58 protein-coding genes (2 of these 58 running past the window's edge) are annotated in these 55,140 nt (G+C 51.2%); 35 read left to right on the top strand and 23 right to left on the bottom strand.

The features are described 5' to 3' along the window. Window positions 1-482, bottom strand: partial view of a DeoR family transcriptional regulator gene (locus KHS78_RS05195; RefSeq protein ID WP_211825810.1) — the 5' portion only. 277 nt of this gene lie to the left of the window's left edge; only the first 482 of its 759 coding nucleotides appear in the window; its start codon is at window positions 480-482; its stop codon lies beyond the left edge, outside the window. 149 nt (window positions 483-631) lie between these two features. On the opposite strand from KHS78_RS05195, the gene KHS78_RS05190 reads away from it, so the two are divergent. Next, window positions 632-1,453, top strand: a complete 822-nt coding sequence (locus KHS78_RS05190) for a M48 family metallopeptidase (RefSeq protein ID WP_211825809.1) — start codon at window positions 632-634, stop codon at window positions 1,451-1,453. Between the two features lie 15 nt (window positions 1,454-1,468). On the opposite strand, the gene KHS78_RS05185 is transcribed toward KHS78_RS05190, so the two are convergent. Continuing rightward, window positions 1,469-2,503, bottom strand: a complete 1,035-nt coding sequence (locus KHS78_RS05185) for an ABC transporter ATP-binding protein (RefSeq protein WP_211825808.1) — start codon at window positions 2,501-2,503, stop codon at window positions 1,469-1,471. Window positions 2,504-2,913: 410 nt separating this feature from the next. On the opposite strand from KHS78_RS05185, the gene KHS78_RS05180 reads away from it, so the two are divergent. From KHS78_RS05180 to KHS78_RS05170, 3 genes are all read left to right on the top strand, one after another. Next, a complete protein-coding gene (locus KHS78_RS05180; RefSeq protein WP_211825807.1) occupies window positions 2,914-4,224 on the top strand; it encodes an MFS transporter in 1,311 nt (436 codons plus the stop codon). 50 nt (window positions 4,225-4,274) lie between these two features. Further along, the gene (grxD, locus tag KHS78_RS05175) at window positions 4,275-4,631 is read left to right on the top strand and encodes a Grx4 family monothiol glutaredoxin (RefSeq protein ID WP_211825806.1); all 357 of its coding nucleotides are present in this window, start codon (window positions 4,275-4,277) and stop codon (window positions 4,629-4,631) included. A 278-nt stretch (window positions 4,632-4,909) separates the two neighbouring features. Further along, a complete protein-coding gene (locus tag KHS78_RS05170) occupies window positions 4,910-5,512 on the top strand; it encodes a peroxiredoxin (RefSeq protein WP_211825805.1) in 603 nt (200 codons plus the stop codon). A 54-nt stretch (window positions 5,513-5,566) separates the two neighbouring features. Here the strand turns inward: KHS78_RS05170 and KHS78_RS05165 are convergent, their stop codons facing one another. From KHS78_RS05165 to pyrC, 3 genes are all read right to left on the bottom strand, one after another. Continuing rightward, window positions 5,567-6,892, bottom strand: a complete 1,326-nt coding sequence (locus KHS78_RS05165; protein ID WP_211825803.1) for a Na+/H+ antiporter family protein — start codon at window positions 6,890-6,892, stop codon at window positions 5,567-5,569. Between the two features lie 399 nt (window positions 6,893-7,291). Beyond that, entirely contained in the window at window positions 7,292-7,894 is a 603-nt protein-coding gene (rnt, locus tag KHS78_RS05160) for a ribonuclease T (RefSeq protein ID WP_211826081.1), read from the bottom strand. Window positions 7,895-8,009: 115 nt separating this feature from the next. Next, the gene (gene pyrC, locus KHS78_RS05155) at window positions 8,010-9,050 is read right to left on the bottom strand and encodes a dihydroorotase (protein WP_211825799.1); all 1,041 of its coding nucleotides are present in this window, start codon (window positions 9,048-9,050) and stop codon (window positions 8,010-8,012) included. Between the two features lie 301 nt (window positions 9,051-9,351). Here pyrC and KHS78_RS05150 point away from each other — a divergent pair, with 301 nt between their 5' ends. Then, complete coding sequence (locus tag KHS78_RS05150; RefSeq protein WP_211825797.1) at window positions 9,352-10,569, top strand: argininosuccinate synthase; 1,218 nt, start codon at window positions 9,352-9,354, stop codon at window positions 10,567-10,569. Window positions 10,570-10,622: 53 nt separating this feature from the next. Here the strand turns inward: KHS78_RS05150 and gloA are convergent, their stop codons facing one another. Then, window positions 10,623-11,027 (bottom strand): lactoylglutathione lyase, encoded by a 405-nt coding sequence (gene gloA / locus KHS78_RS05145; RefSeq protein WP_211825795.1) that lies wholly within the window; start codon window positions 11,025-11,027, stop codon window positions 10,623-10,625. Window positions 11,028-11,268: 241 nt separating this feature from the next. Here gloA and KHS78_RS05140 point away from each other — a divergent pair, with 241 nt between their 5' ends. Both KHS78_RS05140 and KHS78_RS05135 read left to right on the top strand, forming a co-directional pair. Beyond that, on the top strand, window positions 11,269-12,864 hold the full coding sequence (locus tag KHS78_RS05140; protein WP_211825794.1) for a hypothetical protein: 1,596 nt from the start codon (window positions 11,269-11,271) through the stop codon (window positions 12,862-12,864). Window positions 12,865-12,971: 107 nt separating this feature from the next. Then, window positions 12,972-13,820, top strand: coding sequence for a hypothetical protein (locus KHS78_RS05135; RefSeq protein ID WP_211825785.1), 849 nt, complete (start codon window positions 12,972-12,974; stop codon window positions 13,818-13,820). Window positions 13,821-13,915: 95 nt separating this feature from the next. Here the strand turns inward: KHS78_RS05135 and KHS78_RS05130 are convergent, their stop codons facing one another. From KHS78_RS05130 to KHS78_RS05105, 6 genes are all read right to left on the bottom strand, one after another. Further along, window positions 13,916-14,644, bottom strand: coding sequence for a DUF3108 domain-containing protein (locus KHS78_RS05130; protein WP_211825784.1), 729 nt, complete (start codon window positions 14,642-14,644; stop codon window positions 13,916-13,918). Further along, entirely contained in the window at window positions 14,641-15,309 is a 669-nt protein-coding gene (purN, locus tag KHS78_RS05125) for a phosphoribosylglycinamide formyltransferase (protein ID WP_211825782.1), read from the bottom strand. Before purN ends, KHS78_RS05130 begins: the two co-directional genes overlap by 4 nt. 72 nt (window positions 15,310-15,381) lie before the next feature. Next, window positions 15,382-16,428, bottom strand: coding sequence for a phosphoribosylformylglycinamidine cyclo-ligase (gene purM, locus KHS78_RS05120; RefSeq protein WP_211825780.1), 1,047 nt, complete (start codon window positions 16,426-16,428; stop codon window positions 15,382-15,384). Window positions 16,429-16,783: 355 nt separating this feature from the next. Beyond that, window positions 16,784-17,896 (bottom strand): ankyrin repeat domain-containing protein, encoded by a 1,113-nt coding sequence (locus KHS78_RS05115; protein WP_211825779.1) that lies wholly within the window; start codon window positions 17,894-17,896, stop codon window positions 16,784-16,786. 101 nt (window positions 17,897-17,997) lie between these two features. Then, window positions 17,998-18,701, bottom strand: a protein-coding gene (locus tag KHS78_RS05110) for an IS1 family transposase (protein ID WP_211825778.1) whose coding sequence is annotated in 2 segments (ribosomal slippage) — window positions 17,998-18,452 and window positions 18,452-18,701 — 705 coding nt in all. Because the reading frame shifts where the segments join, the coding sequence is not laid out codon by codon here. Between the two features lie 5 nt (window positions 18,702-18,706). Continuing rightward, window positions 18,707-18,952, bottom strand: a complete 246-nt coding sequence (locus KHS78_RS05105; protein WP_211825777.1) for a hypothetical protein — start codon at window positions 18,950-18,952, stop codon at window positions 18,707-18,709. A 292-nt stretch (window positions 18,953-19,244) separates the two neighbouring features. On the opposite strand from KHS78_RS05105, the gene KHS78_RS05100 reads away from it, so the two are divergent. The 3 genes from KHS78_RS05100 (at window position 19,245) to KHS78_RS05090 (ending at window position 22,653) form a co-directional block, all read left to right on the top strand. Beyond that, window positions 19,245-19,550 carry a hypothetical protein gene (locus KHS78_RS05100; protein WP_211825776.1) on the top strand — a complete coding sequence of 102 codons (306 nt, stop codon included), beginning with the start codon at window positions 19,245-19,247 and terminating at the stop codon, window positions 19,548-19,550. A gap of 41 nt (window positions 19,551-19,591) precedes the next feature. Beyond that, on the top strand, window positions 19,592-20,782 hold the full coding sequence (locus KHS78_RS05095) for an ankyrin repeat domain-containing protein (protein ID WP_211825775.1): 1,191 nt from the start codon (window positions 19,592-19,594) through the stop codon (window positions 20,780-20,782). A 362-nt stretch (window positions 20,783-21,144) separates the two neighbouring features. After that, window positions 21,145-22,653, top strand: a complete 1,509-nt coding sequence (locus KHS78_RS05090; RefSeq protein ID WP_211825774.1) for an ankyrin repeat domain-containing protein — start codon at window positions 21,145-21,147, stop codon at window positions 22,651-22,653. Between the two features lie 56 nt (window positions 22,654-22,709). Here the strand turns inward: KHS78_RS05090 and KHS78_RS05085 are convergent, their stop codons facing one another. Next, window positions 22,710-22,976 (bottom strand): YihD family protein, encoded by a 267-nt coding sequence (locus KHS78_RS05085; protein WP_211825772.1) that lies wholly within the window; start codon window positions 22,974-22,976, stop codon window positions 22,710-22,712. Window positions 22,977-23,177: 201 nt separating this feature from the next. Between KHS78_RS05085 and grcA the strand changes: the two genes are divergently transcribed. From grcA to KHS78_RS05060, 5 genes are all read left to right on the top strand, one after another. Then, a complete protein-coding gene (gene grcA / locus KHS78_RS05080; protein ID WP_211825770.1) occupies window positions 23,178-23,561 on the top strand; it encodes an autonomous glycyl radical cofactor GrcA in 384 nt (127 codons plus the stop codon). Between the two features lie 348 nt (window positions 23,562-23,909). Then, a complete protein-coding gene (locus KHS78_RS05075; protein ID WP_211825768.1) occupies window positions 23,910-24,995 on the top strand; it encodes a DUF2066 domain-containing protein in 1,086 nt (361 codons plus the stop codon). Window positions 24,996-25,070: 75 nt separating this feature from the next. Then, window positions 25,071-26,147, top strand: coding sequence for an AI-2E family transporter (locus tag KHS78_RS05070; protein ID WP_211825766.1), 1,077 nt, complete (start codon window positions 25,071-25,073; stop codon window positions 26,145-26,147). A 44-nt stretch (window positions 26,148-26,191) separates the two neighbouring features. Then, window positions 26,192-26,899 (top strand): DnaA regulatory inactivator Hda, encoded by a 708-nt coding sequence (hda, locus tag KHS78_RS05065; protein WP_211825764.1) that lies wholly within the window; start codon window positions 26,192-26,194, stop codon window positions 26,897-26,899. 180 nt (window positions 26,900-27,079) lie between these two features. Further along, window positions 27,080-29,317, top strand: coding sequence for a DUF748 domain-containing protein (locus KHS78_RS05060; RefSeq protein WP_211825762.1), 2,238 nt, complete (start codon window positions 27,080-27,082; stop codon window positions 29,315-29,317). A gap of 110 nt (window positions 29,318-29,427) precedes the next feature. Here KHS78_RS05060 and KHS78_RS05055 read toward each other — a convergent pair whose 3' ends face one another. From KHS78_RS05055 to arsC, 3 genes are read right to left on the bottom strand one after another with little or no spacing between them, the layout of a single operon-like run. Further along, window positions 29,428-29,826, bottom strand: coding sequence for a DUF2069 domain-containing protein (locus KHS78_RS05055; RefSeq protein ID WP_211825760.1), 399 nt, complete (start codon window positions 29,824-29,826; stop codon window positions 29,428-29,430). Next, window positions 29,823-30,437 carry an NAD(P)H:quinone oxidoreductase gene (gene wrbA / locus KHS78_RS05050; RefSeq protein WP_425513957.1) on the bottom strand — a complete coding sequence of 205 codons (615 nt, stop codon included), beginning with the start codon at window positions 30,435-30,437 and terminating at the stop codon, window positions 29,823-29,825. The genes KHS78_RS05055 and wrbA overlap by 4 nt, the downstream gene beginning before the upstream one ends. Next, window positions 30,434-30,784, bottom strand: coding sequence for an arsenate reductase (glutaredoxin) (arsC, locus tag KHS78_RS05045; RefSeq protein WP_211825758.1), 351 nt, complete (start codon window positions 30,782-30,784; stop codon window positions 30,434-30,436). Before arsC ends, wrbA begins: the two co-directional genes overlap by 4 nt. Window positions 30,785-31,035: 251 nt before the next feature. On the opposite strand from arsC, the gene KHS78_RS05040 reads away from it, so the two are divergent. The 4 genes from KHS78_RS05040 (at window position 31,036) to KHS78_RS05025 (ending at window position 34,093) form a co-directional block, all read left to right on the top strand. Continuing rightward, window positions 31,036-31,854, top strand: a complete 819-nt coding sequence (locus tag KHS78_RS05040; RefSeq protein WP_211825757.1) for a C2H2-type zinc finger protein — start codon at window positions 31,036-31,038, stop codon at window positions 31,852-31,854. A gap of 213 nt (window positions 31,855-32,067) precedes the next feature. After that, complete coding sequence (locus tag KHS78_RS05035) at window positions 32,068-33,333, top strand: YihY family inner membrane protein (protein ID WP_211825756.1); 1,266 nt, start codon at window positions 32,068-32,070, stop codon at window positions 33,331-33,333. A gap of 85 nt (window positions 33,334-33,418) precedes the next feature. Beyond that, window positions 33,419-33,802: a TlpA family protein disulfide reductase gene (locus KHS78_RS05030; protein ID WP_211825754.1), complete on the top strand. Its 384-nt coding sequence runs from the start codon at window positions 33,419-33,421 to the stop codon at window positions 33,800-33,802. Between the two features lie 18 nt (window positions 33,803-33,820). Continuing rightward, complete coding sequence (locus KHS78_RS05025; RefSeq protein ID WP_211825753.1) at window positions 33,821-34,093, top strand: acylphosphatase; 273 nt, start codon at window positions 33,821-33,823, stop codon at window positions 34,091-34,093. Between the two features lie 12 nt (window positions 34,094-34,105). Here KHS78_RS05025 and KHS78_RS05020 read toward each other — a convergent pair whose 3' ends face one another. Further along, window positions 34,106-34,690 carry a lytic transglycosylase domain-containing protein gene (locus KHS78_RS05020; RefSeq protein WP_343216873.1) on the bottom strand — a complete coding sequence of 195 codons (585 nt, stop codon included), beginning with the start codon at window positions 34,688-34,690 and terminating at the stop codon, window positions 34,106-34,108. 22 nt (window positions 34,691-34,712) lie between these two features. Next, window positions 34,713-36,431, bottom strand: a complete 1,719-nt coding sequence (locus tag KHS78_RS05015) for a proline--tRNA ligase (protein WP_211825752.1) — start codon at window positions 36,429-36,431, stop codon at window positions 34,713-34,715. Window positions 36,432-36,690: 259 nt separating this feature from the next. Between KHS78_RS05015 and KHS78_RS05010 the strand changes: the two genes are divergently transcribed. From KHS78_RS05010 to KHS78_RS05000, 3 genes are all read left to right on the top strand, one after another. After that, on the top strand, window positions 36,691-37,068 hold the full coding sequence (locus tag KHS78_RS05010; RefSeq protein ID WP_211825751.1) for a PaaI family thioesterase: 378 nt from the start codon (window positions 36,691-36,693) through the stop codon (window positions 37,066-37,068). A 74-nt stretch (window positions 37,069-37,142) separates the two neighbouring features. After that, window positions 37,143-37,583: an HIT domain-containing protein gene (locus KHS78_RS05005; protein WP_211825750.1), complete on the top strand. Its 441-nt coding sequence runs from the start codon at window positions 37,143-37,145 to the stop codon at window positions 37,581-37,583. Between the two features lie 15 nt (window positions 37,584-37,598). After that, window positions 37,599-37,796, top strand: a complete 198-nt coding sequence (locus KHS78_RS05000) for a SlyX family protein (RefSeq protein ID WP_211825748.1) — start codon at window positions 37,599-37,601, stop codon at window positions 37,794-37,796. A gap of 33 nt (window positions 37,797-37,829) precedes the next feature. Here the strand turns inward: KHS78_RS05000 and KHS78_RS22545 are convergent, their stop codons facing one another. Then, the gene (locus KHS78_RS22545) at window positions 37,830-38,471 is read right to left on the bottom strand and encodes a cold-shock protein (RefSeq protein ID WP_343216872.1); all 642 of its coding nucleotides are present in this window, start codon (window positions 38,469-38,471) and stop codon (window positions 37,830-37,832) included. A gap of 496 nt (window positions 38,472-38,967) precedes the next feature. On the opposite strand from KHS78_RS22545, the gene KHS78_RS04990 reads away from it, so the two are divergent. After that, window positions 38,968-39,306, top strand: coding sequence for an HU family DNA-binding protein (locus KHS78_RS04990; protein WP_211825747.1), 339 nt, complete (start codon window positions 38,968-38,970; stop codon window positions 39,304-39,306). A 58-nt stretch (window positions 39,307-39,364) separates the two neighbouring features. Here KHS78_RS04990 and KHS78_RS04985 read toward each other — a convergent pair whose 3' ends face one another. The 4 genes from KHS78_RS04985 to KHS78_RS04970 all read right to left on the bottom strand — a co-directional run bounded on the left by KHS78_RS04985 (window position 39,365) and on the right by KHS78_RS04970 (window position 45,220). After that, window positions 39,365-40,207 carry an SDR family NAD(P)-dependent oxidoreductase gene (locus KHS78_RS04985; RefSeq protein WP_211825744.1) on the bottom strand — a complete coding sequence of 281 codons (843 nt, stop codon included), beginning with the start codon at window positions 40,205-40,207 and terminating at the stop codon, window positions 39,365-39,367. 190 nt (window positions 40,208-40,397) lie between these two features. Continuing rightward, window positions 40,398-41,765, bottom strand: a complete 1,368-nt coding sequence (locus tag KHS78_RS04980) for an OprD family outer membrane porin (RefSeq protein WP_211825741.1) — start codon at window positions 41,763-41,765, stop codon at window positions 40,398-40,400. A gap of 342 nt (window positions 41,766-42,107) precedes the next feature. Beyond that, window positions 42,108-43,403 (bottom strand): OprD family porin, encoded by a 1,296-nt coding sequence (locus KHS78_RS04975; protein ID WP_211825739.1) that lies wholly within the window; start codon window positions 43,401-43,403, stop codon window positions 42,108-42,110. Between the two features lie 467 nt (window positions 43,404-43,870). After that, window positions 43,871-45,220, bottom strand: coding sequence for an OprD family outer membrane porin (locus tag KHS78_RS04970; protein WP_211825737.1), 1,350 nt, complete (start codon window positions 45,218-45,220; stop codon window positions 43,871-43,873). A 519-nt stretch (window positions 45,221-45,739) separates the two neighbouring features. Here KHS78_RS04970 and KHS78_RS04965 point away from each other — a divergent pair. From KHS78_RS04965 to tolB, 12 genes are all read left to right on the top strand, one after another. Beyond that, window positions 45,740-46,012 carry an FmdB family zinc ribbon protein gene (locus KHS78_RS04965; protein ID WP_211825736.1) on the top strand — a complete coding sequence of 91 codons (273 nt, stop codon included), beginning with the start codon at window positions 45,740-45,742 and terminating at the stop codon, window positions 46,010-46,012. A gap of 95 nt (window positions 46,013-46,107) precedes the next feature. Further along, window positions 46,108-47,892 carry an aspartate--tRNA ligase gene (gene aspS / locus KHS78_RS04960; protein ID WP_211825735.1) on the top strand — a complete coding sequence of 595 codons (1,785 nt, stop codon included), beginning with the start codon at window positions 46,108-46,110 and terminating at the stop codon, window positions 47,890-47,892. Window positions 47,893-47,991: 99 nt separating this feature from the next. Next, window positions 47,992-48,738, top strand: a complete 747-nt coding sequence (locus KHS78_RS04955; RefSeq protein ID WP_211825733.1) for a YebC/PmpR family DNA-binding transcriptional regulator — start codon at window positions 47,992-47,994, stop codon at window positions 48,736-48,738. 596 nt (window positions 48,739-49,334) lie between these two features. Next, window positions 49,335-49,862: a crossover junction endodeoxyribonuclease RuvC gene (ruvC, locus tag KHS78_RS04950; RefSeq protein ID WP_211825731.1), complete on the top strand. Its 528-nt coding sequence runs from the start codon at window positions 49,335-49,337 to the stop codon at window positions 49,860-49,862. 41 nt (window positions 49,863-49,903) lie between these two features. Next, complete coding sequence (gene ruvA / locus KHS78_RS04945) at window positions 49,904-50,518, top strand: Holliday junction branch migration protein RuvA (RefSeq protein ID WP_211825729.1); 615 nt, start codon at window positions 49,904-49,906, stop codon at window positions 50,516-50,518. A gap of 111 nt (window positions 50,519-50,629) precedes the next feature. Further along, window positions 50,630-51,640: a Holliday junction branch migration DNA helicase RuvB gene (gene ruvB / locus KHS78_RS04940; RefSeq protein WP_211825727.1), complete on the top strand. Its 1,011-nt coding sequence runs from the start codon at window positions 50,630-50,632 to the stop codon at window positions 51,638-51,640. A gap of 87 nt (window positions 51,641-51,727) precedes the next feature. Then, window positions 51,728-52,207: an outer membrane lipoprotein gene (locus KHS78_RS04935; protein ID WP_246506121.1), complete on the top strand. Its 480-nt coding sequence runs from the start codon at window positions 51,728-51,730 to the stop codon at window positions 52,205-52,207. 148 nt (window positions 52,208-52,355) lie between these two features. Further along, entirely contained in the window at window positions 52,356-52,781 is a 426-nt protein-coding gene (ybgC, locus tag KHS78_RS04930) for a tol-pal system-associated acyl-CoA thioesterase (protein WP_281416991.1), read from the top strand. A gap of 2 nt (window positions 52,782-52,783) precedes the next feature. Then, entirely contained in the window at window positions 52,784-53,476 is a 693-nt protein-coding gene (gene tolQ, locus KHS78_RS04925) for a protein TolQ (RefSeq protein WP_211825725.1), read from the top strand. Then, a complete protein-coding gene (tolR, locus tag KHS78_RS04920; protein ID WP_211825723.1) occupies window positions 53,473-53,901 on the top strand; it encodes a protein TolR in 429 nt (142 codons plus the stop codon). Before tolQ ends, tolR begins: the two co-directional genes overlap by 4 nt. Window positions 53,902-53,905: 4 nt before the next feature. Further along, window positions 53,906-54,703, top strand: coding sequence for a cell envelope integrity protein TolA (tolA, locus tag KHS78_RS04915; protein ID WP_211825721.1), 798 nt, complete (start codon window positions 53,906-53,908; stop codon window positions 54,701-54,703). Continuing rightward, window positions 54,700-55,140, top strand: partial view of a Tol-Pal system beta propeller repeat protein TolB gene (gene tolB / locus KHS78_RS04910; RefSeq protein ID WP_343216871.1) — the 5' portion only. The gene runs 891 nt beyond the window's last position; 441 of the gene's 1,332 nt are visible here — the first part of the coding sequence; the start codon lies at window positions 54,700-54,702; its stop codon lies off the right edge, out of view. The genes tolA and tolB overlap by 4 nt, the downstream gene beginning before the upstream one ends.

Here is a 55,140-nt window from a genome sequence, read left to right as displayed (position 1 = left end):
TGCTCGATGAAATCCTCAGTGGCCTGACCCACCAGGCCGCCATCCCCCCTGACCGTGCCGCCGGTCAGCAGGATATCAAAATCATCTTTCTGGCTGAGAATCGTGGCAACATGGATATTATTGGTAATGACTCTGAGCCCGCGGTGTTCGAGCAGGGCCTGGGCGATGGCTTCGGTGGTGGTGCCAATGTTGATGAACAGGGAGCAGTGGTTTGGGATGGCGGCCGCTACGGCAGCGGCAATACGTTGCTTTTGATTGGAGGAGAGGGAAACCCGGTCATTGTAATCTGTGTTCTGGATGGACGAGTCAATGCCTGCACCGCCGTGATAGCGTTTCAGCTTTCCCTCATTGGCGAGCTGGTTAATATCCCGGCGGATGGTCTGTGGTGTGACGCGAAAATTCTGGGCCAGTTCGTCAATAGTGGCGTAACCATTGCCGCTGATATAGTCGAGAATGGCCGTGCGGCGGTCGAAATGGTCCATACAGATGTTCGGTTCCGGTCAGGTTTGGGCGTGGGTTCTGCCCGGCAGCGGGCTGAGGTTCATGGTAGCATTACTGCCATAGAATAAATAACTGTCGCATGTGGCTGTAGGCATGCGTGCGGGCAAGAGAATGTGTCAGGGGTCAGGGCATGACAATCAAAACAGTTTTTGCAGGTTTGCTGTTATCGGTACTGGTGGGGTGTCAGACGATTAACACCACTGACAGTGGGGTGGTGGGGGTTCAGCGGGAGCAGCGGATGTTCGCCCTGCTTAGCGCTGAGCAGGTGGATACCATGTCAGCCGCGGCCTATCACAACACCATTAAAGAGGCCGGCGGCAAGAAAACCCTGAATACGGACGATGCCACCCTGAAGCGGCTGCGTCGCATTGCCGCCAACCTGGTCGATGAAACTCGGGCATTTCGGGTGGATGCCCAGCAGTGGCGCTGGGAAGTGAATGTTATCCAGAGCGATGTGATGAACGCCAGCTGTATGCCCGGGGGGAAAATCCTGTTTTACAGCGGGATTATTGATCGCCTGAAACTCACCGATGATGAAATTGCCGCCATCATGGGCCATGAAATGGCGCATGCATTGCGTGAGCATGGTCGTGAGGCCATGTCCGAAGCGTATGCCGTTGAGCTTGGGAGGGGAGCCGTCGGCGCATTGTTGGGACTGGATGACAATGTGATGGGGTTGGCAAACAATGTCGTTCAGTATGCCCTGACATTACCCAACAGCCGGGAGAAGGAGGCGGAAGCCGATATCATCGGCCTTGAGCTGATGGCCCGTGCAGGTTACCACCCACAGGCTGCCATTACGCTGTGGCAGAAAATGGCGAAGCAGGGCGGCGACCAGCCCCCGGAATTTATGAGCACCCACCCAGCGACGGAGACGCGCATTATCGGCCTTCGTCACTACATGCCAAAGGTGATGCCCCTCTATCATCAGGCGCGAAACTATTCATCGTGAGAGTGTGTCCGGGTCTCAGTCAACGAGGTATGCAGGCAGCGCTTCCTCGTTAAGACTGAGCCCTGTTTTATCGCCAGCTTGCAAGGTTGTCTTTCCCGGTACGGTGACCGTAATGACCTGGTTTGAAGGTAGCGCGATATGTAGCAGGGTGTGGCTTCCCTGAAAGGTGCGTCGGATAACTTTGCCTTTGTAAGGACTCTGGGTTTCCAGGCTGAGGTTATCCGGACGGATGAGCACCTCGACAGTACGATTCTCAGGGTAAGACTGCAGATTGGGCAGAGTGCCCAGTTCGGTCTGGGTCTGCCCGTCGATGACTTTACCGGGGATCAGGCACCCTTCACCGATAAACCGGGCTGTAAAGGCGGTGGCTGGTGTGTCATAGAGATTTTCTGGTGTATCCCACTGTAACAGTTTGCCGTTTTGCATCACGCCGATCTTGTCTGCAAATGAAAAAGCTTCATCCTGGTCATGGGTGACCAGGATCGCGCTGATCTGTGCTGCCTGAAGAATGTCGCGCACTTCGCGGGCGAGGCTGGTGCGCAGCTCCGCATCCAGATTGGAAAAGGGTTCGTCAAGCAGCAGCAGGCGTGGTTCCGGGGCGAGGGCGCGGGCCAGTGCGACCCGCTGCTGTTGTCCGCCGGACAATTCATGGGGGTAACGCTTGGCCAGGGTGACGAGTCCGGTCAAATCCAGCAGACGATCAACCGTTGCTTTGCAGTTTGCCTTCTTGTGAATCCCGAAAGCGATATTGTCCCTGATGGTCAGGTGAGGGAATAAGGCGTAGTCCTGAAACACCATGCCCAGCTGACGTTTTTCCGGGGGAACCTGGAAATCCGGTGTCGACAGGGCGGTACCGGCGAGCAGAATGCTGCCGGAAGTGATCCGTTCAAAACCGGCAATGGCACGCAGGGTGGTGGTTTTACCGCAGCCGCTTGGACCCAGCAGGCAGGCAGCCTCACCTTTTTCGATCACAAAGCTGACGGCATCAACAGCAGCCTGGCTGCCGTAGTGGCAGGATAGCGTATCAACGGTGAGCAGGTGTGGCGTCATGGATTTCCGTAAGGTCGTTGTAGAATGCCCGACTCAGGCGTTGACCAGCCGTTCTGGATCAGTCGTGGCTTGCCGCATGAGTTGGGCGTTGATGGTAATCGGCAGGGGGAGAGATGGCAATTATCAGCGGTGGATAGGGACATGTCATAGTGCTTCCAGCTTTCGGCAATGGCTCGCTTCCGGTACCTGCTCGGGGACGGGGACGGTTATGCTTTGTTGCCGGTAAGGCTGCCTAAGCTTATGCGTTTTTCATATGCGGCTGATTTTTAATCCGTGAATATACTTACCTGCGCTGCATGTATTCCCTATCAATTGTTGATTGACACGTAGCGGGTTGCAGGCGCCTGGGTGTGATATCCAGATAACCTGTTAAGCATCAATGCAAGTTGTTCGCACGCTGGAGTGTGATCATGACTGGCAAAAGAGCGGGCTGGCGTGCCGCGCTGGTGTGTGGCACCGCATCATTGTTTTGTTTCCTTCAATTCATGCTACAGGGCGCGCCGGGGATGTTTGTACCAGCGTTGATGGCTGATCTTTCCGTTTCTCCGGCCCAGATCGGTTTTATATCCAGTGCCTTTGTCTGTACCTATATGATTTGTCAGGTGCCGGCAGGTTTGGTGATCGACCGCTGGGGGGCTCGGTGGGCCATGTTTGTGTCGTTATTGGCCGTTACCCTTGGTTGTCTGCTGTTTTCCTTGGCTGACACGTGGCAGATGGCGGTGTTGGGGCGGATGCTGATGGGCGTTGCCGCCGCAGCGGGGATTACGGGGTGTATGTACCTGGCTGGTAACTGGTATCCAGCGGCCTGGTTTCCCCTGATTGCCGGAATTATCGAAATGGTGGCCATGCTGGGTGGTGGCGCTGGCAGCGTGGTGCTGGAAACCTATGATGGACAATGGCGGTCAGCTTTTTTGGACATGGGCGTTCTGGCAGCGGTTATTGCTATCGCTATCGCGTTCTTCGTGCGTGACAGGCCGTCCTTTGCCAAGGATGCGGACCTGAATCTGGATGAGAGCGATCCCCAGGCCTTGGGGCTGGTCGATACCCTGGGGAAGTTGATGCACCTGCCGGTTTTCTGGATCTGTGCCTTTTATGGCGGTGTCATTTACGCCCTGATCAGCAGTTTTGCCCAGTTATGGTGTATTCCCTATCTCAACAACCTGTACCCGGAATGTCCGCGCGAGGTGGCGGAAGGCACGGCGTTGATTTTTCTGGGGCTGGCGGTGGGGACACCTTTGTGCGGCATGATGGCCAGTCTGACGGGCAAGAATAAACCGGTGCTGGTGGGGGGGGCTGTGCTAGTGGCCGTGGCCATGTGGGTGGTAATGTATCAGCCTCTGTCACTGCTTGGGATGTCAGCGATACTCTTTTTCATGGGGTTAGCGTCAGGCTCCTATGCGCTGGTGTATGGTGCGGTACGGAATATTGTCTGCTGCCGAATTCGGGCCACTGCCATCGCATTGCTTAATGCGCTGATGCTGATCGGTTCTCCCCTGTTTCAACCGGTCTCCGGTTGGTTGCTGGATCGGGCACTGGCCAGCCAGGGAGCGCTTGATGTCGCTTCCTACCAGGCGGCGATGCTGCCATTGCTGGTCTGTATGTTGCTGTCCATTCCGTTATGTTTTCTGATCAATGAACAGCGGCCGAAACGCCCTGCGAGACGGTTGCGTCATGCCCATGTCTGGATTGTCAGAGGGAAGTGGTTGAACTGTATCCGGTGATGAAGGTTATAATTCGCACTGATTTATATACCCAAGACCAGAGGTAATACATGTCAGAGGACGTGATCGAACAGATTAAGCAGCAGATAGCTGACAATGATGTCCTGCTATACATGAAAGGATCCCCGAGAATGCCGCAGTGTGGCTTTTCTTCACGCGCTGTTCAGATTCTGATCGCCTGTGGTGAGAAGTTCGCGTATGTGGATATTCTGGAAAATCCCGAGATTCGTGCCAACCTGCCGAAATACGCGAACTGGCCGACTTTTCCTCAGCTCTGGATCAAGGGTGAGTTGGTGGGCGGCAGTGACATCCTCGTAGACCTCTACGAGAAGGGTGAGCTGCAGTCAATGATCAAGGCAGCGGTGAAGGGTGAGTCAGAGCCCTCTGACAGTGCAGGACAGGCGTAAGCTCTTTCTGCGACCGGTTATCCCAAAGGGATAGCCGGTTCCTTTTTTGCCTTTGTTACTGTGTTTCTTGCTCGTTTTTGTTCCTTCTGTTTCCCCATTTCGTTTCTGTATTCTGTCGATTAAATTTTTCTATCAGGCAGAGATAAAATTTCTATCAGGATTTCCGGTGTCGGCGGTAGGCGATCTTCGGTACAGGGTATATGATGTAGATCATTTGTCCCGGACCGGCAGGGGTAATCCCTGTCGGTCCAGTTGATCAATACTGATGGAGAAGCTCAATGGGCGTATTGGTAGGTAAGAAAGCACCTGACTTCACTGTTCCTGCGGTTCTGGCTGACGGCACGATTGTCGACGAGTACAACTTTGCAGAAGCCATCAAGGGTAAATACGGCCTGGTGTTCTTCTATCCGCTGGATTTCACCTTTGTCTGCCCTTCAGAGCTGATTGCACTGGATCACCGTATTGAGCAGTTCAAGGAAAAAGGTGTTGAAGTGGTCGGTGTTTCCATTGACTCCCACTTCAGCCACAACGCATGGCGTAACACCCCGGTAGACAAGGGGGGTATTGGTCAGGTGGGTTACACACTGGCTGCCGACATGCGTCACGACATCGCCAAGGCGTACGACGTGGAATCTGAAGGTGGCGTAGCGTTCCGTGGTGCATTCCTGATCGACAAGGAAGGCACTGTTCGCGCCCAGATCGTGAACGACCTGCCACTGGGCCGTAACATTGACGAGCTGCTGCGTCTGGTTGATGCCCTGCAGTTCCACGAAGAGCACGGCGAAGTCTGCCCGGCTAACTGGGAAAAAGGCAAAAAAGGTATGCAGGCTAATCCGAATGGTGTTGCTGCTTACTTGTCTGAGAATGCTGATGAGCTGTAATTGATTTTTCAATACAGATAAAAAGAAAGCCCTGCAATTGCAGGGCTTTTTTATTTACAGGATCATGGCGGCGACCCAGCCGAATACCAGTAGCGGCAGGTTATAGTGGATGAATGTCGGGATAACGGAATCCCTGATGTGGTCGTGTTGACCGTCAGCATTCAAGCCGGCAGTGGGGCCGATGGTGGAATCGGAAGCCGGTGAGCCGGCGTCGCCCAGTGCGCCGGATGTGCCAACTAGAGCCGCAACGGCCAATGGAGAAAATCCAAGGGAGAGGCCAAGCGGCACATACAGTGTCGCAATGATGGGTACGGTCGAAAAGGATGAGCCAATACCCATGGTCACCAGCAGGCCGACCAGCAGCATCATGAATGCAGCCAGCCCTTTATTCCCCTGAATCATTTCACCGATAGCGTTGACCAGCTGAGGCACGGCGCCTGTCGTTCTAAGCACTTCAGAAAAGCCGGCGGCAGTAATCATGATAAAGCCGCAGAAAGCCATCATTTTCATCCCCTGAACAAACACGTCATCAGCTGAGCGCCAGCAGATGACGCCACCAATGACCAGAGTCATGCAGCCCACCAGAGCGCCAAGGCTCATGGAGCCGGTTTGCAGTTGTGCCGTCAGTGCCAGTATGACTGCGAGCCCTGTTATCAGCGCATTTTTTCTGGATACCTTGGGGATTGCTTGAGCGCTGGAGGCGGACGGTTCATCAATGCGATAGGTTCTTGGTTTGCGATAGGTAATGAACACTGCTGTGAGCATACCCAGGAACATACCGACTACTGGAATGATCATGGCGCTGGACATGGAGAATCCGGTGGTATCAAGGCCGTTGGTTTTCAGGTTGGCGGCCAGGATCTCATTCAGATAAATATTGCCGAAACCAACCGGGAACAGCATATAGGTCGCTGTCAGACCGAAGGTGATCACACAGGCCACCTGGCGTCGATCCAGTTGCATGCGGCTGAAGGCGCCCAGCAGCGGGGGAATCAGGATCGGTATAAAGGCGATGTGAACGGGTATCAGATTCTGTGAGGCAATGGCCATCAGAATAATGCTGCCCAGCAGGCCAAGCTTGATCAGGCGAGGGTTGCCTTTCGCCTTGGCTTTATCCATCTGCGTGATGATGCCGCCGGCCAGGGCTTCGGGAATGCCGGAGCGGGAGATCGCCATGGCAAAGGCGCCGAGTAATGCGTAACTCAGGGCAATGCTGGCGCCGCCACCCAGTCCCGCACCAAAGGCGGACAGGGTCTCTTCCAGATTGAGTCCGCCGGTCAGGCCGCCGGCCAGAGCGCCCAGGAAAAGGGCTAAAATCACGTTTACGCGCATCAGGCTCAAGGAGAGCATGATGACCACCGCAACAATCACTGCGTTCATGGGTCAAACCTTCAGGTCTTAAATGTTTGGGTTGCCGCCGTGTTCTTAATTATGCATCAGCTTATGCGGTGACACGGGCAGAATAACTGTCGGAAGCGGTCAGAATAGCTAACAGAATCCGTTTGAAACGTTGGTTTCAGTGATGATGGTGGTGCAGGTGGGAATGGTGCAGGCAGACAGAGCAGACAGATTCAGAAGTGACCGTTAGAGGTGAGCAGTATGAGTCAAAGAGTATTAGCATCTTATTGTCTCGGTAATGGTGTATCTGGACTGAACTGCGTCTGCAGTTGCTGGAAAAATAACCTGAACGGCGGCAGGACTGCAAGGTTTTTGTAAGAATTTTTCGAGAAAGAAAACGCTCTGGCCAGCGGCTCAGAGCGTTCAGGTGCGGTGTGGCTATCAGTCGTTCCAGCCGCCCAGTTCTTTCCAGCGGTTGACGATGGTGCAGAACAGTTCGGCAGTTTTCCGGGTGTCATACCGGGCGGAGTGCGCTTCATTTTTGTCGAAGCGAATACCGGCAACATCACAGGCGCGCGCCAGTACGGTCTGGCCATAAGCGAGACCTGAGAGTGTCGCGGTATCAAAGCAGGAGAAGGGGTGGAACGGGTTGCGCTTGATGTCATTCCGTTCTGCGCAGGCATTGACAAAGCCCAGGTCGAAGGTGGCGTTGTGGCCAACCAGGATAGCCCTGGAGCAACCATAGCGCTTAACGGCCTTGCGCACGGACTTGAAGATGTTGGTCAAGGCTTCCTGTTCCGGATGCGCGATGCGCAACGGATGAAAGGGGTCGATACCGATGAATTCAATCGCTGCCTTTTCAATGTTGGCGCCATCAAACGGCTGTACGTGATAGGCGGTTTCGTCTTCCGGCATGACGTAACCGTTTTCGTCCATACCAATCGTAATGGCGGCAATTTCCAGCAGGGCATCGGTCTTGGCGTTGAAGCCGCCGGTCTCTACATCAATGACGACAGGTAGGAAACCACGGAAGCGGTCCGCCATGGGGGAATGTGAACGGTTGTATTCCTCGTTACTCACACCAATGCCTTAATTGTTAACTGAGAGAGCCGGACTGCGTGGTTGCAGTCCGGAGGTATTGCATGGTTTGACGTTATGTCTAAACGTTTTCCACCATCCAGTGTAACTGTTCACCCGCTTTCAGGGGAACGACTTCCTCGTCACCCAGCGGCAGGGAAGCCGGTACATCCACGGTCTGTCTGACCAGGGTGATGGTATCGGTATTGCGTGGCAGTCCGTAGAAATCAGCGCCGTAATGGCTGCTGAAAGCTTCCAGGCGATCCAGCGCATTCATGGATTCAAAGGCCTCGGCATAAAACGCCATGGCGCCGAAGGCGGAGAAGCAACCGGCGCAACCACAACTGCTTTCCTTGGCCCCTTTGGCGTGGGGCGCAGAATCCGTGCCCAGGAAGAACTTGGGGCTGCCGCTGGTGGCAGCCTGCAGCAGGGCTTCCTGGTGGATGTTTCGCTTCAGGATGGGCAGGCAGTAGAAGTGCGGTTTAATGCCACCAACCAGCATGTGATTGCGGTTATACAGCAGATGCTGAGGTGTAATGGTGGCCGCAACATTGTCCGTTGTACCAGCCACAAACTGCGCGGCTTCCTTTGTGGTGATGTGTTCCATGACCACTTTCAATTCCGGGTAACGCTCAACCAGCGGCAGCAGGTGGCGGTCAATAAAGACCTTTTCCCGGTCAAAGATATCAATGTGATTCTCGGTGACTTCGCCATGCACCAGTAAAGGCAGGTTGTTATCAATCATTGCCTCAATGGCTGGGAAAATTTTTTCCAGCGAGGAGACACCGGAGTCGGAATTGGTGGTGGCACCAGCAGGATACAGTTTCAGTGCATACACATCGCCCATGGCTTTCGCTTCACTGACAATCGCCGCGGTGGTGTTGTCGGTGAGGTAGAGGGTCATCAATGGCTGAAATGCGCTGCCTGCGGGGATTTGCTCGTTGATACGGGCTTTATATTCGGCCGCCTGCTGTGCGGTGGTCACGGGGGGGCGCAGGTTGGGCATGATAATCGCCCGGGCGAAATCCCGCGCGCTGGCGGCCACGGTCTCTTTCAGAACCTTGCCGTCACGCAGGTGGAGGTGGAAATCATCCGGGCGGGTAATCTGCAATCGTTCTGTCATTGACGCAAAAGCCTGTCTCTGGAGCCGTTGGGGGGGCGGGTAACTGGTCGGGCGAATCTTACCCGAAGCATCGTCTGAAAGGTATACAGGGTTAACCGGTTGGTTACCGGCAAGTAGTGCATTTATGCAGTGATTGGTTCAAATAAGGTGGGAGTTGGTAAAAAACAGTCGTAAATCTCGCTGATATTCGGGGTTTCCCGCGGCAGGCTCTATGCTTTCAGGCGGAGAGCGGGGTAGAATGGCCGCCCCGACGCAGAGAATTACAACGTTTAAACGAGAAGTCGATCGGAGTCAGTCTTTAATGAAAGATATCAGCAAGGTTGTACTCGCTTACTCTGGAGGTCTTGATACCTCTGTGATAGCGAAGTGGCTTGAGGATACCTACCACTGTGAAGTGGTCACCTTCACGGCCGACCTGGGCCAGGGTGAAGAGGTCGAACCTGCACGCGCCAAAGCCGAAGCCCTCGGCATCCGAGAAATCTACATTGAAGATCTGCGAGAAGAGTTCGTCCGAGACTATGTTTTTCCCATGTTCCGGGCGAACACCATCTATGAAGGGGAATACCTGCTGGGCACCTCCATTGCCCGTCCATTGATTGCCAAGCGGCTGGTTGAGATTGCCAGTGAAACCGGTGCGGATGCCATTTCCCACGGTGCCACGGGCAAAGGGAATGACCAAGTGCGATTTGAGCTGGGCGCTTATGCGCTCAAGCCCGGTATCCAGGTGATCGCCCCCTGGCGGGAATGGGATCTGAATTCCCGGGAGAAATTGCTGACCTATTGTGATCGCCACGGTATTGCCGTTGAGCGCAAGAAAGGTAAATCACCTTATTCCATGGATGCCAACCTCCTGCATATTTCCTATGAAGGCGGCATTCTGGAAGATCCCTGGGCGGAGCCGGAAGAGGATATGTGGCGCTGGAGTGTGTCGCCGGAAGCTGCGCCAGACACGCCATTGTATCTGGAGCTAACGTATCGCAATGGCGATATCGTCGCTATTGATGGCAAAGACATGACACCGGCTGAAGTGCTGGCCTACCTGAATAAGGTGGGCGGTGAGCATGGTGTGGGCAGAACCGATATTGTCGAAAACCGCTATGTTGGCATGAAGGCCCGGGGCTGTTATGAGACGCCCGGAGGCACCATCATGCTGAAGGCGCACCGTGCGATTGAATCCATCACGCTGGACCGTGAAGTGGCGCACCTGAAAGATGAGTTGATGCCGCGCTACGCCAAGCTGATCTATAACGGTTACTGGTGGTCGCCGGAGCGTCGTATGCTGCAGCAGATGATTGATGAATCCCAGTTCAATGTCAGTGGCCGGGTTCGGATCAAGCTGTATAAAGGCAATATCACGGTTGTGGGCAGGGAATCGGATCAGTCGCTGTTTGATGAAAGTATCGCGACATTTGAAGACGATGCCGGTGCTTACGATCAGGCCGATGCAGCAGGCTTCATAAAGCTCAACGCTTTGCGTTTGCGCATAGCGGCGGGTAAAGGCAGAAATCTGTTGGATTGATGTTGTTTACTTCTAAGTAAAAAGGCCCGATTAAGGGCCTTTTTATTGCTCGTTCAACCGAGTCCCTGTCCAGCATGGGTCATCTGGATCAGCTCGATCTTGTAACCATCCGGATCTTCAACAAACGCGATTTCAGTTTTGCCACCCTTAACCGGACCGGGTTCCCGGGTGATATTCCCGCCGGCTGTGCGAATTGCTTCACAGGTGCCGTACAGGTCATCAACACCGATGGCGATGTGGCCAAAGGCGTTGCCGTGATCGTAGCTATCAGTGCCCCAGTTATAGGTCAGTTCAATCACTGCGCCTTCGCTTTCATCGCCATAGCCCAGGAAGGCCAGGGTGTACTGGTACTCCTCATTTTCCGACTGGCGGAGTAGCTGCATTTTCAGCACGTCCCGATAGAAGGCAATGGAGCGGTCAAGGTTAACGACCCGCAGCATGGTGTGCAGTAGTCTCATCAGTTTTTCTCATGTCAGGGATTGTGGAGAGATTTTACAAGGAAGTATGTTATTTAGGTAACTGTCTAAGTCTTAAGGCTCCGGAGATAAAGACTCTTGACTGACGCAAATAGAGAATTTGTTGTTTTTGAAAACCAGTAAGTTACTGCAATTAAAGAATAAAGGTTATTTCATTAACGGTTATTAAGTTAGCAGATAAATCATATTAATTATGATGGGTTCTGGGTTATCTTTTTATTGCATGAATGGTGGTGTTTATATGAATGTTTGCTTACGGGCTTGTTGGGGAATGGCGGCAGATTGTTTCCAGAATATTTGGCATTTGATAGCAGGTTGTTTCCGAGGGAGGTGTGTTAGTGTTCCGGAAGAGCAAACGGAGACAGTCAGTCTTGAGCAAAGAAGGAGTTCTGGCACCAGTCTTCGTTCTCGTAGTACTTCTTCGCTTGAAGATGTAGTGGTTGTACATCAGAGTCTTCTTCAAGGAGGAGTGGTGTGTGGTGCTCATACGGGCTGTGGCAATACCAATGGCTTAGACTCTAATGGAGCTGCGTCCAGTGATAATCATGCAGCAGAATCATTTGTGATAGTACAGGATGAGGATTTGGAAGAGCCTTCTGACTTGGGTGCTGAAGCATTACCTTCAAGCACTGAATGTGAGATAACTGAGCTACATGAGGTGGTAATTGAAGCTGTTGAAAAAGAGAATGTTGTCGGACTTACGGAGCCTCAGGTGACTGATGAAGATATTCAGGAGTTTCGAACGCTTGGGTTTAAAGGGGAAGAACTTCTTGATGAAAAGAAATGGAAAGAGAGAGTAAGGCGTGGCTATCTTTATTTAAAAAATATTCTTGATGAAGAAAGGTGGCTGGATAATTTTATTGACAACATTTTTGAAAAAATTGAACTGTTATTAGGTGTTCAAAGAACATTCGCAAGTATTCAACAAATGCAAGAAGATGTTAAGGATGCTGAAGATGGTCCGCTTGAAGTAAGTGTAAAAAATGCGATTGTCGATGTTTTGTTTAACCAGCCTTTAAATCTCGAAGAGGCCCGAAAAGAGGCTTTGCGAGCCGCCACGAAATTTATTATTCAAGATATTTGTAACTGTTTATATCAAAATGCGAAAAACCGTTTTACAGATGGTGCATATCGATTGTATGGAGAGAATATTGGTAACCTGATTGAGTTTCTTAGACGTCCAGATAATGGGCATTATCGGCGCCCTTCTTCACATCTTACAAAGGAAACCAATGCCTATAAGCACTATGGGTATAACCTTGATGAAGGCACTTTCTTGCCAGAAGGTCACAGGCATGTGTTGTTTATTGATTATCAGGATCGTCATGGTAATACTTGCCTGTTTTTTAAGCCTGAGCATTATGGACTAGATCAATTCTGGGATGCATTCCATCATATGTATGAATGGGGGCTCTCATCATTGAGGCGATATTGTGGGGTTGATTCAGGTGTTGGTGCTGTTGAAAGTAAAGAAAGGGTGAAATATCTTGATGATAAAAAAATACAGCCTATTTTATTGTTTTTCCAAAAGCTGAAAGAGCCTCTTGAAACAGCGGTGGAGGAAGAAGAGTTTGGTGAGTTGCAAATGGTTCATGCTGTTGTTGATGAGGAAACACTGCGTGATATAAAAAGTAAGGTTGAACATTTTGGTTTTTCTGAAGTGGCCGAGCAAGTGAAAAAGATAAAGGATGATTTTGAGAATAGGTTTGGCTTAGGCGAAGCGCTGGAAAATCATTTTGCCCCTGTCATGGATCAGGTTAAAGCGCTTTATCCTGACTTTGAGCAGCGAATAGCGAACGAGGTCATTATTCAACTGTAATAACGTAATGGCCTTATGTTTTATGTGTTGGTAAGTGTTCGGTGATTAGTTTTGTGATTGTGTTTTTTATTTTTTTGTTCTGGTAAATTATCACGGTAGAGGTTTTTATGAAAGCAGGTTTTAACAACTTTGTTAGGCGTGGCGGAACAAATATTGACTTACCTTTTGACGGCAAGCAGACTATATCTACCCAAAGGCATCTTTTTGAAAGAAGTGATGGGCAACAAGTCATAGGTGATAAGGTTGTTGAAGATTTTCGTGTGGCAGCAGTAGAAGGAGAAAAGCCTTTCGATGTTGATCCTATTCCAGTTGGCAGTGATGTAAGAAATGCGATGGAGCGTGATTTTATAGGTTTGTTACATCAGCCGGAAAATCAGGAACAGCTTATACACTTTATTCAGCAGCATTTTTTACAGCTTTTATTGAATGCATTGTTACAAGGCGAAAATAATCAAGCCCCACAGGATAATCCAGTAGAGCCTCCTGAAGAACCATTGACGCCATCACCTGAAGAGTCTGTAGGTTCTCAGGATGACGATATTGGGGAGGGTAATGATGATCAAAAGTGTATGTCATTGTGTGGGAGGGGCTTGAGCTGCTTTTGTCTGATGCTATTCTGTGTACCGTTAGGTGCCATAATCTCTGTAGTGGTGGGAGGTGTCGTTGCCGCACTTGTTGGTCTCATATGTGCTGGGAGGGTGAGTAGATACATATATGATATTTCAAGCTGTCTTTGTCCCTTGGCAATAATGCTTGGTGGTTTGGTATTTGCCTGCACCTTTGTGATCGCTCTTCCTGTTTATAGTGTTTTCTTATTTGGCTACATGATTTACATACTTGCAAATGTCATTGTTAGAGATCTCGCTCATTTACCTGAAGAGCATTTTGAACCCTATCCAGCGCCTGTGCATTGCTATCAGCATGTTTATAATCGGCTGCTATCTGGACCTGTGTAATGCTTGATTGGCTGTTGAAGGCTTTTTAACTGGAAATTTTTCCTGCATCCGTAATCCTAACGTACTTTGGGTTTATGATGGTCTATGGCATGTTATTACTTTTTGACTGTGTGGGTTGGCTCAAGTGCCTTACCTTCAATAGACGCCTCTTTTAATGAGATCACGTATTCCTTGTTTTTCTCCACTTGCCGAAGCTTGACCAGCATGTAATTCCACTCTTTTGCCAGCCATATCCAGGTTTGGCGTTTGTTGTTATCGCGCTGCATTTTCAGACGGATGGTTTTAACCGGGCCCAGCGGGGTCTGGAGGGTTTCTTCGTTTTCCACAAGGAACTGGTAATCATCACGCTCATCTTCATTAACGACCTGGTAATGGAGGTCTTTACGCCCTTGGCGCATGTCTTCCTGCAGTTGTAGTTGGTAGCTGATTTTATCCAGGTCACCGGGTTGGATGGCCAGTTCCCACTGGTCATTGTCTTCCCGGCTGTCAGCCTGTTTGCGTTTCCAGTCAAACTTAACCGATGCCTGTCGATCCTTGCCCAGTGCGCCTTTCTTCAGTTGGTAACTGATGGGTTGGATTCGGTTGTTCTCATCCAGCGTGAAACGGCTCTGTTCGGAAAAGCTGTAAAACAGCATCTCGGCATTGAAGGTGAGTTGCCAGGTGCCATCGGGTTGTCTGAGCAGTTTGCGTTCGGCTGTGCCGTCCATGGGTATGTTACCCATGGTGGCGGAATAGCTGGCTTCAAACGCCAGGGGTGCTTGAGTGGCTGCCATGCCAGTGGTGGGGGCGAAAGCTAACAGGCTGGCCAGTAACAGGTGTTTCATGACAGTTCCGCTGTTTCTTTAACAGGGTAATCATACCCAGTGGATGGCAATGCTGCATCATCAAGGAAGGCCTGATTGTTGATCAGCTTCAGACGCCCTTCGGCAAACCATGCGACTGCCTGGGGGTAAATTGCATACTCCTGAGTATGCACGCGGTCGCGCAGAGTCTCTTCGCTGTCAGTCTCGGTAATCGGTATTCTTGCTTGAATAACCGGTGAACCGCCATCCAGCTCTTCTGTCACAAAGTGGACGGTGACGCCGTGCTCGGTATCGCCCGCTTCCAGCGCCCGGCGATGGGTATGTAAACCTTTGTATTTAGGTAGCAGGGACGGATGAATATTGAGCATACGGCCGTGATAATGGCGGGTAAAAACCGGCGTCAGAATCCGCATGAAACCTGCAAGGACGACCAGTTCCGGCTGGTGCTGGTCAATATGCTGGATCAGTGCGGCGTCATAAGCTTCACGGTCTGCGTACGGTTGATGGTTCAGTGTGATGGCGGGAATGCCAGCTTCCCGGGCACGGACCAGACCATAGGCATCGTCACGATTACTAACAACAGCGCTGATGCGAATTCCCAGGTCTGCCTGCTGATCGATCAGGGTTTGCAGGTTGCTACCATTGCCGGAGACAAGGACAACAACGGATAAGGCGTTACGGGTCATGAATCCTGCACGTGGAGGTAATGAGGTCTTTGCTTAACCAGAAGGCCGGCGCCGTGGCCGGCCCTGATTCCCTTATAAACCGGCCAGTTCGACCTGTTCGTCGCCCGCTTCGCAGTTCGCGATGGTGCCGATTTCCCAGGCGGTCTCACCCTGTTCCCAGAGGAAAGTGATGACATCCTGTTTGGCTTCTTCGGGAACGGCGATGATCATGCCGGCGCCACAGTTGAAGGTGCGGTACATTTCCCGCTCATCGACATTGCCTTGCTCACGAAGCCACTCAAATACGGCGGGCCGTTGCCAGCTTTGAGTATTGATAACGGCTTTGGTTCCCTCAGGTAACACCCGGGGGATGTTTTCCAGCAGGCCGCCACCGGTTATGTGGCTGAGCGCATTGACCGGATGGGTCTTGATCAGGTTCAGTAGTGGCTTGACGTAGATTCGGGTGGGTTCCAGCAGGGCGTCGGCCAGCGAGCGACCGTCAATGTCAGCGGTCAGGTCAGCTTGGCTGACTTCGATGATCTTGCGGATCAGAGAGTAGCCGTTGGAGTGGGGGCCGCTGGAAGCTAGGGCGATCAGGGCATCCCCCGGGCTCACGGCCGAACCGTCAATAATGCCGGACTTCTCGACCACGCCGGTGCAGAAGCCGGCCAGGTCATAATCTTCACCCTCGTACATGCCGGGCATTTCAGCGGTTTCACCGCCGACCAGCGCACAGCCGGCCTGTTCGCAGCCTTGGCCGATACCGGCGACAACACTGGCGGCGATATCCACGTTCAGGTGGCCGGTGGCGTAATAATCAAGGAAAAAGAGGGGTTCTGCACCACAGACAATCAGGTCATTGACGCACATGGCGACAAGATCAATGCCGATGGTGTCATGCTTGCCAATATCCATGGCGAGGCGGAGTTTGGTACCGACGCCGTCGGTGCCGGAGACCAGCACTGGCTGTTTGTAACCGGCCGGGATTTCACAGAGGGCGCCGAACCCTCCGAGTCCACCCAACACTTCCGGGCGATGGGTGCGTTTCGCCACATGCTTAATACGTTCCACCAGGGCATTGCCGGCATCAATATCCACGCCGGCGTCTTTGTAACTCAGAGACTGGGAAGACTTGGTCATCAGTGGGCCTGTCTGGTTCATTCGTACAGGTTTGGAAGGCGGCGTATTGTAGCAATGGTTGCAGGGGTTGGCTATGCGTGTATGTGAGCCTGACACAAATGTTGGTTCAATTGTCAGGGGGGGCAATGCAAGTGCTGATCCATCACCTTCAATGGATAGGAGGGCTAAGACAGGCGCCCTGACCTCGGGTATCTACAAAGGCATAAAAAGACTTCAAACGTAAGTTACTGGCAACTAATAGGTACCCTATCCTGAAAAGAGCCCGCACTGTGATGTTGGTTAAATTGTCACTGCCCTCTTTATCGTTCAATTTATTCTGAGCTGGGTGATTGGGCTAATTTCATTGGTGCTGAAGTCAATTGTTTGAAGAAAGAGGTAAATCCCGACTAAAGCCACGAAGTATTCGACCTGATGAAAATGTCGGGGTCGAGTCGATAATGAAATAAGGTAGTATTGCTGTAAAAAACTGTTCTTGTGCCGCTTTTTCGCTACGGCAGAACAGATCAAGAATTGTACACCAAACAACATTTTTGCACGTTTCTTCCAGTGTGGGAGGACAGCTTCTTTGCCCTTCGTATATTGGTTCAATGGGGATTTCCAGTAGTGCTTTTTCAATAGCCTCAGTCGCTAAGTAAGCTGGACATTGATTGTCATCATTGTAAGTAAGAGGGTCTGCGTTGTAATACAACAAATAGGCAATAGAAAGCAGGCTAACGGGTTTGTTATCCGAAAAGACTAAGTGAAGTGGGGTGTCCCCAGTTGAATTGATAGCATGAATATCTGCTCCCCATTCCAACAATAGCTTTAAAACCTTCTCGCATCGATTAAGCGCCGCCAAATGGAGTGGTGTCATGTGTTCATGGTCGATCATATCTAAATCACTACCCCACTCGACCAAAGCCTCTACAACCGCTGCATGATCATTGATGGCCGCTTTGTGCAGCGGCATTTGGCCAACATCATCAGGCAGATGATGAATTGTCCTTGAGGAAAGTAGCCATCGTACTACATCCAGATGTCCTGCCTCTGCAGCGTTGTGCAGAGGGGTTTGTGCGTTGTTGTCTGCCAGGTCACATTTTCCTGACACCTGTAATTTTCTTGCTATGTCCAGATAGCCGTATGCTGCTGCTACATGAAGTGGGTATTCCCCACAGTCATTTGTCACGCTGGTATCAGCCTCATTGATCAAAAGAAAATCTATTAGCTCTGTATCGCCAGTCTTGATTAGCTCCATTAGGGCTGTGTTTGAATCGAAATCTTCTCGTTGTGAGTTAATGTCGTTGTAGTTTGAAAGTAATAGCCATGCAGATGAAATGGAATCTCTCTTCAGACACTTACATTGATTGTTGAATAAAATTACCCCTGTTAACAGATTGTTTGAAACACAACATCTGAATGAGTCTTTATTTGTCAGTTGATCATTTGAAGATGCTAATAGCGAACAACAATAGCTCTTCTCATCCTTCATCAAGCCTGTCTCTTGGATAGCTGTACATTGTTCGCCCATTAACACTTCTGCTTTCTGGTTAAATCGTGTGACACGTCGTTCTCGAATTATAAGGTAATGCATCAAACACGTTGATAGTGAGTGCGAGAGATAAACTCACCAATGACTTTATCGTGAAGCTCCTCTGAGCGGGAAAAGCAAATCGTTTTGCGAGCCAGTCTTTTTAAACGTGTACGTAACGTCAGATTGTTTCTCTCAATTCTTTGTGTGAATAACTTGCCAATGACATGTCGATTCTCCGGCAGGTGTGAGGTGTAAGGACGCCAGTTATCAGTACAGTAAAAGCTGAAACTATAGGGTTCAAGGAGTCTGAGCAGTGATTGGAGTGTAGACTCAGCCCTTCGCCCAAATGCATGGGCTATGACCCGTTTGAAGCGTGGCTCCCAAGCATAGAACAGCCACCGCTGATTCCGCTTGTTCCCTACAAAAGACCACTGCTCATCCATCTCACAGAGTAGCTCTACCCTGGCCTTCTCGAAGGGATGGCTTGTTACTTGTTGGGGAGAGAGTTTTTTAAATGGCGGGATACGGTGTTTGGACTGATATTGAGTACTCGCCCTGTGTCTCTTACCCCTGCACCATTCATTGCCATGTCGATAATCCGCTCATGGGTTCCTGACTGATTCGCGTTGTAGATGAACTCGATCTGAAAGCTGTGCTTGCAGTCACGACAGAGGTAACGTTGCAGACCTGAGGGCGCTTTACCGTTTCTCACAACAGCTTTGGTACCATCACAATGGGCACAAACAACATCAATCTTTGCCATAGAACCTACAGATAAAACGACAGCAATATACCGGTTCTATCTGTGATCTGTATTGCAATCAACGCATTGGCGGCATTACCAATTATAAGGTCACGTGTTACCTGTACTTTTTGCTGGGTTTTCAGGGAGGCGGTCATCGCTGCAGTTATAGGATTGTCCACGTCTTGATTGAGTAACGGTCTAGTGGCTGTGGTTTGTTGAGTGTAATAATGAGGATTGTGCCCATCATGAGTTGAGGTGCTGCTAGCCATATATGTTCACCATGTTACCTCTGTGTGGCACATGAAGCAGTTGAATAAAGGTAAGCTCCATTGTGATATAGATATGCTGGTAATCCTCAGGTTCAAAACTGATATGTGCTAAATGCTGACATCCGTTGGAGGTTGCTGATTGATCTTGCAGGTTTGTTTCGAACTTTATGTCGTTTATAGGTGTCTTATTTGATTGTTAGAAACTCAATAATGGGTATGAACTCTCTGGCATGTTGTTCTGTTATTCAGGCATTCAAATATGGTGTGTTATTAGGTTATGCGAGGATTAGATATGGCAAATAACATCAGGGAAGGTGATGGAGGTTATTTTGTACGAAATGAACAATCATGTGTTGTAGGTGTGCAGGGTGGTGCAGCTCGCAAGGGTGAGAGTAAATCAGCTATTGTTGGTCACTTTAATCAACGACTGGTAGCACAAGCTTATTATGATGTGAGGATGCGCATACACAATGCTGAGTTGTTTTGTGCCAGGCGTCGATGTTTGCTGGAGGTTGATACTGTCCCTCATGGCTATTGTTTGCCGCCAGTGTGTCCATCAGTAATCGCTTTGCAGGTGCTAGGGGATGAGCTAATATAATACGCCGGTGCGAGTTCTCAGATAATGGCCATATGCTGTGTATGCTTTTTGATAATGGCATCAAAAGTTTGGAGTGGAATGTTGAAAATAAAGTGTGGCAGTTGGCAGATGACATTCGTGTCAATATAGATGATAGCAAGGGGGGAGCAGAGGTAACGCTTCTGGCAATTTATTTTACGCTGACAGTGACAGATGTGATGAATACGCGTGGGCGACACATTGAAGAACTTGGCAGTTATCGTGTCTGTGCTCAGGCGTTACAAAAAGCGTCACGTTGTGGTTGCTTGCCGGTCGTAAGAAAGTTGGTCGAGGCAGGTGTTTCTCCTGATCTTGTGAATGATTCAGGTGAGTTAACCGCTTTGCAATTGGCAGTAGTATGGAATCAAATCAGTGAGGCTGAGTATCTGATTCGTCATGGGGCAGATGTTAACAGACTGGAGCCAGGTCTTGAGGGTATAACGTCGGTGCAGCGCGCGGCAATAAATGGTAACGCAGACATTATCAAGTTACTGATTCGCAGCGGTGCAGATTATGAGGCTCCCAATGTTGTTGGTGAGTCACCACTTTGCCATGCCATAAGATCGCATGATCTGGATTCAGTCGATGTGCTGCTCAATTACAATGCGGCATGTAATTTTGTTACTAGTCGTCAAGTCAGCGAGTTTCACCCCTTCAGTGTTGACCATGGCGCAGCACCTATACATATAGCAGTACATGAAGGTATTTGTCCGATAATAAAGCGCTTACTCCAGCACGGAGTGAATATCAATATCAAGACAAAAGGCTGGCGTTATACGGCGCTGAAAAAAGCATTCTGGGGTGAGACACATGGTGATCCGGTGAAGGTGATGGCTCTGCTGTTATCATATAGGGCCCAGATTGATTCACCAGATATTTTTTCGCATTCAGAAAAGCCGCGCATAGATGCGCAGCAGTCTCGGTCTGTACTGGTAGTGCTTGCAATGCTGTTGTATCAGGGGAATGTTGGACGGGCCCTCGTAAATGCGCTGGATGGTCGGATGTTTAGCATTCTGGCCCAGGGCGACAGGCTGAATGTGAACAGTTTGCATGCGTTAGTTGCGCAGAGGATATGGGAGTCACTATGGCATTCCATGGGATTGCGAATGATGGAGTGGCTGTATGTTAATGACTATGATGAAATCCGGCGTCATTTAGGATTGCCTGACAAGAAGATCGATTTCCTGCGCTTCGGTTCGCTGGGAACGCGTTAACGAGAGTCAGCTATTTAACGCTATTGCAGGGCAAGGAGCTTTGGTCGGAGTGTGGAGTGTCTATTTAAAGATGCCAGTATCTTCTTCTACTGGCATCGTGCAATGGTTACCTGGGATTGAATGCCACGGGCTTTCAAAAGAGCGATTTTAAAGTCGTCTTCGAGTCTTTCTGAATGCCCGGGACCATGGCGCCCTTCGTTGTCCCGTGCATTTACAGACTTTGAACTGACATGTAATGAATGCCGACAACGGCTTGATGCTGTTGAAATAACTTGCTGGTCTGTTTTGAACGTTGATTAATCTTTGATTGTCTTATTTTATTTGAGAAATATGACAAATGTTGTAGAGGGTTAAATCTAGTTATGAATCCGGTATCTGGTGCGAACAAACCTTATAGGATGGCTCAATATCAGGCTAAAGAACTAGTTCAAGAGACTGCTTCTTTTGTAAAACAGGGGCGAAATGTTTGTTTTTTGACTGAAGTTGTCAGGCGCCAGAATATGTATCGGATTGCGATTGCCCGTCAAAGGTATCAGCTGGAAAAACGTGTTGTTGAAAATGAGACAAAAAAATTTCAATGGTTATTGGGGGGAAATATTTCATTTCCGCAATATGCAATTTTACCTGATAAGGGACTACCTGCTGGAGAAATGGAGGTAAGCCTGTTCTATAAGTGTTTTTTTACCTGTGATGGTCTAAATTTGTGTATTCTTCTTCAAAACGCCGTCAAGGTGTATATGTGGGGTGATGAGCGCGAACAGTGGTTGCTTATTGATGATCTGGTTTTTTCTGGGGCAGAGGATGCTGGATCGGATCTAAATGCTTCCCATGTCTATATAAAAATATTGGAAATGCTACATGCTGCTGATACGACGGTTCCTGAAGAGAAAAATCGTTTATTGGAGGAGGCTTTTAGATGTGGTTATTTGTCTGTAGTGCGGAGGCTGGTACAGGCGGGGATGTCTTTTGATATTGAGGCTCAGAATAAAGAGTATGAAACCCGTCTTCATCAGGCGGTTAAGAAACAGCATAGACATATAGCTGCCTTTTTATTGGATAAGGGCGCGAATGTTAATACAAAAACCTCTTTCTTTGAACGTACGCCAGTGCATGATGCAGTTAAGAACGGTGATATCGGGATGTTAGAATTGCTGATCCGTTATGATGCCAATTGTGATGTAAAGACTGCGTTGTATGAGACTCCCCTTCACTATTCTGTACAGGTGCAGCGTCCTGATTTAGTTAAGGCGCTGCTTTCAAGGCAGGTGAACTGTAACCAATGTTCACAACGTTTTCCTCGAGGAGAGTTTGGGCTAGACAGTACTGATCATGGTGCTGCACCACTTCATCTGGCGGTACATCTCAGGAATTACGAAATAACAGAAATGATATTGGCTTCCGGAACAGCCGATACGGAAATAACAACATGGGGCTTCAATGATACAGCCTTGAAAAAAGTGTTAAGAGCTGCGGATTGTAATAGCGTGGTTGCTATTCAATTGGCAGCATTACTACTTAGCTATAATGCTCGCTTAAGCTGGCTTCATGATGAAGCTATTGCTATAAATCGATATCCCCGAATGCTGGTGCTTTTGCAGCTGTCCGTTCAGTTGCAGAGTGTTGGGCAGCGTCTTGATAATCTTCTTGATGGCCGCCTGAGGAGTAGCGAACTTGATGAAAAAAAAATGGTTTGCAGTCTCCATGCTTTAGTTGGGCAGTCTATATGGCGTAGTGTCTATAAACGGTATGGTGTGCACGCGTTGCGATTTATCTATAAAGAATGTTTGGAAAATGACAAATTATTACCTTTGCCGCCAGCAAAGATTCGATTCTTGCAATTTGGGAAATATGCGCCATCTGGTAGAGTTTGACCGGCTCTTGTGAATGCTGACCTGTTGATAGGTCAGCATTGCTATAGTAAAGCGTCTTAGGATTGAATGCCGCGTGCTTTCAAAAGTGCACTTTTAAAGTCTTCCTCACAATCTTTCTGAATGCCCGGGATCATGGTGTCCTTCGAAGTCCCACGCATTTTCAGGTGGTAAATCAGCACATCATCGGTCAGGTCTGAAAGCTGGCCATCAAAACCCGCTTCTTCAGCCAGCTGAGCCAGCATTTGTGTCAGGTTCAGGTTGTTGTGTGCCAGCCAGACAGGCTTGAGCAGTTCAATCAGTTCTTCTATGCGGTGACATTGCATGGGAGGATTCCATCATACGACAACAGCGATGGGGGAGTGGTGAAGCGGTCGGAAGAAAGATTCACCACCATGAAAACAGTGGATAGATAAACGCGTAAGAATATCCGTGCAAAACAGTAAATTAAAGGCTTACCTTTTTCAACTTTTGTTGGTAGCATTCAAACCAAGTTGAACCCTAAGCAGTAAAAAAGGGGATGTACCATGGCTGTTAAAGGTATCCAGATCACTCAGTCCGCCAACGCTGATCTGTTGAATTCTATCTGGCTTCTGGACGAAGAAGCCGCCACTGCCCGCTGCCTGTGCGCCAAAGGTGACACCTTTGCCCAGGACCAGGAAGTTGCACTGGCTGAGCTGGGTGAGATCGCTTTCCGCGAACTGCCCGTTGAAGGTCAGGCTGTCCGTGAAGGTGGTCAGCACCTGAACGTGAACGTTCTGTCCCGTGAAATGCTGGAAGATGCGGCTGCTAACCCGGAGAACTATCCTTCTCTGACCATCCGGGTTTCCGGTTACGCTGTGCGCTTCAACTCTCTGACGCTTGAGCAGCAGCGCGACGTTATTACCCGTACCTTCACCAGCTCCATGTAAGCCGGTGCTGCATGCCGTCTCAAGCGAGGCGGCATGATGATGTTTTTCCCGCTTTATTCCTTCCTATATTTCTTTCCTTCACATGGATAATACCTGGATGCAGGTATTCATGGCCTGGTGTTGATGCCAGTCTTTCACTGAAATTCGCTGCAACCTGATACCTTCTCAATAGAGTGTTGATCTAAAGGTGCCGATGCTTGCAAAAAATCGGTTACCCTATACTCTTCGCAGATTTTTCACCCGATGCTCAGGCGACAGGTTTGGTGGCAACGCGGTGTACTTGGGATATTCGTTGTTCGGGGACAGGAAATGACCAGACTTTCATGGGGTCTCGGTGTGAGATTGTGGGTGGCAGCACTTTTTTGTGTCATGGTCGCACCTACTCTGCAGGCCGCAGAAATCAAAAATCTGTACCAGGCTCAGGTCATTGTGCCTGACCAGGGGCGTGAAAGTCGTGCACAGGCATTTTCACAGGCGCTGGCGCAGGTGGTGATCAAGGTGACGGGGCAGATTGATGCGCCGGCGCGTGAAGGAGTTCGGATCGCCATGCAGAAACCCGATGTGCTGGTTAGCCGGTATGATTATCGAAAAATCAATGCTGGCGATGGTGATCAGGCGAATCGCCAACCAGGTTTTACGCTGGATGTCAGTTTTAACCGGGTCGCGGTCAATAAGTTGTTACATGATAATCAGCTGCCTCTATGGGGTGATAACCGGCCGGAAACGCTGATCTGGGTTGCCTCTGAAGAGCGTGGCGGTCGACAGATGCTGGGCGCTGAAAGTCCCTCAACCGTTGTTGCCGCCTTGCAGAAGGCATCAGATCAGTGGGGTGTTCCATTACTTTATCCGCTGCTGGATGTGGAAGACAGCCTGTCATTATCCATGGCGGAACTCTGGGGGTTGTTTCCGGCACCCGTCGTGCAGGCCTCTGGACGCTATGGGGTGGATCCTGTTTTAGCCATGCGGGTTTACTCTTCTGGTCCGGATAAGGTCAGCGGTCGGGTCATGTTTGCATTCCGGGGCCAGGTATTTAATGAAGACATCAATGATGTGACCATGGATGTGTTTGCCAGCCGGGCCTTGTCGCTGGTCGCCAGTCGTCTTGCTGCATTTTATGCCATTCTGTCCGATGGTTCGTCCGAACATCCGTTGCGATTGCAGGTGAATGCCGTCAATGATGTGCATGATTATGCTGGCTTGTTGCGTTATCTTGAAAACCTGACAGCGGTGCGCACGGTCATGCCGGTGCGTGTTAAGGGCGATACCCTGACGCTGGATCTGGTGATTGATGGCAGTCCGGAGCAGGTGGATGCAGAGATCAGTCTCGACCGGAATCTGACGAGAGCCTATCCCGCTCTGCCTGCGACGCCGGTGGAGGTGTCGGAGGGTGAGCCTGTTCGCCGTCCTGACCTCTATTATATGTGGCAGAAATAATGTGTTGTTCAATGATCAACGACAGTCCGGCGTGGAAGGCTGGGCGATTAACCCGTCATTAAAGGGATTCACGGTATGAATGCAGACAGGGATTATACGCAGCGCTGGTTTATTCTTGGCTTTGTGCTGGTAACCGGTTTCTTTGTTTACCTGCTGCAGCCCATTCTGACGCCTTTCCTGGTCAGTGTGGTGCTGGCGTATCTGGGCGATCCGGTGGCGGATCGACTGGAGCGGCTGGGATTATCCCGAACGCTGGCGGTGACCACCGTCTTCATTGTGGTCAGTTTGTTGCTGGTGGTGACACTGCTGGTTTTGATTCCCATGATCGTGAACCAGATCAAGGTGGTCATTACATTATTGCCCCATTGGGGAGACTGGCTGCAGAATAACCTGGTGCCCCGGTTGTCGGCCTATGTGAATCTGGATCCTGAGCTATTCAACCTTCGGGAGCTCAGTACCCGGTTGGGACATGAGTGGCAGCAGGCGGGTGGTATCCTGGCCAGGGTAGGTCGCTCGGTGTCGGCATCGAGCATGGCGCTGGCCGGATTTCTCGCCAACCTGTTTCTGATTCCGGTGGTCAGTTTCTATCTGCTCAGAGACTGGGACCGAATGATTGAGAATATTCGTGCGCTGCTGCCCCGGAATATTGAGCCAACGGCGATGGTTCTGGCTCGTGAATGTGATGACGTGCTGGGTGCCTTCCTTAAGGGGCAGCTGATGGTCATGTTCCTGCTGGGCATTATCTATGGTACTGGCTTGTGGTTGCTCGGGTTACAGTTTGCCATTTTGATTGGTTTGATTGCCGGTCTGGCCAGTATCGTGCCTTATATGGGCTTTATTGTGGGTATCGGTGTGGCGCTGGTGACGGCGTTCTTCCAGTTCGACAGCTGGTGGCCGATTCTCGGCGTGGTGATTGTTTTTGGCATTGGTCAGATGATGGAAGGGATGGTGCTGACCCCGCTGCTGGTGGGCGACCGAATTGGTCTGCACCCTGTGGCGGTAATCTTTGCCATCATGGCCGGCGGTCAGTTGTTCGGTTTTGTCGGTATCCTGCTGGCGCTGCCTGTGGCGGCTGTCATCATGGTGTTGCTGGTTCATTTGCACCGCAACTATAAGGAGAGTCACCTGTATCATGCCAGCCGTAAGTCGTGATATGGTATGGGCTGCAAAGATGCTGTCATCACAGTCGTTGATATATGAGTTTGCCGTTGCAACTACCACTTGGTGTCCAGTTACGAGATGATGCGACATTCGCCAATTATTACGCTGGGCGTAATGAGGCGTTGGTCAATATGCTGGACGTTGAGCGCTATCCGGCAGGTGTGACGCCTGAGCAGTTCATCTATCTTTACGGTTCCCCCGGCGTTGGTTGCAGTCACCTGTTGCAGGCTGCCTGCCATCAGGCTGACGCCATGGGCCAGCGCAGTATTTACCTCCCCATGAAAGAGTTGGCGGACTACCCGCCGAGACTGCTTGAAGGCATTGAAACCCTCAGGCTGGTCTGTATTGATGATATCAGCGCCATAGCGGGCAATCGGGCCTGGGAAGAAGCGTTCTTTCACCTGTTCAACAAACTACGGGAAAAAGGCAATCGGCTGCTGGTAGCGGCTGAAGTGGCTCCCCGCCAGTTGAATATCTGCCTGCCTGACCTGGTGTCACGTATGAGCTGGGGCATGGTGTTTCATGTTGAGCCGCTCACTGATCAGGAAAAGATCATGGCGTTGCGATTGCGGGCGCACCTTCGTGGTATGGATATGTCTGATGAAGTGGCGCGGTATATCTTGCATCGGGGTTCACGGGACATGCAATACCTCTTTGACGTGTTGGGGCGACTGGATGGCGCCACCTTAAGGGCAAAACGGAAGTTGAGTGTACCGTTCGTCAAACAGGTCATGGACTGGTAAAACAGTACTGCTCTGATCAATCCGTCTTTACCGTATGTGACCATACGCTTTTTCTGTGTCATACCCGCAAGAGCGTAACGACTACATCGTTTTTCCGGAATAACGGCAGTTTTGCTTTACCCACTTTGCGGGTAACATCACGTTACTGATTTCTACCACCCGGAATTGACTTAAAATACCATGCGCCGAATAGTTCGTTTTCTTTTAGGGGGATTCGTTGCCTATCTCCTGTTGGGGTTTGTCATTTTGCCGCCTGTTGTTCATGGTGTGGCTGCCTGGGTGGCTCCCCGTTTCCTGTCGGCACCTCTGGAGATTGCGGCGGTTTATTTTAATCCCCTGACCCTTAAAGCGAGTATCAGGGGGCTGACCCTGGGAGATCCTCTCAACCCTGTTGTTGGCTTTGAGAAGCTGGATGTTAATCTGGCCTGGGATTCCGTGAGACGTGGTCATTTGCATGTGCAGTCTGTCACGCTGGAGGCACCAAGGGTCGATGCCTTGCTGGATAAGGACGGACAGCTGAATCTCATGGGTTTGCTGAAGCCCATGCCAGAACAGCCGAATGGCGCTGATGTTGAAACCGATAGCGCCACAGATGGCACAACACCCTTTGCTGTCACGATTGATGAGATCAGGGTTGAGGATGGGCTGTTCGGTTTTACGGATGACCAGATGACCGGGCGTGATGGAAAACCACTTTCTGTCATATTGTCAGGATTTAATCTGGGCATAAGCTCATTGGGCTTGCCGACATCAACGACTGATTTGCGTTTGAATACGTCGATTGGTAAGCAGGGACGGCTTGGTATCCAAGGCAGTATTCGCCTGCCGCAGGGGGATGTAACAGCGACAGTGGACGTTGCGTCAGTGGATCTGACAACCCTGCAGCCACTTCTGGATCAATTGACCTGGCTTCACCTTGACCAGGGTATTTTATCTACCCGCCTTGCAGTGGCACGCAATAGTGAAACCGGCCTGACGGCAACAGGGCAACTGGGCATTGAATCCCTGCGCCTTGATGATGTACGAACCGATAAGCCTGTTGTCAGTTGGAATGCGCTGAATCTGGTGGGCATGAATTTCTCGGAAAAAGATGGCCATTTCAGCATCAAGGAGCTGCTGTTGTCAGGCCCTGATATTCGGGTCGCTATTGATCGGAATATGCAGGTTAATCTCGCCCAGTTCATGATTGAAAATGAGGGGCAGGCGTCGGCAGCACCCGCGGATGAAGACGAAGCAAGTCAGCCAATTATTGTGGATATTGGCAAAATACGCATCGCTGACGGCCGCATGGACTTCTCTGATCATTCCTTCCAGCCCGGATTCGCCACTGAAGTGGTGAACCTGCAGGGAGATATTACGGGTATCAGCACCAGCGGCAAGAGTGATGCTGCGGTCGCTATCCGCGGGCAGGTTGACCGCTATGCGCCGGTTCGCATTTCCGGGCATCTCAATCCGTTACAGCCAGAAGCCAATACTGATATAGGGCTCTCATTCCATAACGTGGAATTAACGACGCTGACACCATATTCGGGCCGCTTTGCCGGCTATGCCATCCGCAAGGGGCGTATGAATCTGGATCTGAATTATCGGATTCAAAAGGGGCAATTGCAGGCATCAAACAAGCTGGTGCTGGATCAATTGCAGCTGGGGAATACGGTCGACAGTGATGAGGCGCCTGACCTGCCATTGCGTCTTGCAATTGCGCTTCTCAAAGACCGCAACGGCAAGATTGATATCGATATGCCGATCCAGGGGGATCTTGATAATCCGGAATTTGCCTATTGGGGTGCGGTCGGTAAAGCACTGATGAATATGGTGGTCAATATAGCGGCGGCGCCCTTTAATGCACTGGCTTCGCTGGTGGGTGGTGATGCTGAGCAGATGGAAAAAGTCGCCTTTTTACCGGGCGATACCCTGTTATCACAGGATCAACAGAAAATATTGAATACGCTGGGCAGTGCACTGAATGAGCGTCCCGGATTGATGTTGGAAGTGTCAGGTGGTGCGGATCGTCTGGCTGACTGGCCCCTGCTGCAATCTCAGCAGCTGGAAGCGACGCTGAAACGGTTGTGGCAGGTGCGGCAAACGGTGAGTGGTGAAACAACCGCGGATACGTTGGAACAGGTGCTGGTGCCTGCTGATGAGCGACCGGCCTTGCTGCGTGACTACGGACGCCAGCTGAAAATCGCTGATATTGACAACGTGCCTGATGATGAACTGCAGGCCACAGTACTGGCCGCGATACCCTACGATGAAATGGCGATGTATCAATTAGCACAGCAGCGGGCACGGAGTATCAAGGATTTCCTGGTCGATCAGGCTGAGGTTCCGGCAGAAAGGGTGTATTTGATGAGCTCGGTTATCGGCGAACAGGCGGGTGATAGAGTGGACAGTCCAATGTCGCTGGGCGCGCTTTAGTTCTGAGGCGCATGTTGGGACCAGTGAAACCGGGATGGATTGGCGACGTCTGCTATGGGCGTTGCATCCCGGTTTCGTGGTGGTGTTTTCAGGCCATCCTTTATCGATGTTTATCCTGCCTCATTTGTTGTTTCATGCAGCTTCCATTTCAGCCCCTGATAATGCCAGCGTATATAAAACATGCTGCTGATAAACAGGGTCACGCATAGAGTGGTTTGTATCCAGCCAGAGATGTCCTCTCCCAGAAACGCATCCACCACCGCGCTGGTGAAATAGAACAACACCACAAAACAGAGCCAGGCAAACGAGCGCGGCCACTTGCACCGCACGCCTGGAATAAAGATGAGCAATGGTCCGATACGTGCGAGCCAGATCAGCAGGGGAGAATCCACTGCCGGAGGATTGAGCCACCAGTGCTCCAGACTGAGGGTCAACAGGAGAAGGCAGTAGGACAACGCTGCAACCAGCCAGGCCCGGTGTGCCAGTGTTTCTCTTTGATGGCTACTCATTCTGTGTCATGTGTCCTGTGCAGTTTCATGGCCAGCGTGGCCAAACGTTTCCCCTGGGCGATACACAGCTGTTCCTCATGCTCTGACAGGGGGAGGTTGCTCTCCTTACCCGCCAGATGGCTGGTGCCGTACGGGGTGCCGCCGGTGTGCGTCTCTGTCAGTGAGGGTTCGGTATAAGGTACGCCGTGGATGATCATTCCGTGATGCAGCAAAGGCAGCATCATGGAGAGCAGCGTACTTTCCTGCCCACCATGCAAACTGGCGGTAGAGGTGAAGACAGTAGCTGGCTTGTCTACCAGTGCACCGGTGAGCCAGAGATTGCTAGTCCCGTCGAGAAAGTATTTCAATGGCGCAGCCATGTTGCCGAAGCGCGTGGGGCTGCCCATGGCCAGGCCGCTGCAGTGGCGCAGGTCTTCCTCGGTACAGTAGACGGCGCCTTCTTCGGGGATGCTGTCATGAGTGGCTTCGCAGACAGTGGAAACCGGGGGGACGGTTCTTAGCCGCGCTTCCATACCCGTCTGCTCAATGCCGCTGGCAATGCGCTGGGCCAGTTTCATGGTGGCGCCATGACGGCTGTAATAAAGAACCAGGATATAAGGTGACGACATCATAGAATCTCCAGCACCGCTTCAGGCGGGCGGCCGATGCGGGCATTGTTACCCTTAACAACAATGGGGCGCTGAATCAGCTTGGGCCAGCGAACCATGGCATCCAGTAGCGCCTCATCATCCAGGGCCGGGTTTTTCAGCGTATTATCCTTGTATTCCTGTTCGCCAGTGCGGAGCAGTTCCCTGATCGGAATGCCCAGCTTGCTGATGATCGCTTTCAGTGTATCCCGGTCTGGCGGTGTTTCCAGATACAGCACAATGTCGGGATTGATGCCCTGTTCTTCCAGCAGCTGCAAAGTCTGGCGGGATTTGGAACAGCGGGGATTGTGATAAATCGTGACGTCGCTCATATCGTGGTCTCCCTCCTTTTCAATATGCGGTATTCTAGCGAGGAATACCCCCTAAGCGACAGCCCGAAAACGTAGCAAGTAATACACCGTAAAAACTGACTAACGAGCCTGTTATTAATGCAGCCAAGTCAGCCAAACTGACCTTTTCGGCAGTGATAATCCGCTGAACATCCAACACCATCCGATAGGCGCCTGAAACTGGCAATACTGGGGCGTTTGTTTTTTAAATAACCACACAGGATGGAACCTTTATGCAATCTAGTTCGAGGTCTTCTGACCCCTGTTTCAAAAACTTCAGATGGCCCGGGCCTGAAGCGCCCAAAGCGACACCTGTAAAAGATGCAAATCCAGAGATCAATATTGATTTTTCTAATCAACTAACAAACCTTGAAAACGTTCGGTTCTGGCCAGTGTCAATCGGTCAGCGAATGGCAACGGTTTCATCAGTTGATCCTGAGAGTCTGGTTATACCCGTGCACCAATCTCCTATCGATAAGCAGTCCGCTGTTATTGAGAGAGGCAACGAACAAATACCAGCTTGTGTGGAAGACTTTAGTGAATCACTTCTTTCAGATAGTAAGCCCGGTTCTTCATCTACGGTGGAGCCTAAATGGGAAGATGCCAAGGGAAAGGGCGGGTCTCTGATTATGAAGCTTCTGAAGGGGGCAGATGATGAATCTGCAGACGCCCCTTCGACCACTATCACTGCACCGGATACTGATGAAGAAAGGGAGTTTGCTAAAGACGACAGTGATAAGCTCGAACAATCAACGAGTCAGAAGACACCCCATACGTGTACACAGTGTGGTAAGTCTTATGCTTTGCGAGCTAGTCTGACCAGGCACATGCGCCGCCATGGTGGTATCAGACCCTATGTCTGCAAACACCAAGATGACCCAAGCAAAGATCCCTGCGGAAGATCCTTTTTTTGTAACTACGAACTATTAAATCATCAGCTTATCCACGGCGAAAAAAGTTTCGGATGTACAGTGTGTAGCAAATGCTTTGCCCAGCCTGCAGCCCTTAAACAGCATATGCGTGTAGTTCACCACTCCTCGCTGGATGATTGACGCAAAAATACGTTGTACTTTCTTCCGTTGTCGTCTGCCTCTAACGCCTGCCAGTTTTGAAATGGCAAAAAAGGTGTGTAACGTATTGATTTATATATGATGAATTTGCTGTTTTTACTTCGTTGAAAATTGTAGAAAAAACTGTAAAAACAAGCGGTTGAGAGCGTAAAAGTATATGCTACTGACAGAAAGGATTAAGGGGTACAGTCAATCATGTTCGTCAGAATGCCCGGGCCGGATGCCTTGAAGCGGCTCGCCATGGATGTGTCGCGTCGTTTTTTGGATGATGGCTGCACTAATCATGCGGCAGCGTTGACCTATACAACGCTATTCGCCATCGTGCCGATGCTGACCGTTACGTACAGTATGCTCTCTGCCATTCCCTCGTTTCAGGGAACGGGAGAGCGTATTCAGGAATTTGTATTCGCCTATTTCATGCCGTCAGCTGGTGAGGCGGTGAGTAACTGGTTGTCAGAATTTTCCCGTCAGGCGCGCAATCTCACAGTACTGGGTATGGCTTTCCTGCTGGTCACGGCGCTGATGATGCTGCGTACCATTGATGTGGCCATTAACCGGATTTTCCGGACCACAGCCAGACGCCGCCCTGTTACCAGCTTTCTGCTGTATTGGGCAATATTGACGCTGGGGCCGTTGTTACTGGGTTTGGGGTTTGTTACCACGTCGTACATTACGACGATGAAAATGTTGGCAGACGCTTATGCCATGATTGGGGCTGAGCGCTGGTTTCTGCGGGTATTACCGTTCCTGTTGAGTACTGCAGCATTTACCTTGTTGTATATGGCGGTGCCAAACCGGCGGGTGAGACTTAAATATGCAGTGATAGGTGGTTTGGTCACGGCTTTTCTGTTTGAAGTGGCTAAAGGCGGTTTCACGCTGTTTCTGTCCATGTCGCCGACCTATGAATTTATCTATGGTGCGTTTGCCGCCGTGCCTATTTTCCTTGTCTGGATCTACCTGAGCTGGTTGCTGGTTTTGTTAGGTGCTGTCATTGTTCACAGTCTGGCTTGTGTTCAGCCGGTCGGGAATGGTTTGTCTCTGCCGCCGGGCTTGGCCATTCTGGCGATTCTCTCTGTCTTTGAGCGGCGGTTTGCCAAGGGTAAGCCAGCGGGACTGATTCATGTTCACGCCGCGGGGTGGCGATTAGGACAGGATACCTGGGATGCCTGCACGGAGTGGCTGTTGAAGGAACAGCTGATCTGCACTAGCAGCCGGGGCGGGATGATACTGGCGCAGTCTCCGTCATCTATTGAGACGGCCGAGCTGCAGGAACGTTTTCCCTGGCCGTTACCCAGCCGAGAAATGCTGAATCAGCTTATGAGTGACCAATGGCCGGCGTGGTTTGCCCGATTATTGGAGCGTCTTTCGGAGGTGCAGCGGGAACAGACTGCTATTCTGTCCGGTGACCTTGAGACGCTGTTTCGAGGTGAGGCATCCGAGGCGGATTGTAAGAAACCGTAATCATTTCGGTGGGGGTATCGTGAAAACCACGCTTAACTGTTTAATCTTGGGTGCTTTACTGGTTCTCTCTGGTTGTCGAGACTCCGTGCATAGTGATTTTAAAGGCAATGCGTTACTGCTTAAGGATGGTCGAAATCAGTGGGTTGCAGTGAACTATTGGGCGGAGTGGTGTGACCCCTGCCGGGAGGAAATACCGGAATTGAATGCCCTTCATGAGGCGGAAAATGGAATACGGGTCTGGGGCGTAGACTTTGATGGATCATCCTCTCAGGATGAATTGGCCAACAAAGTTGGCAGGATGGCGATTGGTTTTCCGGTATTAAGCAAGGAGACTATTGCCGCCCTGGAGCTTAAGCAGCCTCCCGTACTACCGGCTACCTATATTCTGGATGCTGACGGTAATCTCAGAAAAAGGTTGGTGGGTCCTCAGACACGAGAAGGGTTGGAAGCCGCAATCGCTGAGCTGTAATTCCCGGAGAAGATGAGTATGACGATGGTCTGTAGACGTGCCCTGGTCGACGGTAAGGTACAGGGCGTCTGGTTTCGTGGTTCTACCCGTGAGCAGGCGCTTACACTCGGTATCACCGGGTATGCGAAAAACCTGCCGGACGGGCGGGTGGAAGTTATGATGAGTGGTCGTGAAAGTGATATTGAGATGTTATCGGTATGGCTAAAGAAAGGGCCGCCGCTGGCAGTTGTTAAGTCATTGGATATCGCTGCGGTAGATCTGCAACAATTCCCAAGTTTTGAGGTGTGTTGATAGTAGGATTCATTATCTGACCAGCCAGTGACGTTCCCAGTTTATCATCACCCGCTCCGGATACCAGGTTTTACCCAGGCTGCCGTTGTATCGGGCCAGTGCGCGTGTCAGGTTGCCTTTTTCCTTGTCCAGATAATAACTGAGAATCGTGCAGCCATAACGCAGGTTGGTGGCAACCTGGGTCAGGTTGTCATCTTCCCGGCCGATTTCGTTCTTCCAGAAAGGCATCACTTGCATTAATCCCTGAGCGCCGACCCTTGAGATAGCAAACTGGTTAAAGGCGCTTTCCGTTTGAATGACCGAAAGGACCAGTTCTGGCTGAAGACCTGCCAGGGTTGCTTCGGTATGGATCAGACGAAGTAGATTGAGACGTTCTTCATCCGATGCGATGAATTGCTCCAACCGTGAGGACATATCGACCAGCCATACTTCTGCGTCAAATCGGTCAGCAAAACTATCAGACTGGTTAATGGTGGCTTGCAGGATATCCCTGAGTTCGTAATCAATAGAAGAGGTTGTCCCTGATGGCAGGGCTTTGGGAGCCGCCATCAGGGACATGGTTAGCAGGAGTGATGTCAGGACGCGTTGTTTTCGCACCTTATCGTTCCTGTTGGTTGGATTAACGCAGAACGCGATTTTTGAGCATGTTGACCACGTCGCTAATATTAACGTGTTCAACATCACCACCACTGCGCTGCTTGTATTCCAGGGTGCCGCTTTCCAGACCGCGATCGCTGATGACCAGGCGGTGAGGGATACCGATCAGTTCCATGTCAGCAAATTTGACACCGGGGCTGGCCTTGCGGTCATCTACCAGAACATCAAAGCCGGCAGCGGTCAGTTCGGCGTACAGCTTTTCTGTCTGCTCACGAACCTGTTCGGATTTTTCAATTTTCAGCGGTACCAGGGCGATCTGGAAAGGCGCCAGAGATTCTGGCCAGATGATGCCGCGATCATCGTTGTTCTGCTCAATCGCTGCAGCGACGACCCGGGAGACACCGATGCCATAGCAACCCATGGCCATTACCACGGCTTTGCCGTTTTCGTCGAGCACGGTGGCGTTCATGGATTCGCTGTACTTGGTGCCCAGCTGGAAGATATGACCGACTTCAATGCCACGCTTGATAAACAGCTTGCCGTTACCGTCCGGGCTGTCGTCACCTTCGACGACGTTGCGGAGATCGGCTTCACGGGTGTAGTGGCAGTCACGTTCCCAGTTGAGGCCAAAGTAGTGCTTGCCATCAATGTTGGCGCCAGCACCAAAGTCATTCATCTGGGCGACAGTGCGGTCAACAATGCAGGGAATGGTCATGTTGACCGGGCCCAGTGAGCCGGGGCCGGCATTCATGATCGGACGAATCTGATCTTCCGTTGCAAACTGTAGAGGGGAGGCGACTTCTGGTAGGTGTTCCGCCTTCACTTCATTCAGCTCATGATCACCACGCACCAGCAGGGCGACAAAATCGGCTTCGCAGGCGTCGGATGCTGCAACGATCAGGGTCTTGATGGTCTTTTCAATGGGCAGGTCGAACTGGTTCACCAGGTCCGCAATGGTTTTGGCGTCTGGTGTATCAACCACATGCATATCCATTGTCGGTGCAGGGCGGTTGGCTGTCGGTGCGATAGCCTCTGCTTTTTCAATGTTGGCGGCGTAACTGCCACTGTCGCTGAAAACAATGTCGTCTTCGCCGGATTCTGCCAGGACGTGGAATTCGTGGGAGCCGCTGCCGCCGATGGCGCCGCTGTCTGCTTCGACGGCGCGGTAGTCCAGGCCCAGACGATCAAAAATACGGCAGTAGGTGGCGTACATGTTCTGGTACTCACCCTTCAGGCTGTCGCTGCTGGTATGGAATGAGTAAGCATCTTTCATCAGGAATTCGCGACCGCGCATCACGCCAAAACGGGGACGTGTCTCGTCGCGGAACTTGGTCTGAATCTGGTAGAGGTTGAGGGGCAGCTGTTTGTAGCTACTGACCTCATTGCGCACCATGTCCGTGATGACTTCTTCATGGGTTGGGCCAAGCACGAAGTCGCGCTGATGACGATCCTTGAAGCGGAGCAGTTCCGGGCCGAACTGATCCCAGCGACCGGTCTCCTGCCAGAGTTCGGCATTCTGGACCATGGGCATCAGGACTTCCTGGGCGCCGGAGCGGTCCATTTCTTCCCGAACAATATTTTCAACCTTACGCAGGACGCGCAGGCCCAAGGGCAACCAGGTATACATACCGGCCGCCAGTTTGCGGATCATGCCGGCACGCAGCATGAGCTGATGGCTGATAACCACCGCATCTGCGGGGGTCTCTTTCAGGGTGGGGATCAGATACTGACTGGTACGCATGGATCGTAGGATTCTTTAATCAGCAAAAACCACAAGTGTACGAGGCCTATCCGCTTCGGCCAAGCCGCGATTGCCGTATTATGAGAAAAAAACGGTATGTTAGGGAATGGTGACGGTAAATGACGGGGTCATTGGGTAAAAGAGAACGGTATAATTGCCATCATAGGGCATCACAGCAATCGCGCAGCAGGATAATAAAGTGGATAAAGCCGGGTTGTCAGTAGAAGATGTTCAACACCTCCTCAGTCATGGAATTCCCATGTCTGAAGGAATGGGCGTCATCGTCGATGGTTTGCCGGAGGGCGGTGCAGTGCTCCGTGTGCCTTATTCGGATTCGCTTGTGCGTCCGGGGGGAACAATATCCGGTCCTGTCATGATGGCGCTGGCCGATGCGGCGATGTATGCCGCGATTTTGGGCAGGCTGGGGGCGGTTATTATGGCGGTCACGGCTAACCTCAATATTCACTTTCTTCACCGACCGGGCAAGAGTGATCTGATCGCCAATGCGAAGATATTGAAGTTGGGCAAACGGTTGGCGGTGTGTGAAGTGGCGCTTTACTCTGTCGGTCAGTCAGAGGTGGTGGCTCAGGTCTCTGGCAGTTACTCTTTACCGCCGGAAGCGGGTTCTGGTGGATAAAATCGGTTTTGTCGTATAGTGATTTAATGATCTGCGACGTATCTTGGTTCCAGTAGGGTAACGAGGACGAGCTAATGACCGATGAGATAGCAGAATTTTCGCTGGCCCAGCAGCTGGCTGATGATACGGTGGTAATCGGTGACTTTCCCCTGTGCCGTTTGTTGTTGATGAACGACAGCCATTATCCCTGGTTTATCCTGGTGCCCAGGATTGCCGGGGTAGAGGAGGTCTATCAGTTGACGGAAGAGGATCAACGGCAGCTGATGTGGGAAATGGCGTATGTGTCGGAAAAGCTGAAAGATATTTTTTCAGCGGACAAAATGAATGTGGCCGCCCTCGGGAATATGGTGCGTCAGCTGCATGTGCATGTTGTGGTGCGTCATGAAGGGGATGCCGCCTGGCCCTCACCGGTTTGGGGGAAAGTCCCGGCAACGGCCTATACTGCAGAAGCCATAGAGGATATTCGCGCCAAGCTGGCCGTGGTTTTTACCACATGGCTTAAATTTATTGACTAGCCGGAGCAGGGCTTCATGAGTAATGAATTGCTTGAAGTTCAGACTCAGCTGAGCTTTCAGGAAGACAGCTTACAGACCTTGAACGATGTTGTGACACGTCAGCAGAAGGATATTGAACGCCTGACGCTGGAAATAGGGCGGTTGCGTGAACAGTTCCAGACCCTGGTGACCATGCAGCTGGAAGAGCAAGAAGAACCACCACCACACTATTGAAAAAAATGCCGGTGAATACCGGCATTTTTTTATTCAGTGAGCTGGAGCTGATATCACATCTTCAGCCTGAAGCCCTTTCTCTTTCTTGGTGACAATGAACTCCACCCGTTGCCCTTCGGCGAGTGTTCGATGACCTTCTCCGCGAATGGCTCGATAGTGGACGAAGACATCCTCACCCTGGTCACGAGTGATAAAACCGAAGCCCTTGGAAATATTGAACCACTTTACGGTGCCGGTTTCACGATCCGAAGTATCGACAATCAGTCGTGTTTTAGGGTTGAGGGCTCGCAGATTACATAAAAGGTGAGCCGCGAGGCCTGCAAGCAGTGCGCTTAAAGGAAGTAATGCAATATTTAAGTCGCCAGGCATTTGTGGAAGACGCCCAAACGTTACAGATGCTGCTGACAACCCTGACAGGATGATCAGTACGCTACCAGTCATCTGCAGTAAACGACGACTGCCATGCAAGGCGACCAGATACGTGCCTAGCAACAGATTGGCAGTTGCTGTGACCAGCAGCAGAATATTGTTACTGTCCAATAGAATATCGATTACGGTCTGATTGGGGTAGACGTCAGGGTATAGACGCGTCAGCAATGTATAACTGGTCAGGTAACCCGTAATGAGTACCAAACCCAGCAGGGTGTGTAGAAATTTCAAGTGTTTGAGATACATGTCCTTTGTGTTCATCCTATTTATAGGTGTTACAGTCTTGTTAATCGTGATGAAACCAAATGGTTACTGCATGTTGGCTGTCGTAAGTCCCGAGCCGATACGCCTTGGGTCAGGTTATGCTTCTAAAACTGATCATCATACAGCCATGCGTCTAATGTAACCTGAGCGCGCAGTCACGAGCAAATTATGCAGAAGTATTGTCGTATATATAGCTGATAAATCGATGAAACCTGCGAAAACTGGGAAAAAAGTAGATTTACTGGCCAAAAAATACTCGCATGGTCTAAATGCATCGTTTATATTGATTTCGTACCCAGTTATTTCTGTTCGCTTTCATGGTGTTGTTTTTTAGCACTCTGTCGTTTGATTTGAAAGATGACGATATGATTGGTACACCTGTATTTGTCCTCGGGTTTGCTGTCAGTGATGGGTTGTTGCGGGAGTGTAAAGCGGAATTTCGTTTAGTGTTAGGAAGACATGCCTGGAGACGATCGTTATGGCAGCCAAAAAAAACGCAATCAAAGAAAAATACAGTAAAACACAGATTCTGGCTGATATTGCCGAGAATACCGGTCTCACAAAACGAGACGTTTCAGCCGTACTGGAGGAGCTAACCGATCTGGTTGAGCGTCATGTTAAGAAAAGAGGTTGCGGTGAATTTACCCTGCCGGGACTTCTCAAAATTGTGACGATTAAAAAGCCTGCTCGGAAAGCCCGAAAAAATGTACCTAACCCATTCAAGCCCGGAGAGCTTATGGATGTTGCGGCTAAACCTGCTTCTATACAGGTGAAAGTCAGGCCGCTCAAAAAGCTCAAGGAGTTTGCCTCCAGCTGACCCTCTGATTGATGCCACGCCGCTTATGTTTTTACTAGTAGCGTGGCAATATCCCCGCCTAAGTTGTTTTGAGTCGCTGTCTTTGTTGTTTTCCCTTCAATCCTAATCTCAATAGTTTGTCGTAGCTATTGGGAAGCAGTCGTTGCATCCAATCGATAGCACGGGCATCTGGCCCGATCAGTATGCGCTTTTTATTTTTTAGGATGCCTTTGAGAATGGTGCTGGCCGCTTTTTCCGCGGTAGTCATGGCTATATTGGCAAATTCACTGGATGCGTCCTGTTGATTGGTAATACCATCTGGGCCTTCAAAATAGCGTGCATTTTTGACGATGTTCGTCTTGATGCCGCCGGGGTAGATGCAGGATACATTGATTGGGGTTTCGTGGAGTTCTTGATGCAGTGATTCAGTGAGGCCACGAACTGCAAATTTGCTGGCATTGTAAGCGCTCTGGGTGGGTACGCCAATCATGCCGAAGACGCTGGATATATTCACGATATGGGCGTCAGGGCTTTTTTCGAGCAGGGGAAGGAATACCTTGCAACCGAAGACAACCCCTTTGAAATTGACATTCATCAGCCAGTCAAGATTCTCAAGCGACATATCGCTGAAGGGTTGGCATAGCGCTACGCCAGCATTGTTGATGAGAATATCGACATGCTTGTACGTCGCCATGGTTTTTGCTTTCAGTTGTTCCCACTGTTGAAGAGAGGCGACATCGAGGGTTTCCAGTAAGAGCTCGCCAGTATTTGGCAGTAATGTGGCGGTTTCTTGCAGGGCTGCATTATTGATATCTGTCAGAATCAGTTTGCAGTCTTGGTTAGCCAGCTGGATGGCGAGTGCCCGGCCAATACCGGAACCGGCACCGGTGATGAGGGTAATTTTGTTGTTGAGTGCTTGCATTGTTATTATTGTTTTCTCGACTGTTGTGGGTTTGGTTCTTGTGTCGACGCGTTACCATACCGCTTTAAGCTATTTCATTGTGGAAAATCTTCAAGGGCAGAGATGCCTTCTTTTTATGTCATAAGAGGCACGTTTAGGCGTTTATAATGCAGGCAGCTACATAAGCCTGCCTGCCTAGGGAAGGTTTATTTCACAGAAGAGCAATGGTGTAATCAACAATTAGACGGTTTTCATTCAGGCTATCAGTGCCATAGGTTCTGAATGTGGCGTTACGAAGCGTAATGGTGAGGCCTTTGAGGGCGCCATCTTGAAACGCGTAGCTGAGATCGGTATCACGTTCCCATTCATGACGTGTTTTTTTCGTGCTGCCAGCCTGCTCATGGTATTCGCCTTTAACATAGCGAGTCATAAAGTTGAAGCCGGGTAGACCTAAGTTGCTAAAGTCATAATCGACTTTGGCCATCCAAGATTTTTCATCCTTGTTGTTGAAATCCCAATACTGAACAGCATTCCATGTCATCAGGCCGTTATCATCAGACCCTCCCCAGAGGTAATCGTAAAAATCGCCATCAACCTTTTGGTATGAGATAGCGAATTTCAGATCGCTGACGCGGAGTTGGGCAACAAGATTCCAGAGCTTGCTGTCCCACTCTTTCAGCTTGCCATTATGTTCAACTTTTTCCAGGTATTTACCATCGCCTTTGCCTTTGTAGTAATAACCATCAAACAGAATGCTGGTGTCTTCGCTGATGTTCAGGGTGTAATAAGCATTCAGATAGTCCATTTTCTTGTAGTCTTTGGCCTTGGCAAGTTGCACATCAAGACCATAGCCTTCACCGGTATCAAAACGTGCACCGATGGAGTTAATCTTCCAGTCACCTTCTTTCCCTTCAGTAACGGTTGTTCCGCTGTATGTATAGGAAGGGCCTTTGTATTTATGAAAACCACTTTGAGTTTTAGTGGATGCTTTATCGGAACTGAAACCATAAAGTGTGAAAGCGTCCCAGTTGATATCAGCATAGATTGCTTGTGTGGTTGAGGGGGTTACGCGGGAATCACTGTCATTTAACAGGCCGGTATCCATGAACATGCGGCCTGCATTAATATGAGCATTGAGGGACTCATCGCCAAAACGGGTTTTCAGGAAAACCTGGCCTAGTTTATCGTAGCTTTTTTGTTTCGCTTCAACATACTTGACGCCATCTCTTTCCTTGATGTCTTTCTCGGTGGCAGTCCTTAATGCGCCTGATCCCCACTTGTCATCTTTCCCAACTAATTTGAGTGATCCGTACCACGCGGCATCAATGCCAATGAGATCCATAAAATAGCCAGATTCAACATTGAGGCGAACACCCTGTGCCCAAGACTCTCGAATATCCGGTAACCGCTGGGCCGGTGTAGCATCGTTCCACTGCTTGCTTTTAAAGTCCCGATTGAAATAAAAGTTACGCAATTCCAGGTTGACGCCAGTGTCGTCCATCATTTTGGCGAAGGAGTCACCGACATAGCCTTCTGCCTGGGCTTCCGCCGCAATCATGAGTCCTGAGGAAATTGCCATGGAAATGGCGGCTGCCAGTGAGGATCTGTGTAAAGCCATTACTCCGCTGCTCCAGTCGGTCTCTTGTCCGGTACCCGGCCTCTAAGCGCCCTTGCTGAGGCGTTGTTGTCTGCCGGGGGTCAAGCCTCCTTTCCTGAAGTCACTGACCGGCCTCCGCCGGTTTTGCCACTATTGGCGTCAGTACCCGTAAATGAGTGTGTGTAATGAATTAGTCAAGAAAACGTAATTATGCAAATTGAAGGCGGGAGATTTACGATGAGTGGTAGCGGTTTTTTCGTGTGCTGATGATAGTAAAACGCCACTCTTAGGTGGGGTGGCGTTTTACTGAGGGCTGATGGCGTATTAGAAGACTTCGTATGTGTAAGTCAGGTAAACACGGTTGATGTTGGTGTTGTACATGCCGCCCAGTGCATCGTCGCGGCCGGTCGCGTAATCACCGCTGGTGCGGTAAGCAGTGTGAAAGTAAACCAGAGACAGGCCGTCCAGTTTGCCAGAGAAGTTGTAGCTGACGTTAGCGCCAACTTCTTTCTGGTTGAAGTTCTCAAAGTCCTTGGCGTCTTTGCCCTTGGCGTACCAGACATTGACGCCCAGGCCAGGAACGTAGTCAGCGAAGTCGTAACCGGCTTTCACTACGTAAGCTTTTTCGTCTTCGTAGTTGTAACCCATCTCCAGATCCAGGGAAGAGTTGAAGCTGCCGTGGTCGTTAGAGAAAAGCTTGTTGTCGTAGTCGCCATCCTTGGTCTTGTTGTAGCCAACACCGACATAGGCATTGCCAATGTTCAGGGTGGCGTTAAGGTTGTTGTAAGAGGATTCGTAGTTGCCGTTGGCATCTAAGAAAGCGGTGTCATACAGCTTGCCGTCTTTTTCGACCTTGCCGTAGCGTGCGTCGAAATCAACAGAAACATTCTCGCTGACCGGCAGGGTGTAATACACCTTGGCGATGGTCTTCTTCAGGTAGTCCTGGGATTTGGCTTGTTCTAATACACCGCCAAGACCGTTCCACTCGTAGCCAGCGCCGTAGATCATGACATCGTCAATGGTCTGGCCGTTGCTGTTCTTGAGATCGTCTTTAAAGGTTGACTGGTTACGAGCACTGAAGGCATCGATGCGGGTTGCATACAGGTTCAGTCCGTGGATATTGGATACCACGTCAGCACCGAAGGAGGAGGCGTTCAGGATACGGGAGCCACTGTCGCTGTAGGATTGCAGGTCACGCTTCTTCTGGCCGTAGGTGCCGTACACATTCAGGTCTTCGCCACCGAATTTGGCTTTCAGGTAAGCCTGCTGCACACCGGCGATATCGTCCAGGTGGCCGTTGCTGCCACCACCGGGCAGGTTGGTGCCGGAAAACTTGTCATCGCTGTTGATGTCGCGCGCCATGCCGACCTGGAAATCGAAGCCGATGATGTCAGCGAAGTAGCCGGATTTGTAGTCGGCAATCAGGGCGTGAACAAATTCGTCCTGCGCATCCTTGTATTTTCCCTGATTGTTTTTGTTTTCCTGATCCCATTTGTACATCTTGTATGTCAACGTCAGGCTACTGTCGTCAACCAGCTGCTCAAAGCTGGCCTGAGCCGCCGTTGCTGCCGTAGCAGCCATTACCGCCGCGCCCAGGGCGGATAATTTCAATGCGCGCATTTGTCCTACCTACTCCAAAATGGTGTTCTAACGGTCTTACGTTGGCAGGTCGGATTTACCCCAATCCGCCTGCCTGGTAGAAGCTGCACCAGGGCTGCTCGCCTGATCGGCAATAACAGGCATTGTTGTTGTATGCATCACAGCATTGCCGGGCGGAATCGTTTATGCAGACGCAGCTGGATACAGGCAGGCTGCAACTCAGCGATGAGTTGTGCTGATAGCAATTGTCCCGGGTTCTGGTTTTCACTGGACGAATGAGGGAAAACAGAGGGCGAACGCAAGGAAAACGACAGATTGCAGCCTGTGCTTCATGGTACTTGAGTCTATCAATAGGCATATTGAAGCGTATGTAGTGACAAGCACCTATGCCTTGTAGGGATATTCGAGGTGTGACTGATTGGGGGAGGCAAGATGTAAAAACGCCACCCGAAGGTGGCGTTTCATTGTGTTGACTGACCGTGAGGGTATTAGAATACGCTCAGGGTGTAGTCTACGTAGACACGCATGTTGTTGGTGCGTTCGTCGTCGGCTCCCTGGTAACCTTTGGATTTCCAGTAGCCATTTTCCACGCTGACGCTCAGACCTTTCAGAGCGCCTTCCTGGAAGGCGTAACCTACAACTGCGTCAATTTCAGTTTCTTTGTCAAACCCGTTGGCTGCTGCGGTTACTTTGTCAATGCTGCTACCGCGAGTGTAGGTCAGACCGGTATACAGGCCAGGCATGCCGAAGTCTGCGAAGTTGTACTCTGCACCAACCTGCCAGACTTTTTCGCCATCGTAGTAGAAGTCAGAGACTTGGCGAGAAGTCCAGAAGTTACCGCCGCCGTATTCGTTGTCGGCCATCCAGTATTCGAAGGCACCTGCTTGACCAGTTTCGCCTTCTGCGTCAACCGTTGTGTAAGACAGGCTCAGAGTCAGGTTGTCGATTGACAGGGCGGCGTTCAGGTTGGTCAGATTGGCGTCATCCTTAAAGGCGCCGGTGCTGGCACCGTTACCATTCCAAGCCTTGCCGTCTTCCTTCGCTCTGTAGTGCTGACCATCGATCAACAGGCTCATGCCGTCACTGAGATCAAAGGTATAAGCAGCGTTGTAGTATTGGATCTTGATGTAGTCTTCGCCGCGAGCATATTCGGCATTCAGGTCTACACCCGCCAGGTTGTAGGTCGCACCGATGGAGTAGATGCTGTCAACGGTAACGGCATTTCCGTTGGCGTCGTCCTTGCCTTGGAAGTCATCGTAGCTTTGCGAGGTACGGTGAGAAATCTGGTCAGCATAAGCGCCGTAAAGGCCCAGGCCGTAGATGTTGGAATCGAAGCCGTAGCCACGGAAGGAGCTGGGTACCAAGCGGGAGCCAGAGCTGGCTACCAGGATGGTGTCATGCTTCATGTAACCCGCTTTGGCTTCGACGTTCAGATCGTCGTCGCCAAACTTGGCTTTCAGATAAGCCTGACCCAATTTGCCGAAGCCGTTGGAGTCACCATTGGAGCCTCTGCGCAGCAACTGGTCGCCACCACCTTGAAGGCCGGTTTGCTCATTGCTGCTGTCCAGCTTCATGCTGCCATACAGGGAGGCGTCAAAACCAATCATGCCGAATGCATAACCGGAGGTGTAGTTAACTTCGACACCTTGCGCCCAGTCGTGCCAGTCTGTCCCTTCACCGTTATTTCGTGCGGTATTGTTTTCATCAAAATACGCATTACGCAGTTTGATATCCAGAGTGCTGTCATCAATAAATTGATCAAAGCTAGCCTGAGCTGCGGTAGCCGCAGTCGCAGCGATAACAGCCGCGCCCAGCGCGGACAGTTTAAATGCTCGCATTGTGTTACCTACTCCACATGGTGTTGTATTGCTTCTTGTTGCCAGCCGGATATGCCCCTATCCGACAGGCTAAAGCAGTTCTGCAAGTGAGAATGCGACGTGTCTGTGCTGGTGGCGTGCATTGGTGTTGTTAATGCGAACCAGGCACTGACGACGTTTCGTCTGGCATTCTCTGTCTACAGGTTGGCCGCAGTATATCTGTCCGTGTTGCCGATAAACCTTGCCATATGTCAAGGTTTTGCCTGTCATTGTAAGTGTCCTGTGACAGCCTTTAATCGGAAACCGTATCCGGTACGACCGTATTGCATGGTACAAAAGTCTAACAATGCGGTACTTTCTGCGTATGTAGGTGGTAGTACCTATTTACGATTGTTTTTTTATCTACGAAGTCGGTTGAGCCGGGCGCCAGCCGTCCGGTCAAAGAATAGTGGTCCTGCGCATGGCTGTTTGGGCTGGCATTACGTTATAATCCCGCGTTTCGTTCCGTTTTGAGTTCGGAGTTCGGAGTTCGCGCCATTTATGCCGATCTATGAATACCTTTGCCAATCCTGTGGCGATACCCGTGAGGCTATTCAGAAATTCAGTAACAGCCCGCTGACCGATTGCCCTGCCTGTGGGGAGTCTGCCCTGAGGAAGCTGTTGTCCGCCCCGTCGTTCCGTCTTAAGGGCGGCGGCTGGTACGAGACGGACTTCAAGGGCAAAAAGGCAAAGAATGTCGCGACCAGCGACAATCATTGCCCGAGCAAGGACACCAAGAGCGGCTGCGGTGGTTGTTCAGCAACCAGCGACTGAACTCGGGGCAGTGGCTTGTCCATTGTCGGTGAGAGCATTGCACACCTGTCCATCATGGACAGGCCAGATAACGATTTGAAGACTGAGGTTTGAGTATGCGCAGCCATTATTGCGGCGATCTGAACGCCTCCCATGAGGGGCAGGAAGTCACACTGTGTGGATGGGTCCATCGCCGCCGTGACCATGGCGGTGTCATTTTCCTGGATCTGCGTGATCGGGAAGGGATTGCCCAGGTGGTGTTTGACCCCGATACTGTGGACGCCTTTGCCCTGGCAGACCGCGCCCGTAGTGAGTTTGTCCTGAAGGTGACCGGTAAAGTCCGCCTGCGTCCGGAAGGTACCGTCAACCCGAACATGAAGACCGGTGAGATTGAGGTGCTGGGCAAGCAGCTGGAAATCCTGAACAGCGCGTTGACCCCGCCGTTCCAGCTGGACGAGTACACCGACGTGGGTGAAGATATCCGCCTGAAGTACCGCTATGTGGATCTGCGCCGTCCGGATATGCAGCAGAAGCTGGTGTTCCGCTCCAAGGTGACCAGCGCTATCCGTAACTACCTGGACGGCAACGGCTTTCTCGATATCGAAACCCCGATCCTGACTCGCGCTACCCCTGAAGGTGCCCGTGACTACCTGGTGCCGAGCCGTACTCATCAGGGTGAATTCTTTGCCCTGCCGCAGTCCCCCCAGCTGTTCAAGCAGTTGCTGATGGTGTCCGGTTTCGATCGTTACTACCAGGTTGCCAAGTGCTTCCGTGACGAAGACCTGCGTGCGGATCGTCAGCCAGAATTTACCCAGATCGATATCGAAACTTCTTTCCTTGGGGAAGAAGAGATTATGGGTCTGACTGAAGGTATGGTTCGCAAGCTGTTCAGTGACCTGATGAATGTCGAGTTTGATGCGTTCCCGCGCATGACCTATGCCGACGCCATGCGTCGCTTTGGCTCCGACAAGCCTGACCTGCGTATCCCGCTGGAGCTGGTGGACATCGCTGACCTGATGGAAACCGTTGATTTCAAGGTGTTCAAAGGGCCGGCCAGCGATCCGAAGGGGCGTGTTACGGCATTGAAAGTACCCGGTGGCGCGAGCCTGAGCCGTAAGCAGATTGATGAATACACCAAGTACGTTGGCATCTACGGTGCGAAAGGATTGGCCTGGATCAAGGTCAATGCCATTGAGAAGGGTGTAGAAGAAGGTCTGCAGTCGCCGATCATCAAGTTCCTGGGTGATGACGTGACTATGAAGATCATGGAGCGCCTGGATGCGCAGAATGGCGATATCGTCTTCTTCGGTGCTGACAAAGGTACAGTGGTTAGCGAAGCCCTTGGCGCACTGCGCTGCAAGCTGGGTGAAGACCTGAACCTGTATACCTGTGAATGGGCGCCCATGTGGGTGGTTGACTTCCCGATGTTCGAGGAAGATGGCAAGGGCGGTCTGACCGCGCTGCATCACCCCTTTACCGCGCCCAGCTGCACACCGGAAGAGCTGGAAGCTGCGCCGGCCGACGCATTGTCCCGCGCCTACGATATGGTGCTGAATGGTGTTGAGCTGGGGGGTGGTTCTGTCCGTATTCACAATGAATCGATGCAGCAGGTGGTATTCCGTGTGCTGGGTATCGGAGAAGAAGAGCAGCGTGAGAAGTTTGGCTTCCTGCTCGATGCCCTGAAGTTTGGTGCGCCGCCGCACGGTGGTTTGGCCTTTGGTCTGGATCGTCTGGTGATGCTGATGACCGGTGCGGATTCCATCCGTGAAGTCATTGCCTTCCCGAAAACCCAGTCAGCCGCCTGTCAGATGACCCAGGCGCCGGGTACTGTGGAAGAGCAGCAGCTGCGTGACCTGAATATCCGTATTCGCAGGGATCCTGCTTCCGCCACCAGTCATTGATTGAGCTGACTCCGGTTGCCTGCTGGCTGCAGGTAGCCGGCCATCACGTTATACGACAAGCTGTTTTCAATAATTCATTAAAGGGTGAGGTTTCGACCTATGGCAGGTCATAGTAAATGGGCCAATATCAAGCACCGCAAGGCGGCGCAGGATGCCAAGCGTGGCAAGATCTTTACCAAGCTGATCCGCGAGCTGACCGTGGCTGCCAAGGCTGGCGGTCCCAACCCGGAAGATAACCCGCGTCTGCGTGCGGCGGTCGACAAGGCGCTGGGCGCCAACATGACCCGTGACACGGTTGATCGTGCGATAGCTCGTGGTGCTGGCAGTGCTGACAATGACAACATGGAAGAGATCACTTACGAGGGTTACGGCCCAGGTGGTGTTGCGATCCTTGTTGAGTGTATGACGGATAACCGAAATCGGACGGTATCTGAAGTGCGTCATGCGTTTTCCAAGCATGGTGGCAATCTGGGTACGGATGGTTCTGTGGCTTACCTGTTTGAGCGGAAAGGGCAGATTTTCTTCGAGCCGGGTGTTGATGAAGACGCGCTAATGGAAGCGGCGCTGGAAGCCGGTGCGGAAGATGTTATTGCTAATGATGATGGTTCTGTAGAAGTTACGACGGACTGGACTGAATTCATGCAGGTGAAGGATGCGCTGGAAGCTGCAGGTATGACGCCGGCTGATGGTGAAGTTGCGATGGTGCCGACCACCCAGTCACCGCTGGATGCTGACGGTGCAGAAAAGATCATGAGGTTGATTGATCGCCTGGAAGACCTGGATGATGTCCAGAATGTCTACAGCAATGCAGATATTCCGGATGATGTCATGGAAGCGCTGGGTTGATACACATTGAATGAAAGTTTCAGATGCTGGCTCTATAGTCGGCGTCTGAATGCCCTCTATATCAAGGAGTGGGCTGACAGCGTAAGTAAAGAAAAAGAATATTTGCCAATCGGTGTGGGTTAGATGTTCACGCCAATGATTAGGAAAAATAACAAAAAAACCACAGCTGTAACCGTTAAAAGCGGAGTGAGTAGTTCTTTCATCTTCAAAATGGCTCAATCTACGTGTGATAACAGCATACGCTTTCATATCTGATTTACCTGTAGTTTTTCGTTACGCAGAATGATGGTTTGTAATGATTAATGAGCAAACGATAACTAATTAATCAACTCTGTCACTGGTGAACTTATAGCGTCTCTCTCCTCTGAGGGATGTGTTCTCTTAGTGGTTTGATAACGCTGTTTTCCTTAGCGGGTTTGCTGGGTCTGTGTGTGGTTCTGATGCATCTTTCATTACTAATTGCTTCAGGGGGCGCTTGAGTGTTTCATCTCTTTGTGTTTCAGGAAGCTATATAAGCAGATATGTTTACTTCACATGAGGGGTGTATAAAAGTACAGTGTTATGAGTATGGTTAGCAAGAGTCTCCAGGCAGGGATATGGCAATTATTCTGGGAATTGATCCGGGTTCCCGCATTACCGGCTACGGTCTGATTAACCAGGTCGGCTCACGGATTGAATACATCGATTCTGGTTGCATCCGGATCCAGCCGGGTGAGTTGCCGGAAAGGTTGCACCAAGTCTATGAAGGTATCCATCGGGTGATCGAGGCTTACCAGCCGCAGACCGTAGGTATTGAGCAGGTCTTTATGTCACGCAATGCAGATTCTGCGCTGAAGCTGGGGCAGGCCAGAGGGGCTGCAATTGTGGCTGCGGTTAACCAGGGGCTCCCGGTTTCCGAGTATTCCGCCCGTCAGGTCAAGCAGTCGGTGGTGGGTAAAGGCTCTGCAGACAAGGCGCAGGTTCAGCATATGGTGATGGCCTTGCTGAAACTGAATAAGGTGCCGCAGGCAGACGCTGCCGACGCCCTCGCTGTAGCATTATGTCATGCCCATACACAGCAGAGCCTGATTCGCATGGCGACCAGTAAAGGGTCTGTGCGCATGGGTAATGGTCGGCTACGTTAAGCGATATTCTGAATTGAAACATTGTAAAGGTGGGATGTGACATGATTGGTCGTCTCAGGGGTGTTGTGGTTGAAAAGCGGCCGCCGCAGTTATTGCTGGATGTGAATGGTGTCGGTTATGAAATAGAGGCGCCCATGACGACCTTCTACCGATTGCCGGATGAGGGGCAGGAGGCAACGCTCTATACGCACTTTGTCGTCCGTGAGGATGCGCAGTTGCTGTATGGATTTGGCGACCGTAAGGAGCGTCAGCTGTTTCGTACACTGATTCGTGTCAACGGTGTAGGGCCGAAGTTGGGGCTGGCGATTCTGTCGGGTATGGAATCCGATATGTTTGTTCGTTGTGTGCATGACGATGACAGTGCCACGTTGACGCGCCTGCCGGGTATTGGCAAAAAGACCGCAGAGCGGCTGATCGTCGAAATGCGCGACCGGCTGGATGACTGGGCACCTGAACTGAGTGAAGCCGGTGCTGCTTCACCGTCTCTGGTGGTGTCGAACACTCCTTCGGATCGTGTGGCGGTGCAGGATGCCATTAGTGCCTTGGTTTCATTGGGCTATCGCCAGCAGGATGCCAGCAAAGCCATTGGTGCAGTAAAAGAGGATGGTTTGGCCAGTGAAGAGCTGATTCGTCGTGCATTAAAGGCCATGATGTGAGTGGTCATTAATGCCGCTGTTACCATTGCGGACTCTCTGGATTTACAGTCAAAATCAGATAACACACAATCAACTGACCTATGTCAGAGCCATTGAATCAGCAGGTGCTGGATGATTGAAAGTGACCGATTGATATCGGGCCATGGAACTCCGCAGGAAGAACGTATTGATCGCGCCATACGGCCGACCCGGTTGGCCGATTATACCGGGCAGCCGGCAGTGCGTGAGCAGATGGGAATTTTTATCTGTGCCGCGAGACAACGGAATGAAGCGCTGGATCACACGCTGATCTTTGGGCCGCCGGGGCTGGGGAAAACGACACTGGCCAATATTTTGGCCAATGAAATGGGCGTGCAGCTTCGTACGACATCCGGCCCGGTTTTGGAAAAAGCCGGTGACCTAGCAGCCATGCTGACCAATCTTGAGCCTAACGACATTCTATTTGTTGATGAGATTCATCGTCTGAGTCCGGTCGTGGAAGAGGTGCTTTATCCAGCCATGGAAGATTACCAGCTGGATATTATGATTGGAGAAGGGCCGGCCGCACGTTCCATCAAATTGGATCTGCCTCCCTTTACGCTGGTGGGGGCCACAACACGGGCCGGGTTGCTCACCTCACCGTTGCGTGATCGCTTTGGCATTGTTCAGCGCCTTGAGTTCTATAGTGTTGAAGATCTGACCAAAATTGTGAGCCGCTCTGCCGCCATCCTTGGCATGACCATGGATGAGGATGGCGCGCGCGAAGTGGCAGCGCGTTCCCGGGGAACGCCGCGGATTGCTAATCGTCTATTGCGGCGGGTGCGGGATTATGCCGAAGTCCGAGGCAGCGGGCATGTGGATCAGGCTGTGGCAGATGCCGCCCTGATTATGCTGGATGTGGATGGTGCGGGCTTTGATCATATGGATCGCCGTCTACTGCAGGCCATGGTTGAAAAGTTTGATGGCGGGCCGGTCGGTGTTGATAGTCTTGCAGCCGCAATCAGTGAGGAGCGGGATACGATTGAAGATGTGCTTGAGCCCTTCCTGATTCAGCAGGGCTATATCATGCGTACTCCGCGGGGGCGTGTGCTGACCCGCCGCGCTTATGAGCACTTTGGTCTCTCCGTCAATCCGTCGGAATAGTGGTTAAGTTCCTGTTCAGGTTTAAGGCGGCACAATAGTCGACACTCTGAAAGTAATAGAACCTGGTTAAGGTTACAGGTGGTTCAAATGTACGACAAAGTTAAGTTGGTTATGGCTGGAATTATGGTGCTGTTGCTCGTCGGCTGTGCCAGCGACTTGACCTCTACCACATATTCCCGTGGTGAAGCCCGGCAGATGCAGACGGTTCAGTTCGGTACGATCGTCGGTATTGAGAATGTGCAGCTCGAAGGGACTGATACCGGGATTGGCGCCATTGCCGGTGGTGCAGTGGGTGGTATTGCTGCGTCTGATATTGGTGGAGGCAAGGGTAGTGCGATAGCGAGTATTGGTGGTGCTCTGCTTGGTGGTTACCTGGGCGGAAAGGCCGAAGATGAGCTGACCAAGCAGGCGGGAGTGAATCTGACCATCCAGCTGGCTAATGGTAACTATGTGGCAGTGGTTCAGCAGGTTGATCCCGCCATGGTGTTCCGGGTGGGTGATAAGGTCACTATTTATGGCCAGGGAAGCACCTCTCGTGTAGTCAAAGACACTAGTCAGTATCAATAACGGGTAACGATAAAAAAGAAAACGGCTCTCTGGAGTCGTTTTCTTTTTTTCGTGATGTATCACCGTACCGCTTGTCACACCGTGATAGCAGGGATCAGAATGTCGTGATATAAACATCGCTTGCAGACAGGTTGTTTTGGTAAGCGCGATGTCCGGTAATGAACCCGATTTTTCCCTGCCTGTTCGTATCTTTTATGAAGATACGGATGCTGGCGGCATTGTTTATTATGTCAATTACCTGAAGTTTATGGAGCGGGCCCGCACGGAACGGCTTCGCAGTCTGGGGTTTGGTCAACGGGCGTTGCTTGAACATGGGTTCATGTTTGTTGTGCGGGATGCCCAGATCAACTACCGGCGCTCCGCAAGGCTGGATGATCTTGTTGAGGTGACGGCTAATGTCATTAAGGCGGGGAGAGCCAGTCTGGTGTTCCAGCAGTCGGTGCGTTTGGAAGGTGTCGAGTTGTGTTCGGGGCGTTTTACCATCGCCTGCGTTGATTCCGAAAGTATGAAGCCAATGGCGCTGCCGGATGCCTGCAGGCAGTATCTGGATGGCCGTGTTGTCCCTGAGGATTGATTGTGACAGAAAGTATTTCGATGTGGTCCCTGATATGGAATGCCAGCTGGGTAGTACAGCTGGTAATGGTGATCCTGATTGGGGCTTCCATTTTAAGCTGGGTGTTTATTATTCAGCGCGCCATTTTGTTGCGTAATACGCGCCAGGCGGTACGCCAGTTTGAGGATCGTTTCTGGTCCGGTATGGATTTGAGTCAGTTATATCGGGAAGTTCATGATAATCCGGATCCGGATAATGGTGCGGAACGCATCTTCCGCAGTGGCTTTCGCGAATTCACTCGCCTGCGCGGTCAGACCAGTGACCCTGATGCGGTAATGGAAGGGGTGCAGCGCTCCATGCGGGTGGCATTGTCGAAAGAGCAGGAACGCCTTGAGACGAATTTGCCATTTCTTGCCACTGTAGGCTCTACCGGTCCCTATGTGGGTTTGTTCGGAACGGTCGTTGGGGTTATGAATTCATTTCGTGGTCTGGCGAATGTGCACCAGACGACGCTGGCGGCAGTGGCCCCCGGTATTGCGGAAGCGTTGGTGACGACGGCGGTGGGTCTGGTGGCGGCCATTCCGGCCGTGGTGGCTTACAACCGTTTTTCGGCCAAGGTCGATCACCTGCTGGCTGGCTATGAAACCTTTGCCGACGAGTTTTCCAGTATTCTGCACCGTAAGGTGCATGCGCACCAGCAGGATGCGGCGTCATGAGGACCCGTGTCCGGCGCAAGCCCATGTCCGAGATCAACATGGTGCCGTTCATTGACATCATGATGGTGATGCTGGTGGCTTTTATGGTGGCGGCGCCCATGATGTCGCAGGGTATTAAGGTGCAGCTGCCGAAAACAGATAGTGCACCGATGGAAGTGCCCAAGGGCAAGGAACCGCTGATTGTTTCCGTCAAGGCGGATGGCAGTTACTATCTGAATCTGGAGTCTACCGGTAAGAAAGCATTACCACTCAAGGTGATCAGTGAGCGGGTAGCCAAGATCAAACGGGCGCGGCCCGATACGCTGGTCCTGATTGAAGGTGATGAGCGTGTCAGTTACGGCAAGGTAGTGGCGGCCATGGCTGGCTTGCAGGACGCCGGTGTCAGTGATGTGGGGTTGATGACTGATCCCCGGGAGCTGAATTGACGCCGTGAATGTGTTATCGAAACTTCGTAGTCGTGGCGTCAGTGATGGTTATACAATTCCTGTTCTGACATCACTGTTGCTTCATGGTTTAGCGGTTGTGGCGATGGTGATCGTCTGGCCGGGCAAGACAGAGGAGCGGGTCAGGCCAGTACCGGCGCACATTATGGCGAAGGTTTATGTGCCAACGCCTGAGCCCGTTGCCCCGAAGCCAAAACCGGTGAAGAAGCCCAAGCAGAAGCCGGTCAAAAAGCCGGAAAAGAAAACACCGGTCAAGAAGCCCGAGAAAAAAGTGCCAGTGAAGCCGGTCAAGAGTGACGTGGACCGGAAAAAGGCATTGGCGGAACAGCAGCGTCGCGAGCGTGAGGCTGAGAAGCAGCGCGAGGCTGAGGCGGCCCGGAAAGCGGAAGAGGCCCAGCGTCTGCAGGAGCAGGAAATGCTGGCGGCGCTGGAACGGGATCAGGCAGAGCAGCAGCGGATCGCCGAACAGCTGAAAACCGATGCTAATGTCGTCAATGGCTATGTGGCGCTGATTGAGCAGCTGGTGCGACAGAACTGGAGTCGTCCCCCCAGTGCGCGCCAAGGGATGACGGTCAAGCTTCGGGTCAGGCTGACGCCGACCGGAGAAATTGTCAGTATTGAGACATTAAAGGGTAGCGGTAACCCGGCTTTCGATGATTCAGCCATTCGGGCTGTCCAGAAAGCGGCGCCGTTCCGGGAGTTAGGTCAGCTGGAAAGCCGGCTGTTTGAAAGTCACTTCCGGGCGTTTAATTTCTATTTCGATCCGCAGGATTTGCTGGAATGAGAATGGCTCAAGTTGTGATGGACAGGTTGCGTTCTGGTGTGATTCAGGTAGTGCTCATGCTGGTCTTGTGCCTGCAGCAGGCGCAGGCTGACCTCACCATTGAAATCACCCAGGGAAATGATCAGGCGGTTCCCGTTGCTGTCGTGCCGTTTGCCTGGAATGGCAAGGGTATCCTGCCTGAAGATATTTCCGGCATTATTACCAATGACCTGAAGCTCAGTGGTCAGTTCATGCCGGTGGATCGTAATAATTTCCTGAGTTTTCCCGCGACGGCAGACGAAGTCTATTTTCGCGACTGGAATATGCTCGGTGTGACCTACCTGGTGATCGGGCAGGTATCGGCGCTTCCGGATGACCGGTATCGGGTGAATTATCAGCTTTTTGATATTGTGCGTCAGATGCCGGTCTTGAAAGGGGAAGTGGAAGGTTCGAAAACG

The organism is Kistimonas asteriae (assembly GCF_018263925.1).
In the GTDB taxonomy this organism is placed as follows: Bacteria; Pseudomonadota; Gammaproteobacteria; order Pseudomonadales; family Endozoicomonadaceae; genus Kistimonas; species Kistimonas asteriae.
Note: the sequence above shows the minus strand (reverse complement) of the source record. Positions and strands in the feature narration are given on the sequence as shown.

What these genes read in the sequence shown, in the direction of transcription:
- KHS78_RS05060 (WP_211825762.1), top strand. Translation starts at nt 27,080, where the DNA reads ATGCGCCGAATAGTTCGTTTTCTTTTAGGGGGATTCGTTGCCTATCTC.
- KHS78_RS05135 (WP_211825785.1), top strand. Translation starts at nt 12,972, where the DNA reads ATGAAAGCAGGTTTTAACAACTTTGTTAGGCGTGGCGGAACAAATATT.
- KHS78_RS04985 (WP_211825744.1), bottom strand. Translation starts at nt 40,207, where the DNA reads ATGCAAGCACTCAACAACAAAATTACCCTCATCACCGGTGCCGGTTCC.
- purN (WP_211825782.1), bottom strand. Translation starts at nt 15,309, where the DNA reads ATGACCCGTAACGCCTTATCCGTTGTTGTCCTTGTCTCCGGCAATGGT.
- ybgC (WP_281416991.1), top strand. Translation starts at nt 52,356, where the DNA reads ATGTCCGGTAATGAACCCGATTTTTCCCTGCCTGTTCGTATCTTTTAT.
- KHS78_RS22545 (WP_343216872.1), bottom strand. Translation starts at nt 38,471, where the DNA reads ATGTATCTCAAACACTTGAAATTTCTACACACCCTGCTGGGTTTGGTA.
- wrbA (WP_425513957.1), bottom strand. Translation starts at nt 30,437, where the DNA reads ATGATGTCGTCACCTTATATCCTGGTTCTTTATTACAGCCGTCATGGC.
- grcA (WP_211825770.1), top strand. Translation starts at nt 23,178, where the DNA reads ATGGCTGTTAAAGGTATCCAGATCACTCAGTCCGCCAACGCTGATCTG.
- KHS78_RS05015 (WP_211825752.1), bottom strand. Translation starts at nt 36,431, where the DNA reads ATGCGTACCAGTCAGTATCTGATCCCCACCCTGAAAGAGACCCCCGCA.
- ruvC (WP_211825731.1), top strand. Translation starts at nt 49,335, where the DNA reads ATGGCAATTATTCTGGGAATTGATCCGGGTTCCCGCATTACCGGCTAC.
- hda (WP_211825764.1), top strand. Translation starts at nt 26,192, where the DNA reads ATGAGTTTGCCGTTGCAACTACCACTTGGTGTCCAGTTACGAGATGAT.
- KHS78_RS05105 (WP_211825777.1), bottom strand. Translation starts at nt 18,952, where the DNA reads ATGGCTAGCAGCACCTCAACTCATGATGGGCACAATCCTCATTATTAC.
- KHS78_RS05180 (WP_211825807.1), top strand. Translation starts at nt 2,914, where the DNA reads ATGACTGGCAAAAGAGCGGGCTGGCGTGCCGCGCTGGTGTGTGGCACC.
- KHS78_RS05140 (WP_211825794.1), top strand. Translation starts at nt 11,269, where the DNA reads ATGAATGGTGGTGTTTATATGAATGTTTGCTTACGGGCTTGTTGGGGA.
- tolR (WP_211825723.1), top strand. Translation starts at nt 53,473, where the DNA reads ATGAGGACCCGTGTCCGGCGCAAGCCCATGTCCGAGATCAACATGGTG.
- KHS78_RS05150 (WP_211825797.1), top strand. Translation starts at nt 9,352, where the DNA reads ATGAAAGATATCAGCAAGGTTGTACTCGCTTACTCTGGAGGTCTTGAT.
- KHS78_RS05000 (WP_211825748.1), top strand. Translation starts at nt 37,599, where the DNA reads ATGAGTAATGAATTGCTTGAAGTTCAGACTCAGCTGAGCTTTCAGGAA.
- KHS78_RS05130 (WP_211825784.1), bottom strand. Translation starts at nt 14,644, where the DNA reads ATGAAACACCTGTTACTGGCCAGCCTGTTAGCTTTCGCCCCCACCACT.
- purM (WP_211825780.1), bottom strand. Translation starts at nt 16,428, where the DNA reads ATGACCAAGTCTTCCCAGTCTCTGAGTTACAAAGACGCCGGCGTGGAT.
- KHS78_RS05095 (WP_211825775.1), top strand. Translation starts at nt 19,592, where the DNA reads ATGCTTTTTGATAATGGCATCAAAAGTTTGGAGTGGAATGTTGAAAAT.
- KHS78_RS04935 (WP_246506121.1), top strand. Translation starts at nt 51,728, where the DNA reads ATGTACGACAAAGTTAAGTTGGTTATGGCTGGAATTATGGTGCTGTTG.
- KHS78_RS05115 (WP_211825779.1), bottom strand. Translation starts at nt 17,896, where the DNA reads ATGAAGGATGAGAAGAGCTATTGTTGTTCGCTATTAGCATCTTCAAAT.
- KHS78_RS04980 (WP_211825741.1), bottom strand. Translation starts at nt 41,765, where the DNA reads ATGGCAATTTCCTCAGGACTCATGATTGCGGCGGAAGCCCAGGCAGAA.
- KHS78_RS05035 (WP_211825756.1), top strand. Translation starts at nt 32,068, where the DNA reads ATGTTCGTCAGAATGCCCGGGCCGGATGCCTTGAAGCGGCTCGCCATG.
- ruvA (WP_211825729.1), top strand. Translation starts at nt 49,904, where the DNA reads ATGATTGGTCGTCTCAGGGGTGTTGTGGTTGAAAAGCGGCCGCCGCAG.
- KHS78_RS04970 (WP_211825737.1), bottom strand. Translation starts at nt 45,220, where the DNA reads ATGCGAGCATTTAAACTGTCCGCGCTGGGCGCGGCTGTTATCGCTGCG.
- KHS78_RS05010 (WP_211825751.1), top strand. Translation starts at nt 36,691, where the DNA reads ATGTCTGAAGGAATGGGCGTCATCGTCGATGGTTTGCCGGAGGGCGGT.
- pyrC (WP_211825799.1), bottom strand. Translation starts at nt 9,050, where the DNA reads ATGACAGAACGATTGCAGATTACCCGCCCGGATGATTTCCACCTCCAC.
- KHS78_RS04975 (WP_211825739.1), bottom strand. Translation starts at nt 43,403, where the DNA reads ATGCGCGCATTGAAATTATCCGCCCTGGGCGCGGCGGTAATGGCTGCT.
- rnt (WP_211826081.1), bottom strand. Translation starts at nt 7,894, where the DNA reads ATGGCGGACCGCTTCCGTGGTTTCCTACCTGTCGTCATTGATGTAGAG.
- KHS78_RS05090 (WP_211825774.1), top strand. Translation starts at nt 21,145, where the DNA reads ATGAATCCGGTATCTGGTGCGAACAAACCTTATAGGATGGCTCAATAT.
- KHS78_RS05005 (WP_211825750.1), top strand. Translation starts at nt 37,143, where the DNA reads ATGACCGATGAGATAGCAGAATTTTCGCTGGCCCAGCAGCTGGCTGAT.
- KHS78_RS05055 (WP_211825760.1), bottom strand. Translation starts at nt 29,826, where the DNA reads ATGAGTAGCCATCAAAGAGAAACACTGGCACACCGGGCCTGGCTGGTT.
- aspS (WP_211825735.1), top strand. Translation starts at nt 46,108, where the DNA reads ATGCGCAGCCATTATTGCGGCGATCTGAACGCCTCCCATGAGGGGCAG.
- KHS78_RS05025 (WP_211825753.1), top strand. Translation starts at nt 33,821, where the DNA reads ATGACGATGGTCTGTAGACGTGCCCTGGTCGACGGTAAGGTACAGGGC.
- KHS78_RS05100 (WP_211825776.1), top strand. Translation starts at nt 19,245, where the DNA reads ATGGCAAATAACATCAGGGAAGGTGATGGAGGTTATTTTGTACGAAAT.
- arsC (WP_211825758.1), bottom strand. Translation starts at nt 30,784, where the DNA reads ATGAGCGACGTCACGATTTATCACAATCCCCGCTGTTCCAAATCCCGC.
- KHS78_RS04955 (WP_211825733.1), top strand. Translation starts at nt 47,992, where the DNA reads ATGGCAGGTCATAGTAAATGGGCCAATATCAAGCACCGCAAGGCGGCG.
- KHS78_RS05190 (WP_211825809.1), top strand. Translation starts at nt 632, where the DNA reads ATGACAATCAAAACAGTTTTTGCAGGTTTGCTGTTATCGGTACTGGTG.
- ruvB (WP_211825727.1), top strand. Translation starts at nt 50,630, where the DNA reads ATGATTGAAAGTGACCGATTGATATCGGGCCATGGAACTCCGCAGGAA.
- KHS78_RS05165 (WP_211825803.1), bottom strand. Translation starts at nt 6,892, where the DNA reads ATGAACGCAGTGATTGTTGCGGTGGTCATCATGCTCTCCTTGAGCCTG.
- KHS78_RS05040 (WP_211825757.1), top strand. Translation starts at nt 31,036, where the DNA reads ATGCAATCTAGTTCGAGGTCTTCTGACCCCTGTTTCAAAAACTTCAGA.
- KHS78_RS05170 (WP_211825805.1), top strand. Translation starts at nt 4,910, where the DNA reads ATGGGCGTATTGGTAGGTAAGAAAGCACCTGACTTCACTGTTCCTGCG.
- grxD (WP_211825806.1), top strand. Translation starts at nt 4,275, where the DNA reads ATGTCAGAGGACGTGATCGAACAGATTAAGCAGCAGATAGCTGACAAT.
- KHS78_RS04965 (WP_211825736.1), top strand. Translation starts at nt 45,740, where the DNA reads ATGCCGATCTATGAATACCTTTGCCAATCCTGTGGCGATACCCGTGAG.
- gloA (WP_211825795.1), bottom strand. Translation starts at nt 11,027, where the DNA reads ATGAGACTACTGCACACCATGCTGCGGGTCGTTAACCTTGACCGCTCC.
- KHS78_RS05185 (WP_211825808.1), bottom strand. Translation starts at nt 2,503, where the DNA reads ATGACGCCACACCTGCTCACCGTTGATACGCTATCCTGCCACTACGGC.
- KHS78_RS05070 (WP_211825766.1), top strand. Translation starts at nt 25,071, where the DNA reads ATGAATGCAGACAGGGATTATACGCAGCGCTGGTTTATTCTTGGCTTT.
- KHS78_RS05085 (WP_211825772.1), bottom strand. Translation starts at nt 22,976, where the DNA reads ATGCAATGTCACCGCATAGAAGAACTGATTGAACTGCTCAAGCCTGTC.
- KHS78_RS04990 (WP_211825747.1), top strand. Translation starts at nt 38,968, where the DNA reads ATGGCAGCCAAAAAAAACGCAATCAAAGAAAAATACAGTAAAACACAG.